Here is a 41,470-nt window from a genome sequence, read left to right as displayed (position 1 = left end):
CTTATCCCTTATCCCTTATCCCTTATCCCTTATCCCTTATCCCTTATCCCTTATCTCGTTGTCGCTCATGTTTGTGTAGTGTTGGTTTGTCGCTCGTGTCGGAGAGGTTGTATTAGCAACTTCGAGTTGGTGAGAGAGTGCGTATAAGTATATTAGCGCACGTTGCAAAGAACATTTGAGCGTGAGGCGTGCGCTGCAAGGCAGCAACTCAGTGCATACACTATGCTCATAGTAGATACCTACCGCGCGGGGTATCGACGCTGCGATGTGGCTGGTCGGCGTTGGCGATGAACCCACAGATATAGCCGTGGGTTACATCAAGTATGTGTGCTATCGCGTTATCGCGGAGGCCATTATGCGGATCACCTCAGAGCACCGGCTAACCACAACCCGCACAAGTAAAGTTGTCGCTGCCGACGCTATCAACATGCACTCGGTGATATTGCCTCTGCCGCGAGTCGAACGATTAGGTGCGGCCAATCTTCCCGTTGAGGCCGTGCGGGCGAGCCCCGCGCTTATGCCATCAGATGATCACCCCGTGCCGATGCTGTTAGGGGATGCGGTACGCGTATGTGAAGGCGAGTGGCTTCCGGCGGGCTGCGGCGATACAGGATACGCACAACATAGCCAACCGAGCGCCATTCAGCATTATCAGCAAATGTTAGCTTTGGCTCGTACAGGTGGGCGACGTTGGACGCCGTCGATTGATGAACGGGTGTAGGGCTATGCCGCGTTGAGGCTCTTCAGGTTCTCCTCATGCATAACGATTTCGCACACAGTTGGCACAAAGTTGGGTTCGCACAAAGTCTGGCTGGTGCGGTTATTTGTCATATGAAATGCTGCGATTTTCGGCAGCTGTAAATCATTACCGAATATATCCGGATGTAAATTCAGCATAAGATACCGCTCTTTGCCGACAACATGCTATTATCTCCGACCTTTGTCGCAGAATCTCTGATAAATACGGCAACACCATCATCCTATACAGGCGGTCGCTGAGCGCCGAATGGCAATAAATAAACGCCTGTTTGAAAATGTGTTGTTAATCCATTGTTAATAATGCGATGGCGATGTAAAGTAGTCTTGCTATTAGAGCATTTATCCTACGTACCCGTCATACCCGTATTCGTAAGGCCGGCCCGGGGTGCTCCTCCTGAGGTGTGGCATACAACAAAATACATTGAGGAGACTTACCGTGGAAAAGGTTTGGCTTTCCAGTTATCCGGCTGACGTGCCGGCTGAAATCAACCCTGATCAATACTCATCTCTGGTAGACATGTTCGAACAGGCCGTGCAGCGTTATGCCGATCAGCCGGCGTTTATCAACATGGGCCAGGTGATGACCTTCCGTAAGCTCGAAGAAAGCAGCCGTGCCTTTGCCGCTTACCTGCAAAATGAACTGAAACTGCAAAAAGGGGAGCGGGTGGCGCTGATGATGCCAAACCTGCTGCAATACCCGATTGCACTGTTCGGTATTTTGCGTGCTGGTCTGATTGCCGTGAATGTTAACCCGCTGTATACCCCGCGTGAGCTGGAGCATCAGCTGAACGATAGCGGTGCTAAGGCGATTGTGATTGTCTCCAACTTTGCCCATACCTTGGAAAAAGTGGTGTACCAGACCAGCGTCAAGCATGTGATCTTAACGCGCATGGGCGATCAGCTGTCGATGGCAAAAGGCACCTTGGTGAACTTTGTGGTTAAGTACATCAAGAAGATGGTGCCAAAGTACAATCTGCCGGATGCGATTTCGTTTCGTGGTGCGCTGCGTAAAGGGCGTGCCCAGCAATACGTTAAACCGCTGATCACCGCGCAAGACATTGCCTTTTTGCAGTACACCGGTGGTACGACAGGGGTGTCGAAAGGGGCGATGCTGGCGCACAGCAACATGGTGGCTAACGTACTGCAAGCCAAAGCCGGTTATTCACCGATTTTGGAAGAAGGCCGCGAGCTGGTGGTCACAGCGCTGCCGCTGTATCACGTGTTTGCATTGACCGTGAACTGCTTGCTGTTTTTGGAGATGGGTGGAAGTAATCTGCTGATCACCAACCCGCGTGATATTCCAGGCTTTGTTAAAGAGCTGGCGCGTTATAAAGTGACCGCGATCACCGGTGTGAACACCCTGTTTAATGCGCTGATCCACAACGAAGATTTCCGTGAGCTGAATTTCAGTACCCTGCGTTTGACCGTAGGCGGTGGAATGTCAGTACAGCGCGCCGTTGCTGAGCAGTGGCAAAAGCTGACTGGCACCAAGTTGCTTGAAGGCTATGGCTTGACCGAATGTTCTCCGTTGGTTGCTGGCTGCCCGTATAATCTGGCTGGTTATAATGGCGCGATCGGTTTGCCGGTGCCGTCTACTGACATCAAGTTGGTGGATGATGATGGCCACGAAGTGGCGCACGGTGAAGCTGGCGAGTTGTGGGTTAAAGGCCCGCAAGTGATGCAGGGTTACTGGCAGCGTCCAGAAGCCACGGCAGAAATTCTGCAAGATGGTTGGCTCGCGACCGGCGATATCGTGCGTATCGATGATGAAGGCTTTATGCGCATCGTGGATCGCAAGAAAGACATGATTCTGGTGTCGGGTTTTAACGTCTACCCGAATGAAATCGAAGACGTGATTGCCCATCATCCGAAAGTGTTGGAAGTGGCCGCAGTGGGTGTGCCGAGTGAAGCGTCTGGCGAAGCGGTGAAGATTTGCGTGGTCAAAAAAGACCCGTCATTAACCCGTGATGAGCTGATGGCGTTTTGCCGTAAAAACCTGACCGGTTACAAATGCCCGAAAATTGTTGAGTTCCGGGATGAGCTTCCGAAGACAAATGTGGGTAAAATACTGCGGCGAGTACTGCGTGAAGAACAGCAGACAGCCGAACCTGCCGCCGCTGAGGTGAGTGTGCAGGCCAAAGCATCCTAATTTGGATGTCCCGCTGACTGATGAAACGCCGGCTGCTGCCGGCGTTTTCTTTATGTGTTGTTGAAAAGTTTTAAAGAGAAGAATGTTGTGGATTACCGACTGATTACCACTGATGAAGCCTTGCGGCAGGTTTGTCTGCGCGCATCCGGAGCATCACGGGTTGCGATTGATACTGAATTTGTACGCACCCGGACGTTACATCCACAACTCGGGCTGGTACAGCTGTATGACGGACAGGATGTATCGCTGATTGACCCGATTGCCATTTCCGATTTGAGCCCGCTGCGTGATCTGCTGTGTAACCCGCAGGTCGTTAAAATTTTGCATGCGTGCGGCGAAGATCTGGAAGTGTTCCAGCATGCGCTGGGGATTATGCCGTCACCGATGTTAGATACCCAAGTCATGGCCGCCTTCTTAGGCCACCGCATTTCGACCGGTTTCGGTGCCTTGGTTGCCGAATATTTGGGTGTTGAGCTGGATAAAGGCGAAGCGCGTACCGATTGGCTGGCGCGTCCGTTGACCGAAAAACAGTGTCACTATGCGGCGGCGGATGTGTATTACCTGCTGCCGATGTATGAGCGGTTACAAGAAAAATTGACCGCTGCCGGTTGGCAAGATGCCGTGGATGCAGAGTGCCATCAGATTGTGGTGCGTCGTTCGCACGTAACGCCACCCGATGAGCTGTACTGCGATATTGGCAATGCGTGGCAATTGCGCCCACGCCAGCTGGCTGTGCTCAAGTTGCTGGCTAAATGGCGTTATCACGAGGCTGAGCGTCGCGATCTGGCACTGAACTTTGTGGTAAAAGAAGCGAACTTGTGGAAAGTGGCGCGCTATATGCCACAGTCGCTGAGCGATCTGAATAATTTGGAGCTGGAAAATCCGGAAATCCGCTTTCACGGCAAAACGATGTTAGCGATGGTGCAAGCCGCCAAAGCGTTGCCGGATAGTGAATGCCCTGCGCCGCTGAGTCGGCTGGTGGATAACCCAGAATACAAAGCGACCTTAAAGCGCGTGAAAGCCTTTATCACCGAGCAAGAAGGGGTGACCGGCTTGAGCAGTGAATTGTTGGCGTCGCGTCGCCAAATTCACCAGCTGCTGAGCTGGACGTGGAATTACACGCCTGAAGAGAGACAGCACCACGAGCAACCGGAGTTGTTATCCGGCTGGCGCGGTGCTCTGATGGGTGAACGTTTGCAACAGCTACTGGAACAGCCGGCCTAAGCCGGCAGTTGCCGACTGTTTATTTGGCATCTTCCGGCAGGGTGACGTTCAATTCCAAGATGGAAATGTCGTCACCCTTTTGCTCCAGCTGAACGGTGACATGTTCTGGGTCAATTTGCACATACTTGCAAATCACCGCCAGAATGTCTTGCTTCAGTGCCGGCAAATAGTGCGGTTCACTATCGCCACGGCGACGTTCAGCAACAATAATCTGCAAACGCTCCTTGGCGATACTTGCCGTCTGTTTTTTACGGGACAGGAAAAAATCGAGGAGCGCCATGAGTTATCCCCCAAACAGTCGTTTTAAAAAGCCTTTCTTCTCTTCCTCAAGGAAACGGAAAGGTCGCTCGGTACCCAGCAGGCGTTCGACCGTATCAAGATAGGCCTGACCTGCTTCAGATTCCTTATCAAGAATGACCGGTTCACCTTGGTTCGATGCACGCAGCACCGACGGGCTTTCCGGGATCACCCCTAACAGCGGGATACGCAGGATCTCTTCCACGTCCTGCACACTCAGCATATCGCCACGGGTCACGCGGCCAGGGCTGTAGCGAGTGAGCAGCAGGTGCTCTTTAATCGGATCTTGGCCTTTTTCGGCGCGGCGGGATTTGGAGGACAAAATTCCCAAGATGCGGTCAGAGTCACGCACTGAAGAGACTTCAGGGTTCGTGGTCACAATGGCTTCGTCGGCAAAATAGAGTGCCATCAGGGCGCCGGTTTCGATACCTGCCGGTGAGTCACACAGCACGTATTCGAATTCCATTTTATCCAGCTCTTCCAGCACTTTTTCGACGCCTTCACGGGTCAGTGCTTCTTTATCACGGGTTTGGGATGCGGGCAGGATGTAGAGATTGTCGACGCGCTTATCCTTAATCAGAGCTTGGTTCAAGCTGGCATCGCCATGGATGACGTTTACAAAGTCATACACCACGCGGCGCTCACAGCCCATGATTAAGTCCAGATTACGCAGGCCGATATCAAAGTCGATCACGACCGTTTTCTTTCCCTTCAATGCTAAACCGGTGGCAATGGCTGCGCTTGAAGTGGTTTTGCCAACGCCTCCTTTACCAGAGGTTACAACGATGATACGTGCCATGAGGGGGTTCCTTGTCAAAAAGGGTCTATATCAAAGGGCTTCAAAATGAATGTTATTATCTCGTAATACCACGCGGGTGGCTTTTTTCCAGACTTCTGTCGGAATTTGCTCACTGAGAGCATATTGTCCTGAAATCGACAGCAACTCGGCCTGCATATTGAGACAGAAGATGCTGCTGTCTGGTCGACCATCTGCGCCGGCAGCGGCGCGTCCGCGCATGATTCCGTAGACATGGATATGACCGTCCGCTATCAGCTCGGCACCCTCGCTGACATGGTTATTCACGATCAAATCACAATTCTTGGCATAGATACGTTGTCCGGAGCGAACCGGGGTATTAATGACCTTGGTGGCAACCGCCGTCATCACGGGTTCGGGCTCGATAGCTTCCGGGGCCGGTTTGCTTTCGGGCTTTGGCTCTTTGGTTTTACCTTCGGTGAGAATAGGCAGACCCGCTTTGCGGACTGTCTCGCGCTGTTTTTCATTAATACAGCCACTGACACCCACCAAAAATAAGCCGGCTTCTCGGATCACTCGCTTTAAACGACGAAAGTCTGCCTGCTCTGCCAGATCAGCGACATTCAACACCACTGGCGCGCCCTGAAAAAAAGCAGGGGCTTGCTGCACTTTGGCAGACAATGCTTGTTTGAGTTGATTCGGATCTGAAGTATGTGGATGAACCACCGTAAGAGTAAAGTTGCTTCCCTTCAGATCGACAAGGTGTTGTGACATAAGTCGGATTCGTTTCCCCGGTGCGTCCTGGCAATATTCGGCACGACAAGAATATAATTTATTTATCCTTAACATGTTATAGTCACAACCCTGCTTACGCAAGAGAACATGAGGGATTCAGTCGAGATGTGGTGCGCAATCTACAAAAGTTTAAGACGCGAAGAAACCTATTTATATGTAGAGAAAAGAGACGACTTTTCTCGTGTTCCTGAGGAATTATTGCGAGGTTTTGGAAAGCCGCAATTAGTCATGCTTTTTCCTCTGGATGGATCAAAGCGTCTTGTTAATATCGATTTAAATAAATTGAAAACCTGTCTGACTGAACAGGGTTTTTATTTACAGTTACCGCCGCCAAAAGAAAACTTATTAAAACAGCATTGTTTAGAAAATAATCACACTGAAAAACAAAACGACGACTAGACGACGCCTAAAAAACTCAGTGAACTGATTCATTCAGGCATAAATCTCCGCGTGCCGGAGTAGGATCTCTTCGCGGCCGCGGATATTGCTCACCATCGAGCTGTGAGGACGGCTGCACATGAGAAGAACGATTCTGTCTGTTATGGCATTGAGCCTGATCTTATCCGGCTGTGCGACGACCACGGCTGCTGAAAATACGGCCCAACAGCGCGCCCCGGCCACCACCAACGCCGGTAAAGCCGATTCCCCATTGGCTGAGCAAATGCCCGTTCCCGAAGGATTTGCCCCTTTTATTGAACAACTCAAACAGCAAGCCATTGCCGAAGGGCTCGCGCCGGAGACGGTAGAGCGCGGGTTTGCCGACGTGTATTTTCTGGAGCGTGCGGTGCAATCTGATCGCGGCCAGCCAGAATTTAAGCTGACCTTATCGCAATACCTGCAAAAAAGCCTGACCCCGGCCAAAATCAAAAAAGCCCGTGAGATGTATCAGCAGTATCAACCGCTGCTGACGCGCATTAGTCGTGAATATGGCGTACAGCCGCAATACATCGTGGCGTTGTGGGGCTCGGAGAGCAGTTTTGGCCGTTATACCGGCAACGAAGATGTGATTTCGGCGCTCTCCACGCTGGCGTTTGAAGGGCGTCGCCAAGCGTTTTTTACCAAACAGGTGATGGCTGCGCTCAAAATTCAGCAACAAGGTCATATCGCACCGGAGCTGATGAAAGGCTCATGGGCGGGGGCGATGGGGCAGTGCCAGTTTATGCCGACCTCCTTTTTGACCTATGCCGCAGACGGTGATGGCGATGGCCACAAAGATATCTGGAACAATGTGGCTGATGTGTTTGCCTCGACCGCCAACTATCTGGCCACCGAAGGCTGGAACGATCAGCAAAGTTGGGGGATGAAAGTGCGCTTACCGGCGGGATTATCGCCGGCCTTGGCAGGCACCAAAACCGAGCAGGGGAAAACGGTGGCCAAGTGGCAGGCTCTCGGCGTGCGTTTAGCGGATGGTGCGGCCTTGCCTCATCCACAGCGAAAAGCGTGGTTAGTGATCCCGGATGATGACAGCGCCCAAGCAATGCTGGTATACAACAATTATCGCACATTGATGCACTGGAACCGCTCGTACTATTTTGCCACCAGCGTTGGCATGCTAGCCGATGCGATTGTCGCGCCTTAAGCGGCACTGTTATCGGTTCAGTTAGCGTTAAAGCATGGCGGGCATGGCATGCATGCGGCGTAAGGTTGCAACGGCCACATCATTTAAGGAGGCATGATGTATCAGCATACGGACTGGCAGGGAAATCCGATTGATTTTCCGGTCGGCAAGGTGGTTTGTGTCGGGCAAAACTACGCCGCGCATATTCAGGAGATGGGCAGTGTTGCAGCAGCTGAGCCGGTCTTGTTTTTAAAGCCGGATACCGCGCTGTGTGATTTGCGCCATCCGCTGACCTTGTTGCAAGGGTATGGCGAGGTGCACCATGAAACTGAGATGGCGGTATTGATTGGCGCGACTTTACAGAAAGTCTCTCCTGCGCAAGCAATGTTAGGCGTTGCCGGTTACGGGTTGGCACTGGATTTGACGCTGCGTGAGCTGCAAAGCGAATGTAAGCGCACCGGTCGACCGTGGGAAAAGGCCAAAGCCTTTGATGGCTCTTGCCCTGTATCGGGTTTTATTCCCGCCTCAGATATCAGCGAGCCGATGGCCGTGGCGTTTTCCTTAACGGTTAACGGCGAGCTGCGCCAGCAAGGCAATACCGCGCGTATGCTCACGCCAGTGGCGGAGCTTATCAGTTATATGAGCCGTTTTTTTACCCTCAAAGCGGGGGATGTGATTTTAACTGGCACGCCTGAAGGGGTGGGGCCATTGCTGGTGGGGGATGTGCTCAATTTCACCTTTGCCGGACGCACATTACAGACCCGCGTGCGAGCCTAAGTTCTGGCGGCGAGTTCCGTCTTGCGGGTTAACCCGCAAGCTAGCCGACAATAAAAAAGCCCGCAGCTGCGGGCTTTTTTGTGTACTGAGTTTGTTGCTAACTCCGGCTTATCTGTGCTTAGGCGCGGCCTTGACGACGTTGACCCGCGGCGCCTTTAGCGGCAGGCTTACCACCTTGACGGTTGGCCGGAGCTGACTTGCCATTATTGCTATTGGCGCGTGCGCCATTGGCATTGCGTGGCGCTTGGCCTGCAGACGGCGCGCCTTTTCCGTGTGACGCGCCTTTGCCTTGCGGTGCGGGCTTGCCAGACTGTCCGACCGGTTTACGTCCGTTTGCGCCTTTGGGGGCTGCGGCGGCACCTTTCGTGGACGCGGATGCGCCATTGGCCGGACGGCCTTTACCGGCTTGCTCTTGGCGGTTACCGCGTTGCTGGCTATTACCGGCTCCGTTACTGCGCTGATGGCCGATATCGGTATGCTTGGTCAGCGCGGTGCGAACGCCTTTGGCACCAGTTTTGCCGTTTTGTTGGATCTCACGCGCGGAAGCCGGCGGGATCAAATGTTGTGGACCGGTACCAATCAGACGCATCAAGCCCATTTCACGCAGCGCTTCGCGGATCATCGGCCAGCCGGCAGGGTCATGATAGCGCAGCAGCGCTTTGTGCAGACGGCGCTGACGCTCACCACGTGCTACGGCAACATCTTCACTCTTGTAATCCACTTTCCCTAACGGGTTTTTACCGGAGTAATACATGGTGGTGGAGTTAGCCAGCGGTGATGGATAGAAGTTTTGCACCTGATCCAAACGGAAACGGTTCTTCTTCAGCCACAGTGCCAGATTGACCATGTCTTCATCGCGGGTACCTGGGTGCGCTGAGATGAAGTACGGGATCAGATATTGCTCTTTACCGGCTTCTTTAGAGTACTGTTCAAACAGCTCTTTAAAGCGGTAATAAGAGCCCATCCCCGGTTTCATCATCTTGGACAGCGGGCCTTCTTCGGTATGCTCCGGTGCAATCTTCAGATAACCACCGACGTGGTATTTCGCCAGCTCTTTAACGTAGCGCGGATCTTGTACTGCCAGATCGTAACGTACCCCTGAGGCAATCAGAATTTTCTTGATGCCTTTCAGATCGCGGGCGCGGCGATACAGCTTAATGGTCGGCTCATGGTTGGTATCCATGTGCTGACAAATATCCGGGTAGACGCAAGAGGCGCGGCGACAGGTTTGTTCTGCGCGTGGGCTTTGGCAGCGCAACATATACATGTTGGCGGTCGGGCCACCCAGATCGGAAATCACGCCCGTAAAGCCCGGCACTTTATCGCGGATCTCTTCAATTTCGGAAATGATGGAGTCTTCCGAGCGGCTTTGAATAATGCGACCTTCGTGCTCGGTAATAGAGCAGAAAGAGCAACCACCGTAGCAACCACGCATAATATTGACCGAGAAACGGATCATGTCATAGGCAGGGATCTTGGCCTTGCCATACGCCGGATGCGGAATCCGCTGGTAAGGCAGGGCAAATACCCAGTCCATCTCTTCGGTGGTGAGTGGAATGGCTGGCGGGTTGATCCACACATAGCGGTCGCCATGTTTTTGCATCAGCGCGCGGGCGCAGCCCGGGTTGGTTTCATGGTGCAAAATCCGCGAGGTGTGAGCGTACATCACTTTGTCGCTCTTTACCTTTTCGTAAGATGGCAGCAGGATATAGGTCTTTTCCCACGGTTTTGGCCGTGGCGGCTGTACGACTACGGCTTTGGCCTGAGGCTGCGCGGGCTGCACACTGTTATCTGCGCCGTTATCGCTGCAAGGCGCATCTTCCATATATGGATTAGGAATAGGATCGATATGACCTGGTTTGTCGATTCGGGTTGAGTCGACACCTTTCCAGTCATACAGCGCTTCTTTGCGCATTACCGCGCTGCCACGGATATCCTGCATCTGTTCGATGGTTTCACCGGCTGCAAAGCGGTGGGCGATATCAATCAGTGGGCGCTCGGCGTTACCGTAAATCAGTAAATCTGCTTTGGAGTCGACCAATACGGAGCGGCGCACGGTATCAGACCAGTAATCATAGTGCGCGATACGGCGCAGACTAGCTTCGATACCGCCAATCACTACCGGCACATCTTTATAGGCTTCTTTACAACGCTGGCTGTACACCAATACCGCGCGATCTGGGCGCTTACCGCCTTCATTATTTGGCGTGTAGGCATCATCATGACGCAGTTTGCGATCGGCGGTGTAACGGTTGATCATCGAGTCCATGTTACCGGCGGTCACCCCGTAAAACAGGTTCGGTTTGCCGAGCTTCATGAAATCGTTTTTATTGGTCCAGTCCGGTTGTGCGATAATACCGACGCGGAAACCTTGCGCTTCCAGCATTCGGCCGATAATGGCCATGCCGAAGCTCGGGTGATCCACATAGGCATCACCGGTGACGATAATGATGTCACAACTGTCCCAGCCTAGCTGATCCATCTCCTCGCGGGACATGGGAAGAAACGGTGCGGTTCCATAACACTCCGCCCAATAACGTGGGTAAGAGAATAAAGAACGTTCCGGCTGGATCAAACTGGTACTCATGGTGACTTATCGCTCCGGTTAGTCAAAGACGTGCGGCGTATGCAAAGCGCGCGATTATACTCTGTTTATTGCACAGGCGCGAATCACCTTTTGGCCTTGGGCGTGGAATCTCGGGCAATGGCTTGCAACTTGGCAGCCAAGCCGTTATAAACGTCCACCCGGCTGAGCCTGAGTAATTTTTCATCTGATTAAAGATAAACCATAAGTAATTAAAAATATGACTGAGCAAGCGTTCTGGCAAACCAAAACCCTCGATGAAATGACCGACGCAGAGTGGGAAGCCCTGTGTGACGGCTGTGGGCAGTGCTGCCTGCATAAGCTGATTGATGCGGATACGGATGAGCTGTATTACACCAACGTGGCCTGCGATCAGCTGGATCTGCATACCTGCCAGTGCCGCAACTATGCCACCCGTTTTGAGCTGGAGCCGGATTGCATCAAGCTTACTCGTGAAAATATGAATACTTTTGAGTGGCTGCCGGCAACCTGTGCCTATCGCCTGTTGGATGAGGGTAAAGGGCTGCCTGCGTGGCATCCTCTGGTTTCCGGTACGCCGGAAAGCATGCATGACGCCGGTATTTCGGTGCGTGACCAGTGTGTGTATGAAATTGATGTGATTGATTGGGAAGAGCACATCACGAATAAGCCTAAATGGGTTCGTTAAGTTATGCACGGCTCACTCACTGAGCGTTCGTTAACAGAACGCTCTTTAACAGACGGTTCTCTAACAGGCAGTTCTCTAACAGACAGCCCGCTCACGTCAACTTGCACGGGTATTGCCTCAACGCAAGAGACAGCCTGGATGCTGGATGAGTTCATCAGCGTTGGGCGCGTGGTGTTGGCCCCGATGGAAGGGGTGCTCGATCCGCAACTGCGTGATTTACTGACGCGGCACAATGATTACGATCTGTGTGTCACCGAATTTGTGCGCGTGGTGGATTCGTTGCTCCCGGAGCATGTCTATTATCGCTTGTGCCCCGAGCTGCATCAGGGCGGGTTTACCTCATCGGGTACACCAGTGCGGGTGCAGCTACTCGGTCAGTCACCGCAATGGCTGGCGGAAAACGCGGCGCGTGCCGTCGCGTTGGGCTCACAGGGTGTGGATTTGAACTGCGGTTGTCCGTCGAAAAAGGTCAACGGCAGTGATGGTGGTGCGTCATTGCTCAAAGATCCTGACCTTATCTATCGCGCGGCCAAAGCGATGCGCGAGGCGGTGCCGATGACTCATCCGGTGACGGTAAAAGTCCGTCTGGGGTGGGATAGCACGGCGCACAGTCTCGAAATCGCCGATGCAGTGCAGCAAGCCGGTGCTACCGAGATTGCCGTGCATGGCCGTACCAAAGCGGATGGCTATAAAGCGGATCGCATTGATTGGCCGGCGATTGCTCAGATCCGGCAGCGGCTGTCGATCCCGGTGATTGCTAACGGTGAGATCACCGATTACGCCAGAGCCCAGCAGTGTATGCGGGTGAGCGGTTGTCGCGATCTGATGGTTGGGCGTGGAGCGCTGAATCTGCCTAATCTGGCCAATGTCATTAAATATGATGCGCCGGCTTTGCGCTGGGTGCAGGTGATCCAGCTACTGCTAGCGTATACCGCCTTGGAGAAAGCGGGCGATAAAGGCTTTTATCACTCGGCCCGCATTAAGCAGTGGTTTAGCTATTTACGCCGTCAGTATCCACAAGCCGATAGCCTGTTTAGCCAGATCCGCATCGCGCAAAGTGTCGGTGAGATGAGCCAATTACTGCAAGATGCACTGCACGCGCAGTAATCCAGCGTCTGGTAAACATAAAAAATGCCGCATTCAGTGCGGCATTTTTTTTCATCGCAGAGTCAGTGATTAACGCCACATGGAGCGTTTTTCTTTACCAATGGCCATGCCCAGCGCAATCACAATAGCCACAATCAGGTAGGCGGCAAACACCACAATCAGCCAGCCCGGCATAGTCAGACCTAACCAGTGCCACTGATCTTGCGCGCAATCGCCGTAGGCTTCAAAGATCCCCGGCATCCACTTATTCAGCGGTAACCAGCTCGGGAAACGTACCATAAAATCACAAGTCTGGAATGGGGAAGGGTTCACCTGCAGCTGATTGTGCTCCCAAGCCAGCAGTAATCCCTGCCATGCACTGTAAATCCATAACACTAATGCTGACCAGCGAATAGCCGGTTGTTTCGGGTTACACAACCCCAGCAGCGCTGCACCCATGATGCCGAACAGGGCGACCCGCTCATAAATACACATCACACACGGCTCCAGCAGCATGATGTGCTGGAAAAACAGCGCGGTCAATTCCAGCCCGAGCGTGGTTAAAAACATCAGAAACCATGCCAGACGACCGGTAGAAAAGCGGTATAAACTATCCCACATTGTTGTTGATTCCGTCCGAAGAGATGGCAGCAGTTTACACATAAAAAAGGCTCTGAAAACAGAGCCTTTAGATAAAATATTGTGCGAATCTGCCTGTGGGGCAGGTTTTCCCTACCTGATGCTAGGCACTCAAGCTATGCGTTAGCGCCTAGCGGTAAGCTTTCGCCATTAATGACCGCTGACAGCCGGCGCGGCATTCAGCAGCAGGCTGGCCGCTTCGTTAGACAGCCATCCCCAATGATAAAACAGCTCGGTCATTGGTTGCAGAGCAAACTCCACGCAGAACAAACCAACCAGTGTCAGTACGATGGTATACGGCAGCGCCATGACCACCATCCGGCCATATGACAGTTGGATCAGTGGAGCGAGAGCTGAGGTCAACAGGAACAAGAACGCGGCTTGTCCGTTTGGTGTGGCCACTGACGGCAGGTTAGTACCGGTGTTAATGGCGACCGCCAGCAGTTCAAATTGCTCCAGGTTCACTACACCGTGTTGCAGCGCCGCTTTCGCTTCGTTGATATACACCGTGCCCACAAACACGTTATCAGAAACGGATGACAGCAAACCGTTGAACAAATAGAACAACGTCAGCTGGTTAGACGGTGAGGCTTGCAGTACGAAGTCGATAATCGGCTTGAAGAGATCTTGCTCGATAATCACTGATACTACTGCGAAAAACACGGTCAGCAGGGCAGTAAACGGCAGCGATTCTTGGAATGCCTTACCCAGCGCGTGTTCGTCAGTGATACCGCACAGTGAAGTGGCCAGAATAATCACCGACAGACCAATTAGGCCTACGGCTGCCAGATGCAGTGCCAGACCCAAAATCAACCAGACCCCGATCAATCCTTGTACGATCAGTTTCATGGTGTCTTGCTTGGTGCGGCGTTCATCTTGCTGGTGGGCGTAATCGGTCAGGATTTGACGCACGCTTGCTGGCAGCTCTTCGCCGTAGCCCAGCACTTTAAAGCGCTCGACCATGTAGCAAGTCAGCATCCCACAAAAGAATACCGGTACGGTCACGGGGGCCATACGGATCAGAAACTCACCGAAGTGCCAGCCTGCGCGTTCAGCGATAATCAGGTTTTGCGGTTCACCCACCATGGTCATTACGCCGCCAAGGGCGGTACCGATGGCCGCATGCATCATCAGGCTACGCAGGAAGGCACGGAAGCGATCCAAGTCGGCCTTACGTTCTGCGGTAGTCAGTTGACTGTCATTGCTGGTGTCGTGTTCGCCTGAAAAGTTGTCGCCTGATGCCACGCGGTGATAAATCGAATAGAAGCCGACTGCCACACTGATAACCACCGCAACCACGGTCAGAGCATCGAGAAAAGCAGATAAAAATGCCGCTACAAAGCAAAATGACAGCGAAAGCGTAATTTTTGATCTGATATTCAACAGCAACTTAGTAAACACAAACAGCAGCAGCTGTTTCATGAAGTAGATACCGGCCACCATGAAGACCAGCAGTAACAGGACTTCAATATTAGAAACCAGTTCGTGCTTGACACTGTCAGCACTGGTCATGCCGATGGCTACCGCTTCAATGGCCAGCAAACCACCAGGCTGCAACGGGTAGCACTTCAGCGCCATTGCTAGGGTGAAGATAAATTCGGCAATCAGCGCCCACCCAGCAACAAACGGGTTAACGAAGAAGAACAAAATCGGATTTAGGATCAGGAAGCAAATAATGGCTAACTTGTACCAGTCAGGAGCTTTGCCTAAGAAGTTCTTAAGGAATGCTCGAGAAAACGTGATTTCCATTGATATTTTCTCGTAATCAAACGGTGCGTAAAAAGGGTCAGATGAAAAAATGTAACAAGGGTTAATTGTATAACGTTATTAGCATGGCAAATTGACATAGCTCAGTCTAGCGGTGTATTGGACAGGAGGTTAATAAAAACAAATTGTTACATTGTGTTTTGCGGGATAGGCGAGGTAGGGACAGTGACTTGCACTCATCATGATGCATAAGTAGTCATTTACCACTGAACCTGCGGGATAATGCATAAATCTTGTACTTTTCGTATGCAGAATAGCTATTACATTCGCCGTCATCTGGTATGATGAGATGGTAAGCAAAAAATATAATAGATGGATAACGCATATCATGGTAATTAAGGCTCAAAGCCCCGCCGGATTCGCAGAAGAGTATATTGTTGAAAGCATCTGGAACAACCGTTTTCCGCCCGGCTCGATTTTACCGGCAGAGCGCGAGTTATCTGAGCTGATCGGGGTCACCCGTACCACACTGCGTGAGGTATTACAGCGGCTGGCGCGTGATGGCTGGCTGACTATTCAGCATGGTAAACCCACCAAGGTGAATAACTTCTGGGAAACTTCCGGCCTGAATATTCTGGAAACATTGGCTCGGCTTGACCATGACAGTGTCCCGCAACTGATTGATAATCTGCTGTCTGCCCGCACTAACATTTCATCCATTTATATCCGCAGCGCACTGCGCAATAACCCTGAGCGCGCATTAGAGCTGCTGCGCGAAACCGATACGACTGCCGATACGGCGGATGCCTATACTGATTTGGACTACCGTATTTTCCAAGGTTTGGCATTTGCATCCGGTAACCCGATTTATGGTCTGATCATCAACGGTCTGCGTGGGTTGTATACCCGTGTAGGCTTGTATTACTTCTCTAATGTGGACGCCCGTCGTCTGGCGGCCAAGTTCTACGGTGAGCTGGCGGACATGTGTGAGCGCAAAGAGCTGGAAAGCATCTTTACGCTGGTGCGTCAGTACGGTATTGACAGTGGCCTGATTTGGCACGGTATGCGCGCTGATATCCCATCAGATATCGCGGAATTGCGCCGTTAAACAACGCGGAATCAGCAAACCGCGCAATAAGATGCAAGATCGATAAAGAAGAAAGCTAAGCAAGAAAGCTAAATAAGAAAGCGAAACAAAAAAGGTGAGTCCCAGACTCACCTTTTTTATATTTTACGTTTTATGCCGGTCAGTGACGATGTTCGCGAATCGGTGCGATAAGCTGCTTGCTCCGTTGTTTGCACGCGATCTATGGGCTTAGCATTTGTCTCAAGTTAAATCTGAAAACCGCTTTCACCGGTGCGCGGCGGACAGCGTTCGATAATATCGGCTTTACCATCTAGCCCAACTTCTTCCAGATAGACATCAAAGCCCCATAATCGGTAGATATGCTTCATCACCTCTTTGCGACTTTTCGCCAGTGGGATCCGATCGTGCATCACGTGGCGCAGGGTGAGTGAACGATCGCCGCGCAGCGCCACATTCCAGATTTGCACGTTTGGCTCCAGATTGCTCAGGTTGTATTGCGCCGATAATGCCTCGCGAATATGACGATAACCTTCATCATTGTGGATCGCTGGGATCTCCAGATAGTTATTGCGATCGTTATCCAGCACGGCGAAGAACTTGAAGTCACGCATCACTTTTGGGGACAAGAACTGGCTGATAAAGCTCTCGTCCTTAAAGTTGTTCATGGCAAAGTGCAGGGTCTCCAACCAGTCACTGCCGGCAATGTCTGGGAACCAGCGTCGATCTTCCTCGGTCGGCTCCTGACAGATGCGTTTGATATCTTGGAACATGGCAAAACCGAGCGCATACGGGTTGATGCCGCTGTAGTACTTGCTGTTGTAGGGCGGTTGATACACCACATTGGTGTGGCTGTGCAAAAACTCAAACATGAAGCGATCGGTGAGTTTTCCCTCATCGTACAGATGATTCAAAATGCTGTAGTGCCAGAAGGTAGCCCAGCCTTCGTTCATCACTTGGGTTTGTTTTTGCGGATAAAAATATTGGCTGACTTTGCGCACGATGCGCACGATTTCACGCTGCCATGGCTCTAGCAGTGGGGCGTGCTTTTCAATGAAGTAGAGCAGGTTTTCTTCCGGTTCGGGCGGGAAACGTGTTTGAATCAGTTCACTGTCTTTTTCCCGCCGCGGAATGGTGCGCCACAGCTCATTGACCTGACTTTGCAGATACTCTTCGCGGTTTTTCTGGCGCGCCTTTTCCTCTTGCAGAGAGATTTTCTGCGGTCGTTTATAGCGGTCGACCCCGTAGTTCATCAAGGCATGGCAGGAGTCGAGGATTTTCTCTACTTCATCGACGCCATATTTCTCTTCACAATCAGAAATATAGTGTTTGGCAAACAGCAGATAATCAATGATAGAGCTGGCATCCGTCCAAGATTTGAACAGATAGTTGTTTTTGAAAAACGAGTTATGTCCATAGCAGGCGTGAGCAATCACCAATGCCTGCATAGTGATGGTGTTCTCCTCCATCAAATAGGCAATACACGGATTGGAGTTAATCACGATTTCATACGCTAACCCCATATAGCCGTGCTTGTAGTTTTGCTCGGTTTCGATAAATTTGCGCCCGAATGACCAATGGTTGTAGTTAATGGGCATACCGATGCTGGAATAGGCATCCATCATCTGTTCGGCCGTAATAATCTCAATCTGGTTAGGATAGGTGGATAGCCGATACAGCTTAGCCACCCGATCAATCTCTTGGTGATATTGCTCCAGCAGATTGAATGTCCAGTCCGGCCCGTCGGACAGCGGTTGTTCTGTATAGTTTTGCATCCGCACCCCCTGTTAAGCGGCTTGCTTGCGGAAGAGCTCCCGGAATACCGGATAAATGTCTTCAACTGCCCGGATATGCTGCAGTGCAAAGTTCGGGAACTGAGCGTGCAACTGTTCGTATTCGCGCCACAAGGTTTGGTGAGCGCGCCGGGTAATTTCGATGTAGCTGTAGTAGCGAACAAACGGCAAGATTTTCTGCTGCAACAGCTCACGGCAGTGCGGTGAATCATCGGCCCAGTTATCGCCATCCGAGGCTTGGGCGGCATAGATGTTCCACAATGACGCAGGATAGCGTTTTTCCATGATTTCCTGCATCAGGCGCAAGGCACTCGAAACAATGGTGCCGCCGGTTTCTTGTGAATAGAAAAACTCGTGTTCGTCCACTTCTTTGGCTTGGGTGTGATGGCGGATATACACCACCTCCACATTTTTATAAGTCCGCGATAAAAACAGATACAGCAGGATATAAAAACGTTTGGCGATGTCTTTGGTGGCTTGGTCCATCGAACCGGAAACGTCCATCAAGCAGAACATCACCGCTTGGCTGGATGGCTCAGGACGGCGCTCGTAGTTTTTGTAGCGTAGGTCAAAGGTATCGATAAAAGGAACGCGGCGAATTTTATCGCGCAGCTCGCTAATCTCGCGCCGAACTTGCTCTTCCTCCAGTGGACGCGCTGGTTCAGTGCGCTCCATGTCGTCGAGCTGTTGCTCGAGCACGCGCAGCTGCTGGCGTTTGACCGCGGTCATGGCGGTACGCCGAGCCAGAGAGTTACGCAACGAGCGGATAATACTGATATTGGCCGGTACGCCGTTGGCAGTAAATCCGGCGCGATGCGTTTTGTATTCGATCATTTGATTGATCTGGTTTTTCTGCAAATTCGGCAGCTCCAGATCTTCAAACAGCAGATCTAAATACTCATCTTTGGAGATTTGGAAGACAAAATCGTCCTGACCTTCGCCGTCTGGACTGGCTTGCCCCTCACCACCGCCGCCGCCACCTCCGCCGCCTTGTGGACGGTCAATGTGGTCGCCGGCAATAAATTGGTCGTTGCCGGGGTGCACGCGCTCGTGCACCCCGCCTTTGCCTTGGTGTAAAAATGGTTCGCTGATGTCGCGCGACGGAATCGAGATCGATTCTCCACTGTTCACATCAGTGACCGAACGTTTGTTGACTGCGTCTGAAATCGCTTCCTTGATTTGCGACTTGTAACGGCGCAAGAAGCGCTGGCGGTTCACCATGCTCTTGTTTTTGCCGTTCAGTCGGCGATCAATAAAATGCGCCATACGTTCCCCCAACCTTATTCCGCATACGAATTAAGCGGATTTATTAAGCGTAGCTGGTGATCAGGATGATTTGCGTACCCGCAGATACCATTCGCAGAGCAGGCGTACCTGTTTCTTGGTATAGCCTTTCTCCATCATACGGTGCACAAAGTCATCGTGTTTCTTCTGCTCTTCGGTCGAGGTTTTGGTGTTAAATGAAATCACCGGCAACAGCTCTTCAGTGTTGGAGAACATTTTCTTCTCAATTACGGTGCGCAGTTTTTCGTAACTGGTCCAGTTCGGGTTGCGACCACCGTTATGCGCGCGCGCCCGCAGTACGAAATTGACTATCTCGTTACGGAAATCTTTCGGGTTGCTGATACCGGCCGGTTTTTCAATCTTCTCCAGTTCTGCATTTAAGGATGAGCGGTCAAACAGCTGGCCGGTTTCAGGATCGCGGTACTCTTGATCTTGAATCCAGAAATCAGCGTACACCACATAGCGGTCAAAAATGTTCTGGCCGTATTCAGAGTAGGACTCCAGATAGGCAGTCTGGATCTCTTTGCCGATAAACTCGACATATTTCGGGATCAGGTAGCCTTTGAGGTGCTCCAGATATTTCTCAGCAATTTCTTGCGGGAACTGTTCGCGCTCGATTTGTTGCTCCAGCACGTAGAACAGATGTACTGGGTTGGCGGCTACCTCGCTGTGGTCAAAGTTGAACACACGAGACAAAATCTTGAACGCGAAGCGGGTCGACAGGCCGTTCATCCCTTCATCGACACCGGCGTAATCGCGGTACTCCTGATAGGACTTGGCTTTCGGATCGGTATCTTTCAGGCTCTCGCCGTCATACACCCGCATTTTCGAGTACAGACTGGAGTTTTCTGTTTCTTTCAAGCGCGACAGGACAGTAAAGCGCGCCAAGGTTTCCAATGTGCCTGGGGCGCAAGGTGAACTGGTCAGCTCGCTATTACGCAGTAATTTGTCATAAATCCGAATTTCATCGGATACGCGCAAGCAGTACGGCACCTTGACGATGTAGACACGGTCAAGGAACGCTTCGTTATTCTTGTTGTTACGGAATTGCACCCATTCCGATTCGTTGGAGTGCGCCAGAATAATGCCTTCAAACGGCAGCGCTGACAGACCTTCGGTGCCGTTGTAGTTACCTTCTTGGGTAGCGGTCAGCAGTGGGTGCAGCACCTTAATCGGCGCTTTGAACATCTCCACGAACTCCATCAACCCTTGGTTTGCACGGCACAGTGCGCCTGAGTAACTGTAGGCATCGGGATCGTGCTGAGCAAAGTGCTCTAACTGGCGAATATCCACTTTACCGACCAGTGAGGAGATATCTTGGTTGTTCTCATCTCCCGGCTCGGTTTTGGCGATGGCGATTTGATCTAAAATGGACGGGCGCACTTTGACCACTTTGAAACGGGTGATATCTCCGCCGAACTCATGCAGGCGTTTGGCCGCCCATGGCGACATAATGTTGCGCAGGTAACGCTTAGGAATGCCATATTCTTCCTGCAAAATGCGGCCATCTTCGTTCACATCAAACAGGCAAAATGGGTGATCGTTGACAGGGCTGCGCACCCCGTTGGCCGTCAGCACATAAATCGGTGTTTGCTGCATTAAGCTCTTTAAGCGCTCGGCCAGCGAGGATTTACCACCACCGACAGGGCCCAATAAGTAGAGGATCTGTTTCTTCTCTTCCAGACCTTGCGCTGCGTGTTTGAGATAGGACACGATCTGCTCGATCGACTCTTCCATCCCATAAAACTCTTCGAAAGCCGGATAACGCGCGATCACGCGGTTGGAGAATAAGCGCGACAGGCGTGAATCGGCCGAGGTGTCGATCATGGTAGGCTCACCGATAGCCATCAGCAGCCGTTCAGCCGCATTGGCATACGCACTGTGGTCGTTACGGCAGATATCCAGAAACTCCTGTAAGGAGAATTCTTCATCTTTAGCGGCTTCATAGCGTTGACGGTAGTGATCGAAGATACTCATGGCGATACCCCTCAAGGATGGATGCGAGATGGGAACGCTCTGATTCACTCGCTCTGATTCACTATTGTTACGTTCCCTTCACTAAGCTTAGACGGGTCTGCCGGAATTTCATGCAAATAAAACTAAGTTTTTTAACGCGTTTTTAACACTGTGCTTTAACCAACGTTATCAGCTGCTTTGGTACAAAATGCAGGCGCGGTCAGAAAACTGCCATAAAAATGTCAGAATGGCAGTAAACCCAAGCATAAAAATGATGTGACGATGAGTAATAAAATCTTCGGCTACAGAGCAGAGCTCGCGATAAAACAGAAAATAGCTTATGAATGACTGCGACAGCCAAATGTGGCAGCTAAATGAGGGTGATGTGTGGCGTGGTACAAGATGGTGTAGGGGAAGTACTAACATAACGCTGCCGATACCTGTGGGTTAAGCAGCGTTACTGAGAAGGCGATATTCAGCCTGTTAGGCGATGCGAATACGTGCCAACAGCTGGTGGCTATGCTGAGCATTAATGATGGTTGGCGTACCGGCCAGAACGGTTTCCACACACAGCATGGTTTGATAACCGTCATCGGCCATATCGGCCATACCGCGCGCCCCTTCTTTGCCAGGGTTCCACGCTACCACACAGTTATTGCCTTGGTGCTCAACCACAATGACACGCTGGTTGGCTTCATCGTGGATGAATGAAGCTTCTTCGGCGGCCGTGTAGATGCGGTCAATGGCTTCACCCTCTTCGATGGTCAAAACCGGTGCATCTTCCACTTTCTGGCCTTTATTCAGGCTATCAGTGTATTCGCTACCGAGCGCTTCTACGCTGGTTTTACCGATATCACCCACCGCAAAATAGGTGTGCAGAGCACCGGTCAGACGGACTTCTTCATTACTGCTACTGTTCAGACTCAGCGTCAGTTGCTCGCCCACAGAGATCTCTAAGGTCAGCGAGAACGCATGTGGCCAGTAGGCATCGGTTTCTGCGCTGTCCGTCAGGTTTAAGCTCAGGCTCAGCGTCTCATTGTTTTCCTGATGCTGTTGTAATTGCCACGGCAAGTTACGGGCAAAACCATGCGCCGGTTGGGCAACACGACCAAACCACGGCCAACAGATAGGAATACCGCCACGCAGGGCTTTACCGCTGACAAAAGCTGCCTTTTCGCTTAGCCAAATTACCGGTTGTTGCCCTGTCGGTTGCCACAACAGCAACTGTGCGCCTTGCAGACTTACGGCCGCTTGGGCTTTGGGGTGATCAATAACCAGGATATCCAGCTCCGCATTACGGCGTAGGCTTAACGACGGGGAGAGTTGTTCAATAACAGGCAAAGATAAGAAACGATCCATCATCACATTTCCGTCAGTACAGGGTGTGAGAAAAACCTATAAAAAAAGGCGGCCAGCGCCGCCTTTTTTTCGCTCAATCAAGTATAGATTACTTGGAGATGTGAGCGATCAGATCCAGAACTTTGCTGGAGTAACCCATTTCGTTGTCGTACCAAGATACAACTTTAACGAATTTGTCGGTCAGCTGGATACCAGCTTTAGCGTCGAATACGGAAGTCTGACGCTCACCCAGGAAGTCAGTAGAAACAACTTCGTCTTCGGTATAGCCCAGAACGCCTTTCATCGCGCCTTGAGAAGCAGCTTTCATTGCTTCACAGATTTCTGCGTAGGTAGCAGCTTTCTTCAGGTTAACGGTCAGGTCAACTACAGATACGTCTGGAGTTGGAACACGGAACGCCATACCAGTCAGCAGGCCTTTCAGCTCAGGGATTACTACGCCTACTGCTTTAGCAGCACCGGTAGAAGATGGGATGATGTTTTGAGCCGCGCCGCGGCCACCACGCCAGTCTTTCGCAGATGGACCGTCAACAGTCTTCTGAGTAGCAGTAGTCGCGTGAACGGTAGTCATCAGACCAGATTCGATACCGAAGGTGTCGTTCAGTACTTTAGCGATTGGTGCCAGGCAGTTAGTGGTGCAAGATGCGTTAGAAACGATGTCTTGGCCAGCATAAGTGTCGTGGTTAACACCCATTACGAACATTGGGGTAGCGTCTTTAGACGGGCCAGTCAGAACAACTTTCTTAGCACCAGCAGCGATGTGCTTACGTGCAGTTTCGTCAGTCAGGAACAGACCAGTTGCTTCGGCAACAACGTCAACACCGATTTCGCCCCAACGCAGGTTAGCAGGATCACGCTCAGCGGTAACGCGAACAGTTTTGCCGTTTACAACCAGGTTGCCGTCTTTAACTTCAACGGTACCGTTGAAGCGACCGTGGGTAGAGTCGTACTTCAGCATGTAAGCCATGTACTCAACGTCGATCAGGTCGTTGATACCAACAACTTCGATGTCAGAACGCTCACAAGCCAGACGGAATACGAAACGACCGATACGGCCAAAACCGTTAATACCTACTTTGATAGACATATGCATTCACCAACTAAAATGTTCGTTGATTAAAAGATGGTTGTAAACTTACAAAAACCCTACAAACCGTCAAGAGGAAATGTGTCAAACTTTGCAGAAACTCATAAAGAAAGACAGATTTCTTCTTTTCCATCCCATTCATTCCTTGCTTATTTAAGCATGCTGAATCGATAGAGCTACCTAGTATAGTCAGTTTTGATTTGTTTATTGTGATTACAATCACGTTTCTTGGCGTGATAAGCAAATGTAACTCACTTTCACCTTATTTTTCAGTAAATTTAACCGCCAGTAATCGCGGGTAACGCGAGCTGGCATGCGCTTTCTACTTCAGTGTTGGGGTTACTCTCTGGGCTTCACAAGAAGCCATCAACGCGCACCTATGGCAGCGGCGGGTAACCTGTATTTGCCGCTTCGCGTTGCCGAGCACATATCGCGCTGAATTTACATCTTACGATGGGGCACTACGCGGCTGAGCCGACGGTCAAAAAAAGATAACGCTTCATTATGTACTATAAAATTCGATGAGTGAAAGTATGAGGGAAAATATGGCAGATAAGAGATCACCTTTGCGCAGCTTAACCCCGGAGCAACATCGGGTATGTCGCGAGCAGGGGACTGAAGCGCCGTTTTCCGGACGCTTACTGCATAATCGCAAAAACGGCGTATACCACTGCGTGTGCTGTGATCGCCCCTTGTTTACCTCGGATGCCAAGTTTGATTCCGGTTGCGGCTGGCCAAGTTTTAGTGCGCCGTTCAGTGAGGATTCGGTGTGCTATGTGAATGATTTTAGTCACGGAATGCAGCGGGTAGAGATCCGTTGCCGGCATTGTGATGCCCATTTAGGGCATGTGTTTACCGATGGACCGGCGCCGCGCGGTGAGCGCTATTGCTTGAACTCGGTGGCGCTGAGTTTTGTCGATAAAGATACCGGCGAAGTGACTGAAGGCTAAGCCACGGTTTTGCTGACAGCACCGCGCCGGCGATGTCAGCGCTGTATACCGGCCATGACGGATGTAAAGGATTTAACACAACAATCAGTGATTTCAGGAGTGAAAACATGCATGTGGACAGTCTGATTTCGGCGATGACGCCGGAGGTGTATGAACGCTTGCGGCAGGCGGTGGAAACCGGAAAATGGGCCGATGGTACGGCGCTGACCGAGGTACAAAAAGAGACCAGCTTGCAAGCGGTGCTGATTTGGCAGGCGCGCAATAATCCCGACCCACAGCACATGACCATTGGCCCGGATGGCTTGTTGGTGATGAAATCCAAGGCCGAGTTAAAGCGCGAATTTACGCCAGAGCAGGTGATCCCGACCTATTCGGTGTCTGGTGAGTAATTGATTACGGCGCGATTGCGTCGCCGCGCGTTGTTAATGCAAGAAGCCGGTTAATGTCCTTAACCGGCTTCTTGTTTGTTCGGCGCTTTTACATTTTCAATACGCAGAACTTCAACACGCGCAGCGGAAAGATAAGGCTTAGCGAGGTAGGGGATTAATCTGCGCTTAGCTCACCACGCAAATCTTGTTGCATCAGGTGGCGAATCTCATCGGCACTGAACTCTTGGCTTAGCAGGAAATGCAGTTTGGCCAAGGCCGCTTCCATGGTCATGTCATAGCCACTGATCACGCCCGCTTGCGCCAACGCATTGCCGGTCGCGTAGCCTTCCATATTCACTTTGCCGGAGAAGCATTGGGTCAGGTTGACCACGATAATGCCGCGTCGCGCCGCTTCATGCAGTTCATCTAACAATTGGGCGTTTTGTGGCGCGTTACCGACCCCGTAGGAGCGTAGAATCAGCGCTTTTACCGGTTGGCGCAGGAAGTTACGCACCACTTCATGTGAAATGCCCGGATAGAGGGATACTACCCCAATCGGCTGTGGTGTAATCGGGTGCAAACTTAAGGTGCTACCGCTGACCGTCAGGGTACTTTTGGTGATCTGACGGATGTTGATCCCGACTTCGGTTAAGATAGGGAAGTTCGGTGATGCAAAGGCATCGAAGCCATCGGCGTGGGCCTTGGTGGTGCGATTACCGCGAAACAGCTTGTTGTTGAAAAACAGCGTCACTTCATTGATTGGGTAATTGGCGGCCAGATACAGGGCGTTGAGCAGGTTGGTTTGGCCATCGGAGCGCAGCTCGGCCAGCGGGATCTGTGAGCCGGTAATGATCACCGGTTTATTCAGATTTTCCAGCATAAATGAGAGCGCTGAGGCGGTGTAGGCCATGGTATCGGTGCCATGCAGGATCACGAAGCCATCGTAGTTATCGTAATTGGCATAGATATCATCGGCGATCCGCTGCCAGTCAGCCGGAGTCATGTCAGATGAGTCAATCAGCGGACAATACTCATGGATACTAAATGCAGGCATTTCACTGCGGTGAAACTCCGGCATCTGTTCCAGTTGTTTTTGCATGTAACCCGATACCGGAATATACCCGTGATCAGAACGCTGCATACCGATAGTTCCGCCGGTATAGGCTACATAAATCGATTTCTTCTGCATAAAAATCCGCTGCTAACTTCTGCTAGGTAAACAGGCATCTGCTGCCTGCCTTAATGGCTGACCTGATAATGTTCAGGAGAATACGCTTATTATCTGCCTGATTATAGAAGAGTCTATGGTGAAAAAAAGCCCGGAGAGTCCGGGCTTTTGTATTTATTGTGCGGGTCTTGCGGTGCGTCAATTAACGCACGTGAAAACACTTACAAATAACGCTCACTTAGGTCAAATTACCGCAGTTGAGGCAGAATGCATAGCGACCGTTTGGATCGTTAAACTCGGTCAGCATGCGGGTTTGCTCTTGCCACATTTTTAGCGTCTGCATCAGTGGCGCGGGTACACCGCTGGCTGACGGTAGCACGGCCTGCAGTTGTGCGGTGAATTGCGACAAAATCAGATCGCGAGTCGATGGCTGTTGTTGGATCCAGCTCAGCTGCACTTTATCCAGCTTAGCCAGTTCGGCAGCTTTTTCGATCGCGGTGTCGAAGTCACCCAGCTCATCGACCAGTCCGTTTTGCTTGGCATCCACTCCTAGCCAGACTTGGCCCTGCGCGATTTTATCGACATTCGCCACGCTCATCTTACGACCTTGCGCCACCAAACTCAGGAACTGGCTGTAGCCGCGGTTAATCGACATCTGGATCAGCTCACTCACTTGTGGATTGAGCGCTTTGGTCACAGAAAGATCAGCCAACGGGCCGGTTGCGACACCATCGGTATTGACGCCGATACTGCCTAGGGTGTTTTCAAAGGTATTGAGCACCCCGAAAATCCCGATGGAGCCCGTAATGGTGTTCGGGTTAGCGACAATGTAGTTGGCATCGGCAGAGATCCAGTAACCGCCAGAGGCAGCCATTGAGCCCATGGAGATCACCACCGGCTTGCCGGCATTTTTCAGCGCAACCACTTCGTTACGGATGATTTCGGAGGCAAAGGCGCTACCGCCAGGGCTGTCAACGCGCAGAACCACGGCTTTGATTTTGTTGTCGGTCCGTGCTTGGCGCAGCAGATCGGCAGTACTGTCGCCGCCGATAGTCCCCGGCTGTTGGATTCCATCCATGATGGCGCCGCTGGCGATGATTACGGCGATATTACCGTCACGCGGGGTGCGATCCATCGGGTTCGCGGCCAGATAATCATTCAGCGTGGTGTAATTGAAGTCCTGCGCCGTTTTGTCCAAGCCAAAGGTTTTGGTCAGAAGCAGATTCATTTGCTGACGGGTAACCAGCTTATCCACCAGCTTGTGTTGTAACGCGTATTCAGCTTGATCGCCGCCAAATTGGGCCAGATTTTTGATCAGCGTATCGGCATCCGGCACCAATGTAGATGGATGTTGATTACGGTTACCGGCAATGTCACCGCGGATGTTTTGCCACATCAAGTTTAACCAGCGGCTGGTATTTTCGCGCGCTTCTGGCGACATATCGCTACGGATAAAAGGCTCCACGGCCGATTTGTAGGTGCCGACGCGGAAAACATGGGTGCTGACTTTGAGCTTATCCAACAAATCTTTGTAGTACAGGGCATTCATGCCAAGGCCATTGAGGGCTACGCCGCCTTGTGGCGACATATACACTTCGTTGGCATAACTGGCTAAATAATATTGAGTTTGCGAGTAGGTATCGGCGTAGGCGTATACCTTCTTACCGCTTTCGCGAAACTCTTTCAGGGCCTTACCGATGTATTCCACCGATGGCACGCTGGCCGCGTTAAGGTTATTCAAAAACATCACAATCCCTTTGATGTTTTTGTCATCTTTGGCTTGGCGAATGGCATCGACAATATCAAAGACCGAATTTTCTGCCAGCGGTGTGCTGCTACCCAGCAGTTCGCGACTCAGTTGTTGGAAGGGATTGGAAAAGCGCGGCTCTTCCACAATCACACCAGACAAATCCAGCAGCAGCGCACCTTGCTTGACTACTGGAGTACTAGGTTTGAGAAAGCCGTAAATCGCTACGCCGATCAGGACCACTACGACCAGCATCAGATTCAGTGCGGCCTGACGGATAAAGTTAATAATCCGCCAGGTCCAGGTAAACAGGTTGGCAACCAGTCGCCACAATAAGCGCATGGAGTCTCCATCAGGGTTAACATGAGGTATGAAGTGGCTATCCTATCGCTTTCTCACGTAAAGATCAGCTGACACGGCAGTGCTCGCGTTTTAAGTAAGCATAGTCATACAGTGATTTGTTTAACGAATGTAAACATAATGTTTGCCGTTATTCATTGCCTTTCGTAGACTGGTCAGACCATGACGAAAAGGACCCGACATCATGTCTCACTATCCTCATCTGCTTGCTCCCCTTGATTTGGGATTTACTCAGCTGCGTAATCGCGTGCTGATGGGCTCCATGCACACTGGGCTGGAAGAGATGCGCGGCGGTTTTGACAAACTGGCTGCCTTTTACCGGCGGCGCGCAGAAGGGGGCGTTGGCTTGATTGTAACGGGTGGCATGGCACCTAATTTTCGCGGTCGTTTAGTGCCGCACGGGGCGCAGCTGAGCTTCCCGTGGCAAATCAGTAAACACCGCCGTATCACCCAAGCTGTTCATGAGGGCGGCGGGAAAATCTGTCTGCAAATTCTGCATGCTGGCCGTTATGCGATGCATCCGTTTGCGGTTGCGCCGTCGGCGCTGCAAGCGCCAATTACGCCGTTTAAGCCTAAAGCGATGTCGGAGCGACAAATCCGCGGCACCATCCGTGATTTTGCCATGACCGCGTTGCTGGCTCGTGAAGCCGGTTACGATGGGGTGGAAGTCATGGGGTCGGAAGGCTATCTCATCAATCAATTTTTGTGCACACGCACCAATCAGCGTCAGGATGAGTGGGGCGGGAGTTTCGCCGGCCGTAGCCGTTTCGCGGTAGAGATTGTCAAAGCGATCCGAGAACGGGCAGGGCACGATTTCATCATTATCTTCCGTTTATCGATGCTGGATTTGGTCGAGCAAGGCAGCAGTTGGAGTGAAGTGATTGCGCTGGCCAAAATGCTGGAGCACGCGGGCGTGACCTTGCTGAATACCGGTATTGGTTGGCATGAAGCGCGGATCCCGACCATTGCCACCAGCGTGCCACGGGGCGCGTTCAGTTGGGTGACTGCGCGTTTGCGTTCGGAAGTGTCTATTCCACTGATCACTACCAACCGGATTAACACGCCGGAAGTGGCGGAGTCTATTTTGCAGCGCGGCGATGCCGATATGGTGTCGATGGCTAGACCGTTTTTAGCCGATCCTGATTTTGTTAAAAAAGCCGCACAGGGCGAAAGTCAGCGTATCAATACCTGTATAGCCTGCAATCAGGCCTGTTTGGATCATATCTTTGCCGGTAAGCGCGCGACCTGTTTGGTCAACCCACAAGCCGCCTATGAAACCGAGCTGGTGTATGTGCGCAGCGCGAAACCGAAGAAAGTGGCGGTGGTTGGTGCCGGTCCGGCAGGATTATCCGCTGCCTGTGTAGCGGCGGAGTGTGGTCATGCGGTGACCTTGTTCGAGCAAGACAGCGTGATTGGCGGGCAATTTAACTATGCTAGCCAGATCCCCGGTAAAGAAGAGTTCAAAGAGACATTGCGCTACTTTGCCCAGCGCGTGCAGGAGCTCGGCATTGATGTGCGCTTAGGGCAACGGGTCTTAGCCGAAGCCCTCAGTGATTTTGATGAGGTGATCATCGCCACCGGTATTGTGCCGCGTATTCCGAAAATTGCCGGGATCGCGCATCCGAAAGTGCTGAGCTATCTGGATGTGCTGCGCCACCATCGCCCGGTCGGACAGAAAGTTGCCATCATCGGCGCCGGAGGTATTGGCTTTGATGTCGCGGAATATTTGGTGTCGGGCGGGGATTCGGTGACCTTAAGCCCCGATCGTTGGTTACGTGAGTGGGGCGTGGATAAAGAGGTGCGCGAGCGTGGTGGTTTGCTACCAGCTGAAGCGCCACATCCTGCGCGTGAAATTTGGCTCTTGCAGCGTAAGAGCAGCAAAGTCGGCGCCAGCCTTGGCAAAACCACCGGTTGGATCCACCGCGCCAGCTTACAAAAGTATCAGGTCAACATGCATTCGGGCGTTGAGTATCAGCGTGTGGATGATGATGGGCTACATGTGGTGATGGATGGCCAAGCGCACGTGTTGCCGGTCGATAATGTGATTTTGTGTACGGGGCAAGAGCCGTTACGCGAGCTGGCCGATCAGCTGATCATGCTCGGCGGCAGACCACATGTGATTGGTGGCGCGGATGTAGCGGCTGAGCTGGATGCCAAACGCGCAATTCGCCAAGGGGCAGAAGTGGCGTCGCGTTTGTAACGGTTCGGACAGCGGTGGCGATAGGGTGCTGGCGCGGTAAAAATGACGCTGGCTGATGCTAGTAAGAACTATTCGTACTGGTGGTTATTCGTGTTAAGCTGCGAATCATTATCATCAAGCATGTATCGCTTTCATTTTTGAAGCAGGGAGTATTCTATGCTGGCTCTGGATTTGCTGCTTAACCGTCGTTCTTCATCACGCCTGCAAGCGCCGGCACCGTCGGGGGAAGCGCTGGAGAATATTATACGCGCCGGTATGCGCGCGCCGGATCATGGCGCATTGCAGCCGTGGCGTTTTACCCTGATTCAAGATGCGGGATTGCAGCGGTTCAGTGATTTACTGGTACAGGTAGCGCAAGAAGATGGCGAGCCCGCTGAGGTGATTGATAAATCGCGTAATGCGCCGTTTCGCGCACCACTGATTATTGCCGTGGTCGCCCACTGTACCGAACACCATAAAGTGCCGTATTGGGAGCAGGTGTTATCGGCTGGTTGCGCGGTACAAGCGATGCAAATGGCCGCCTTTGCACAAGGCTTTGGTGGGATCTGGCGGAGCGGCAAGTGGTGTGAAGATGCTCGCATTAAAGCGGCGTTTGATTGCCGCGAGCAAGACGAAATTGTCGGCTTTTTGTATCTCGGTACCCCGCTGATTGCCCCGCAAAAGGTCAAATCGCCAGACATCAGCCCGTTTATCAGACAATTCTAGTCATCATTTTTGAGCATCTGACGCGGTGCGCGCTTATAATGGGCGCATTGCGTGTTTGCACACGCCTGTCATTATTGGTCTTTTTGGTGATAGGACGCCTTTCCCATGGAAAAAATCCGTTTAACCCAGTACAGCCACGGCGCGGGCTGTGGGTGTAAAATCTCGCCTAAAGTGCTGGATACCATCCTGCACTCGGAACTGCAAAAATTCACTGACCCTAATCTGCTGGTCGGTAACGAAACCAAAGACGATGCCGCCGTGTATGACATCGGTAATGGGGTCGGCATTATCAGTACCACTGACTTTTTCATGCCGATTGTCGATGATCCGTTTGATTTTGGCCGCATTGCTGCCACTAACGCCATCAGTGACGTGTATGCCATGGGCGGTAAGCCGATCATGGCTATCGCCATTCTTGGCTGGCCAATTGCCAAACTGCCGGCGGAAGTCGCGCAGAAAGTGATCGACGGTGGTCGTCATGCTTGCCAACAGGCAGGTATTGCCTTGGCCGGTGGTCACTCTATCGATGCGCCAGAGCCCATTTTTGGTCTGGCGGTGACCGGTATGGTTGATACGGCGCTGGTGAAGAAAAACTCCGCCGCTGAAGCCGGTTGCCAGTTGTTCTTAACTAAACCGCTGGGCATCGGCGTACTGACGACCGCAGAGAAAAAAGGTTTGCTGCGTCCTGAGCATGTGGGTTTGGCCACTGAAACCATGTGCCAGATGAACAAGCCGGGTGCTGATTTTGCGCACATTGATGGCGTTACCGCGATGACCGACGTCACCGGTTTCGGTCTGTTGGGTCATTTAAGCGAAATCTGTCAAGGCTCTGGCCTGCAAGCGACCGTATGGTTTGATGCCGTACCTAAGCTGGATGCGGTAGAAGAGTACATCACTGCCGGTTGTGTACCGGGTGGTACAACCCGCAACTTTGACAGCTATGGCCATCTGATTGCCCCGATGACCGAGATGCAGCGCAGCCTGCTGTGCGATCCACAAACCTCCGGTGGTTTGCTGCTGGCGGTGCGCCCAGATGCGGTGGAAGCCGTACAGAAAGTGGCTGCGCAACATAATCTGACGCTGAGTGCGATCGGTGAAGTGCATGCGGGTCAAGGTGAACATCTGATTGAGGTCACGTCATGCCGCGGTTAAATGCAGCCGAAGTGGATTTTCGCGCGCTGTTTTTAGCCGATACCCCGCTGATGGATGTGCGGGCTCCGGTAGAGTATTTGCAAGGGGCATTTCCGACTTCGGTCAATTTGCCGCTGATGAACGATCGCGAACGTGAAGCGGTCGGGATTTGTTATAAAGAAGAGGGGCCGGATGAGGCCCTGCGCCTCGGTCACAAGCTGGTTCGCGATGATGTGAAAGCCGCGCGTCTGGCGGCGTGGACGGCGTTTTGCCACACCCATCCGACCGGTTACATGTACTGTTTCCGTGGCGGCCAGCGTTCGCATATCACCCAAGCGTGGCTCAAAGAAGCCGGCGTTGACTACCCACTGATTGAAGGGGGTTACAAGGCGCTGCGCCGCTTCCTGATGGAGCAAACCGTGGAAGCCGCTAAGCTGCCGATGATGCTGATTGGCGGTAATACCGGTAGCGGTAAAACCCGACTGATCAAGGCGCTGCCAAACGGCGTGGATCTGGAAGGGGCGGCACGCCATCGCGGTTCGTCGTTTGGTCGTATGGTGGCCGAGCAAGCCACGCAAATTGGTTTTGAAAACCAGTTGGCGGTGGATCTGCTCAAATGTCTGGACCGCGGTCTGGGCTCGCTGGTGCTGGAAGACGAAGGCCGTATTATCGGCTCGGCGCATGTGCCGCTGGAGCTGTATCAGTCGATGACCGAAGCCAAGATTGCGGTTATCCACGATCCGGTGGATGTGCGTTTGATTCGTCTGCGCGAAGAGTATGTCGATTTCATGCTGGACGGTTTTTGCAAAGTCTACGGCGAACAACACGGCTGGATGCAGTTTGCTGATTATCTGCGTCATGGTCTGTTTGGCATTCGTAAACGTCTGGGCATGACTCGTTTCCAAGAGATCACCGAATTGCTGGAATCGGCGCTGGTCGAGCATCAGCAAGGGCAGTCGGCCGATGTTCACTTGCGTTGGTTGGAGCCTCTGCTGGTGGAATATTACGATCCGATGTACCAGTATCAGTTGTCGAAAAAAGCCGATCGGATCGGTTTTACCGGCACCTATCAGGAAGTAGAAGATTTCCTGCGCAGTAATACCGCTCCGTAAGCGGCCTTGTACACCGATACCGATAAGGAAGTGAATGCGTCTTTTCATTGCAGAGAAACCGAGTCTCGGTCGGGCAATTGCGGATGTGCTGCCCAAACCGCACCGTAAACAGGATGGTTACATTGAGTGCGGCGAGGGCAATGTGGTCAGCTGGTGTATCGGTCACCTGCTGGAGCAAGCGCCGCCAGATGCCTATGGCGAGCAGTACGCGCGCTGGAATCTGGCGCATCTGCCGATTGTGCCGCAAAAATGGCAACTGTTGCCGAAAGCCTCGTCGCGCAAGCAGCTCAATGTGCTTAAAGCACTGGTCAAAAAGGCCAGTGATATCGTACATGCTGGTGACCCGGACCGCGAAGGGCAACTGCTGGTGGATGAGGTGCTGGAATATCTGGCGTTGCCGCAAGAGCAGATGCAGCGCATCCAACGCTGCTTGATTAACGACCTCAACCCGTCGGCCGTGACGCGTGCGATTGGCCGTTTGCGCTCTAACCGCGAGTTTATTCCGCTGTGCGTTTCTGCACTGGCACGCGCGCGGGCCGATTGGCTGTACGGCATGAACATGACCCGCGCCTATACCCTGCTGGGCCAGCGCGCCGGTTACCAAGGCGTGTTGTCGGTTGGTCGAGTGCAAACCCCCATCTTAGGCTTGGTGGTGCGCCGCGATGAAGAGATAGAGCATTTTGTCCCGCGTCCGTACTATGAAGTGCGGGCGCACATTATTACGCCGGCCGAGGAAATCTTTACTGCGCAGTGGCAGCCGAGTGAAGCCACTGAGCCGTATCAAGATGAAGACGGCCGGATCATCAGCCAGAAATTGGCTGAGCATGTGGCGCAGAAAATTAGTGGCCAACCGGCGATAGTGGATGAGTATGAAGACAAGCGGGAAAAAGAGCTGCCGCCGTTACCATATTCGTTATCCGCGTTGCAGATTGATGCGGCCAAAGCGTTTGGCATGAGCGCCCAGCAAGTGCTGGATGTCTGCCAAAAACTGTACGAAACTCACAAACTGATCACCTATCCACGTTCCGATAGCCGCCACTTACCGACCGAGCATTTTGCCGACCGGCACAGCGTATTGGGAGCGGTGGAAGTGCATGCGCCAAGTCTGAAAATCGATGGCGCCGGTTTTGACCCATCGCGCCGAGGGCGCTGCTGGGATGACAGCAAAGTGGATGCGCACCATGCGATTATCCCGACCTCGCGTAACAAACCGGCGTCCTTAAGCCCAGATGAGCATAAAATCTACACGCTGGTGGCACGTCAGTATCTCATGCAGTTTTGCGCCGATGCAGAATATCGCAAATGCCGGATCCGGTTATTGATTGATGGCGGCCGCTTTCAAGCGCAGGCGCGTAACTTGCAAATTGCCGGTTGGAAGACCTTGATTGGCAAGCAAGATGACGACGGAGATGAAGAGAGCAGCGCACCATTGCCGCAGGTGAGCAAAAACGATGAACTGCTGTGTCAGCGCGGTGAAGTGCTGAGCAAAGAAACGCAGCCACCGCGTCCGTTTACTGATGCCACCTTGCTCTCGGCCATGACCGGGATTGCCCGTTTCGTGCAGGATAAAGAGCTGAAAAAAGTGCTGCGAGCTACCGATGGCCTGGGTACCGAAGCGACCCGCGCGGGGATCATCGAGCTGTTGTTTAAGCGTCAGTTTCTGCACAAAAAAGGGCGGGTGATCAACTCCACCCCTGCCGGACGGGCACTGATCCACAGTCTGCCGGATGTCGCCACGCGGCCAGATATGACGGCGCACTGGGAATCGAAGCTCACTGCCATCAGTGAGAAACAGTGCCGCTACAGCGATTTTATGCAGCCACTCGAGCAGCAACTGTATGCCATGATTGAACAGGTACGTCATGCCTCACCACCGGCAGCGATGCGGGTCTTGGCCTCGGTGTCTGCAGCGTCATCGGCCGGGAAACGCCAGACCACCGCTAGTCGGCGCACCAGTCGCACGAGTGCGAGTCAACATTCTGCCTCGGCGGCCGATACCGATAATAGTGATAAGGCGATAACGAGCTCTGCAGCGAAAAAAGAGAGCGTTAAGCGTCCTCGTAAGCGTCGGGAACCCAAACAATAACAAGATGTTGGCGCGATATATCCAGCCGGCTAGCAACCGTTAAGGAGTTAGGAATGACAATGCGGCAGAGTAATACTCGAAACAACGTGCTGTCACGTGGATTGGCCTTAGCGTTGATGCTAGGCGGCAGTGTGCTGGCTTCGGCACATGCAGAGAGCACGGTGATCAGCACCGGTTCATTGAGCGATGGCGGCGTGTCGGTTAGCAGTGGCGCATCGGGTACTACGATTATCACGTCGGGTAATAGCACCATCTCCTCGGACGGTACGACTATTAGTACATCTGGTATCAGCACCTCTGGTATCAATTCATCCGGCGTCACTAGCTCAGGGATCAGTACTGGTTCGTTGACTAAACCCAGTCAACCGAGCTGGAACAATGACAATACCCGATTGAAAGTTGATGTAGATGCGGGTGCCTTGATGCAAGGGCAAGCCTGTTTCTATGCCGATCAACGTTACTCGCAAGGGGCGGTGTTATCGGTGGGGAATATTTTGATGCGTTGCATCCCGCAAGATCCGCAATTTAATAACAGCCCACTGGAATGGCAGGTTTTTACGGGGAATAAAGCACGCTAATTATGTGCTTATCCAAGACGGTCATTGGGCTTTTGGCTTTGCGTACTTCAGCGAGCCGACATCGCCTCAGTGCATTAGTGCTCCAGTAAATTAGAGCATCAGTTAAAACAAACCAGCCTCGTGGTTAATGGCGACTACGAGGCTGGTTTATTTTCAGCCGATTTTCAGCTGGAATTATTATTCGTTCTTTATTGGGTATCTGCCTGCATATACTGGCGCAGTGCCGCTACCAGCGGAATATCTGCCGCCGGCATGGCGTAGTCCGCTAATTCGGCGTAGCTGACCCAATGCGCCGCATCATGGCAATGCAGCACCGGCGTAATAGCGTTTGGTAACGTGGCGATATAGCCATGCAGGCGGATAATGCAGTGCTCTTTTTCCACCTCCGCGCAGCCCAGTGATGCGCCAATTTCACAGGTTAACGCCAATTCTTCTTGCAGCTCACGGCGTAGTGCCTGCTGATGACTTTCGCCAGCCTCAACTTTACCGCCGGGTAGCTCCCACAATCCGCCATCTTGGGCATTTGCGGTGCGCTGTGCTAGCAGAACTTGGTTCTGAGCGATAATAGCGGCAGCGACCACTTCAATAATCTTTTTCTCCACCGTACGGCCTTATATCTCCAGAAAGAGGCGGTAATGGTAAGAGATAAAATTAAGACAGAAAATCTTAATTTCCTCCCATCCTTAAATCGTAGTCGACATTAATGGTGAACGGGCAGTAATACCCACGCCTAATATGCGTGCTTAATAGAGCAATATGCTGTTACTCGACGGCCAAAATAGCCCAAATGATTTACCTGATATTAACAAACGATAAAACATACAGTAGTTTTAATAGCGATGGTATCGGGAAGCGAGACGCCCCGTTACCTTAGGATTCACCGCAAGCCCGTAAATGATAAGGATGTTCCGGATGTCTGACGTACCGGCGTTACAGGTTGATGATTTATATAAATCTTTTGGCGCTAATCAGGTGTTGTCAGGAGTCAGTCTGACGGCGCACAAAGGCGATGTAATTTCGATTCTCGGCTCATCGGGGTCTGGCAAGTCGACGTTTTTGCGCTGCATTAACTTATTGGAAATCCCTTCAGCGGGTGAGGTGCGCATTGCCGGTGAATTGATTGCCATGCGAACCAATCGCCGAGGTGAACGACTCCCCGCCGATGACAAACAGGTGCAGCGTTTACGCGCCAAACTGGCCATGGTTTTTCAGAGTTTTAATCTGTGGTCGCACATGACCGTGCTGCAAAACATCATCGAAGCGCCGGTGCATGTGCTCGGGGTTCCGCGTGCCGAGGCGATCAGCCGCGCTGAAGCCTTGTTGCAGCGGGTTGGTCTGTATGAGCGGCGTGATTACTACCCAGGCCATTTGTCGGGTGGACAACAGCAGCGTGCAGGTATCGCTCGCGCCTTGGCGGTGGAGCCTTCGGTATTGTTGTTTGATGAGCCAACCTCGGCATTAGATCCTGAGTTAGTGGGTGAGGTGCTCAGTGTGATGCGCTCGTTGGCTGAAGAGGGGCGCACCATGCTGGTGGTCACGCACGAGATGGCTTTCGCGCGCGAGGTATCCAGTCAGGTGGTCTTTTTGCATCAAGGGCGTATTGAAGAGCAAGGTACGCCAGAAGAGGTCTTTTTACAGACCCGCTCTGAGCGCCTGCGCCGTTTCTTATCGCCTAAGTATTGATTCAGGAAGGAAGAACAATAGCGCGACAGGAAACACCTGCAATACAAAAAACTAGCAGACACGTTGAAAGCATAAGACGCGTCTGACATGTATGACACCGATGCGCTGTGTTTTACCTATTGATGTATGGCGTAAACCGCGCGAGTAAGGGGAAGGAGACGCACGATGGCATGGCTGAATAACAATACTCGACAATCCAAAGGGTTGGTAATGGCGCTGGCGATCGCCGCCACAATGAGCAGTGGTGCGGCGCTGGCTAAAGACTGGAAAGACGTGCGCATTGCGGTAGACGTACCGTATGAGCCTTTTGAATATAAAAAGCCGGATGGCACTCTGACCGGTTTTGAAATTGATTTAGGCAATGCGGTATGTGAGCAAGCCAATCTCAAGTGTGAGTGGGTGGTGCAAGCATGGGATGGCATTATCCCCGGTCTGCTGGCGCGTAAATACGATGTGATTTTCTCATCCATGTCGATCAACGAAGAGCGCAAAGCCAAAGTGGCGTTCTCTGAGCCGTATTACAACACCCCAAGCGCTTGGTTTGCGGCCAAAGGTTCATCGATTGATCCGGCTAAGCCAGACACGCTGGCTGGCAAACGCATTGGTGTGCAGCGCGGAACGATTCAAGACGGCGCTGCGACCAAACAATTTGGCAAAACTGCGCAGATTGTCCGTTATAACACTGGTGACGAAGTGGTTATGGATCTCAAAGGCGGACGCTTGGATGTCGTGCTGCTCGATTTCCCGGTGGGGGAAAGTACGTTGCTGAAAACCGCTGACGGTGATCAGTATGCGCAAGTTGGGGAAAAACAGCAGTTAGGTGACGGAGTTGGCGCAGCGTTTCGTAAAAATGATAACGAGTTGCGCGAGAAATTTAACCAAGCTTTGCAATCGGTTAAAGATAACGGCACCTACGACAAGATCATGAAGCAATACTTTGATTACAGCGTCAAAAAATAACGCGCGGTAGCGGTTAAGTATTTCACGTAAATGTATCTCATGTAATACACCACGTAAGCCGGGCGGGATGCTCGGCTTTCCATGTCGTCCGTCAGGACAGGGAGACGCAGTATGTTGGATCTCCACGGCTACGGGCCGTCTATCTTCGCTGGTGCCTGGCTGACGCTTGAGTTAGCGTTCCTTTCCTTAGTGATTGCACTGTTACTCGGTTTGTTGACGGCCAGCGCAAAACTATCGAGGCAGCGCGGTTGGCGTTGGCTAGGCCAGCTCTATACCACGGTAATCCGTGGCGTGCCGGATCTGGTGCTGATGCTGCTGATTTTTTTCGGGATCCAGATTATCGCCAACAGCATCGGTGATTGGTTGTATGCGCAGTATGACGTGGAGTGGTACGTCAATATTGATGAGTTTACGGCTGCAGTGATGACCATCGGTTTTATTTTCGGTGCCTACATGGGGGAGACGTTTCGCGGGGCGTTCTTAGCCGTTGAGCGCGGACAGCTAGAAGCTGCGCGGGCCTTTGGCATGAGTGGTGGACAGGTGTTTCGTCGCGTGTTGTTCCCACAAATGATGCGCCATGCACTACCGGGGATCGGCAATAACTGGCAGGTGCTGATCAAGACCACTGCGTTGGCGTCAGTAATTGGTTTGACGGATATGGTGAAACTGGCTAAAGAAGCGGCTGGCGCGGTGCATGAGCCGTTTACTTTTTTCATTCCGGTGATCTTGGTGTATCTGGCGCTGACCACCGTCTCGGAAATTGGCTTGTATTATCTGATGCGCTATTACAGTGCTGGCGTTGTTCGGGAGTAGTGCGAGAGTAGCGTGGGAGTAAGTCATGATAGAAAAATGGTCGCTTACGATACAGCAGTGGTTGCAAGGCAACACAATTTTTACGCCAGAAACGCTGCTGCATTATTGGGATGGATTTGTCACCACGGTGCAGTTGCTGATTGTCTCGGTGTGGGTGGGGTTGTTACTCGCCATTCCGCTGGCGATTATCCGTTGTAGCCGCTCACGCATCGCCTCATCATTGGTCTGGATGTTTACCTATCTGTTTCGCGGTACGCCATTACTGGTGCAGTTGTATTTGGTTTACTACGGCCTGACCATGATTGAGGGTATTCAGCACACGGTTTGGTGGCGTTGGCTGCAAGATCCGATTTACCCGTGTTTACTGGCCTTTGGTTTAAATACCGCGGCTTATACCACCGAAATTTTGCGCGGTGCTATGCAAGCCACTTCGCGTGGTGAGCGAGAGGCGGCGCGTGCCTTTGGTATGTCACCTTGGCAGATGACGCGGCGGATTATATTGCCCTCGGCGTTTCGCCGTGCACTGCCGGCTTATGCCAATGAAGTGATTTATATGCTGCATGCCACGGCGTTAGCAAGTGTGGTGACCGTGATTGATATTACCGGTGCGGCGCGCGATGTGTATGCGCAGTTTTATGCACCGTTTGAAGCCTTTAGCTTTGCTGCGTTGTTATATCTTGGCCTGACATTTTTGTTGGTGTGGGGATTTCGGCGTTGGGAAGATCATTGGCAGCGTCATTTACGGCCACTGGCGAGCTGACATCAATCGTTATCGGCAAGTACTCTGGCATCTAACAATAAAACGGGTCGCATCAGCGACCCGTTACTATTTAAGGCGGTTATGCACTCATGCGGATCTCGCATATCAGCGAAGGAAAAACTCCACATTAGCCCACAAGAACGCAGCGATTAGAGTGCAAAATTAGCCCAGATAGGCGCATGATCAGACGGTTTTTCCATCCCACGCGTTTGATAATCAATACCGGCTTCGTTGCAGCGCTCGGCCAGCATCTGGGTGGCCAAGATCTGGTCGATGCGCAGGCCACGGTTATCATCAAAGCCCTTCGAGCGATAATCAAACCATGAGTAGCGATCATGGGTATCTGGATGCAGGGCGCGGAAGGTATCCACTAGACCCCATTGCAGCAGGGTATCCATCCACTCGCGCTCTTCTGGCAAGAAGGAGCATTTGCCGGTACGCAGCCAGCGTTTACGATTCTCTTCACCAATGCCGATATCCAAATCGCTGGCACTGATGTTCATATCGCCCATGATCACAATCGGTTGATCCGGTGAATGATGCTCGCAGAGATAATTCATCAGATCGGCGTAGAATTTTTGTTTGGCTGGAAACTTAGTTGGATGATCGCGGCTTTCCCCTTGTGGGAAGTAGCCGTTTAAGACAGTCAACGTACCGGCTGGCGTTTCCAGATCTGCCATGATCATGCGGCGCTGCGCGTCTTCATCATCGGTCGGAAAACCCTTACGTACCGCCAGTGGCTTGGCTTTGGTCAGCAACGCGACGCCATAATGGCTTTTTTGACCATGGTGGAAGACGTGATAGCCCAGTTTGGCGACGTCTTCCAGCGGAAACATGTCATCGTGAACCTTGATCTCCTGCAGACCAATTACATCGGGTTGATGTAGCGTGACTATTTCTTCCAGCTGATGTGGTCTAGCCCGTAATCCATTGATGTTAAAGGAGATGAACTTCATATTCTGCAGTCACTTATCGTCAGGCATAAAAAATGAAGCTTTGATGCTAGCAACTCAGCGGTGAGTTTGAAAGCGAGAATTCGCTGAAAATCAGCGATGAGCATGTGGGGCGTTCGGTTGGGATTATGCGATAACAGAAACCGATCAGGACGAGAAACAGAAACGCACAGAGCAATAGAGAATTTAAAAATCGAGAAGGCTATATGAAAAAAACTAGATGAGAAAATCGATACGAAGAGGATACGGAAAAGAAAGAAGAATGGTGGAGAGAGAAGGATTCGAACCTTCGAAGGCTGAGCCGTCAGATTTACAGTCTGATCCCTTTGGCCGCTCG

The 41,470-nt window shown here is 52.0% G+C and carries 38 protein-coding genes; 21 read left to right on the top strand and 17 right to left on the bottom strand.

The features are described from left to right. Positions 1–355: 355 nt before the first annotated feature. Positions 356–721 (top strand): hypothetical protein, encoded by a 366-nt coding sequence (locus L975_RS11915; RefSeq protein WP_156121210.1) that lies wholly within the window; start codon positions 356–358, stop codon positions 719–721. Between the two features lie 2 nt (positions 722–723). On the opposite strand, the gene L975_RS18195 is transcribed toward L975_RS11915, so the two are convergent. Further along, positions 724–897 carry a hypothetical protein gene (locus L975_RS18195; RefSeq protein WP_156121209.1) on the bottom strand — a complete coding sequence of 58 codons (174 nt, stop codon included), beginning with the start codon at positions 895–897 and terminating at the stop codon, positions 724–726. A gap of 298 nt (positions 898–1,195) precedes the next feature. Here L975_RS18195 and fadD point away from each other — a divergent pair, with 298 nt between their 5' ends. Both fadD and rnd read left to right on the top strand, forming a co-directional pair. After that, on the top strand, positions 1,196–2,908 hold the full coding sequence (gene fadD / locus L975_RS11910) for a long-chain-fatty-acid--CoA ligase FadD (RefSeq protein WP_010864171.1): 1,713 nt from the start codon (positions 1,196–1,198) through the stop codon (positions 2,906–2,908). An 87-nt stretch (positions 2,909–2,995) separates the two neighbouring features. Further along, positions 2,996–4,132, top strand: coding sequence for a ribonuclease D (gene rnd, locus L975_RS11905; RefSeq protein ID WP_010864170.1), 1,137 nt, complete (start codon positions 2,996–2,998; stop codon positions 4,130–4,132). A gap of 19 nt (positions 4,133–4,151) precedes the next feature. Here the strand turns inward: rnd and minE are convergent, their stop codons facing one another. From minE to minC, 3 genes are read right to left on the bottom strand one after another with little or no spacing between them, the layout of a single operon-like run. Further along, positions 4,152–4,412: a cell division topological specificity factor MinE gene (minE, locus tag L975_RS11900; RefSeq protein WP_010864169.1), complete on the bottom strand. Its 261-nt coding sequence runs from the start codon at positions 4,410–4,412 to the stop codon at positions 4,152–4,154. A 3-nt stretch (positions 4,413–4,415) separates the two neighbouring features. Beyond that, the gene (gene minD, locus L975_RS11895; protein ID WP_010864168.1) at positions 4,416–5,228 is read right to left on the bottom strand and encodes a septum site-determining protein MinD; all 813 of its coding nucleotides are present in this window, start codon (positions 5,226–5,228) and stop codon (positions 4,416–4,418) included. Between the two features lie 30 nt (positions 5,229–5,258). Next, positions 5,259–5,960 carry a septum site-determining protein MinC gene (minC, locus tag L975_RS11890; protein ID WP_036769910.1) on the bottom strand — a complete coding sequence of 234 codons (702 nt, stop codon included), beginning with the start codon at positions 5,958–5,960 and terminating at the stop codon, positions 5,259–5,261. A gap of 126 nt (positions 5,961–6,086) precedes the next feature. Between minC and L975_RS11885 the strand changes: the two genes are divergently transcribed. The 3 genes from L975_RS11885 (at position 6,087) to L975_RS11875 (ending at position 8,316) form a co-directional block, all read left to right on the top strand. Then, on the top strand, positions 6,087–6,380 hold the full coding sequence (locus L975_RS11885; RefSeq protein ID WP_039045697.1) for a YcgL domain-containing protein: 294 nt from the start codon (positions 6,087–6,089) through the stop codon (positions 6,378–6,380). Between the two features lie 118 nt (positions 6,381–6,498). Further along, the gene (locus tag L975_RS11880; RefSeq protein WP_047708814.1) at positions 6,499–7,560 is read left to right on the top strand and encodes a lytic transglycosylase domain-containing protein; all 1,062 of its coding nucleotides are present in this window, start codon (positions 6,499–6,501) and stop codon (positions 7,558–7,560) included. Between the two features lie 96 nt (positions 7,561–7,656). Beyond that, positions 7,657–8,316, top strand: a complete 660-nt coding sequence (locus tag L975_RS11875) for a fumarylacetoacetate hydrolase family protein (protein ID WP_039045571.1) — start codon at positions 7,657–7,659, stop codon at positions 8,314–8,316. Between the two features lie 118 nt (positions 8,317–8,434). Here L975_RS11875 and L975_RS11870 read toward each other — a convergent pair whose 3' ends face one another. Next, complete coding sequence (locus L975_RS11870; protein ID WP_081995683.1) at positions 8,435–10,903, bottom strand: YgiQ family radical SAM protein; 2,469 nt, start codon at positions 10,901–10,903, stop codon at positions 8,435–8,437. 217 nt (positions 10,904–11,120) lie between these two features. Here L975_RS11870 and L975_RS11865 point away from each other — a divergent pair, with 217 nt between their 5' ends. Together L975_RS11865 and dusC are read left to right on the top strand one after the other, a co-directional pair. Next, positions 11,121–11,567 (top strand): YcgN family cysteine cluster protein, encoded by a 447-nt coding sequence (locus tag L975_RS11865; RefSeq protein WP_010864162.1) that lies wholly within the window; start codon positions 11,121–11,123, stop codon positions 11,565–11,567. A gap of 138 nt (positions 11,568–11,705) precedes the next feature. Beyond that, positions 11,706–12,674 carry a tRNA dihydrouridine(16) synthase DusC gene (dusC, locus tag L975_RS11860; RefSeq protein WP_047708812.1) on the top strand — a complete coding sequence of 323 codons (969 nt, stop codon included), beginning with the start codon at positions 11,706–11,708 and terminating at the stop codon, positions 12,672–12,674. A gap of 69 nt (positions 12,675–12,743) precedes the next feature. Here dusC and dsbB read toward each other — a convergent pair whose 3' ends face one another. Together dsbB and nhaB are read right to left on the bottom strand one after the other, a co-directional pair. Next, entirely contained in the window at positions 12,744–13,274 is a 531-nt protein-coding gene (gene dsbB / locus L975_RS11855; protein ID WP_039045574.1) for a disulfide bond formation protein DsbB, read from the bottom strand. Between the two features lie 168 nt (positions 13,275–13,442). Further along, positions 13,443–15,041 carry a Na(+)/H(+) antiporter NhaB gene (gene nhaB / locus L975_RS11850; protein ID WP_010864159.1) on the bottom strand — a complete coding sequence of 533 codons (1,599 nt, stop codon included), beginning with the start codon at positions 15,039–15,041 and terminating at the stop codon, positions 13,443–13,445. 346 nt (positions 15,042–15,387) lie between these two features. Here nhaB and fadR point away from each other — a divergent pair, with 346 nt between their 5' ends. Further along, the gene (fadR, locus tag L975_RS11845) at positions 15,388–16,107 is read left to right on the top strand and encodes a fatty acid metabolism transcriptional regulator FadR (RefSeq protein WP_010864158.1); all 720 of its coding nucleotides are present in this window, start codon (positions 15,388–15,390) and stop codon (positions 16,105–16,107) included. Between the two features lie 224 nt (positions 16,108–16,331). On the opposite strand, the gene L975_RS11840 is transcribed toward fadR, so the two are convergent. The 5 genes from L975_RS11840 to gap all read right to left on the bottom strand — a co-directional run bounded on the left by L975_RS11840 (position 16,332) and on the right by gap (position 23,559). After that, positions 16,332–17,858, bottom strand: a complete 1,527-nt coding sequence (locus tag L975_RS11840) for a SpoVR family protein (protein WP_039045606.1) — start codon at positions 17,856–17,858, stop codon at positions 16,332–16,334. Between the two features lie 12 nt (positions 17,859–17,870). Further along, complete coding sequence (locus L975_RS11835) at positions 17,871–19,142, bottom strand: YeaH/YhbH family protein (protein ID WP_010864156.1); 1,272 nt, start codon at positions 19,140–19,142, stop codon at positions 17,871–17,873. 60 nt (positions 19,143–19,202) lie between these two features. After that, a complete protein-coding gene (locus tag L975_RS11830) occupies positions 19,203–21,137 on the bottom strand; it encodes a PrkA family serine protein kinase (RefSeq protein ID WP_010864155.1) in 1,935 nt (644 codons plus the stop codon). A gap of 462 nt (positions 21,138–21,599) precedes the next feature. After that, complete coding sequence (locus tag L975_RS11825; protein ID WP_052181446.1) at positions 21,600–22,478, bottom strand: D-hexose-6-phosphate mutarotase; 879 nt, start codon at positions 22,476–22,478, stop codon at positions 21,600–21,602. An 85-nt stretch (positions 22,479–22,563) separates the two neighbouring features. Further along, a complete protein-coding gene (gene gap, locus L975_RS11820; RefSeq protein WP_010864153.1) occupies positions 22,564–23,559 on the bottom strand; it encodes a type I glyceraldehyde-3-phosphate dehydrogenase in 996 nt (331 codons plus the stop codon). 545 nt (positions 23,560–24,104) lie between these two features. On the opposite strand from gap, the gene msrB reads away from it, so the two are divergent. Together msrB and L975_RS11810 are read left to right on the top strand one after the other, a co-directional pair. Beyond that, complete coding sequence (gene msrB / locus L975_RS11815; protein ID WP_156121208.1) at positions 24,105–24,509, top strand: peptide-methionine (R)-S-oxide reductase MsrB; 405 nt, start codon at positions 24,105–24,107, stop codon at positions 24,507–24,509. A 107-nt stretch (positions 24,510–24,616) separates the two neighbouring features. Beyond that, positions 24,617–24,898 carry a YeaC family protein gene (locus L975_RS11810; protein ID WP_047708809.1) on the top strand — a complete coding sequence of 94 codons (282 nt, stop codon included), beginning with the start codon at positions 24,617–24,619 and terminating at the stop codon, positions 24,896–24,898. Positions 24,899–25,052: 154 nt separating this feature from the next. On the opposite strand, the gene ansA is transcribed toward L975_RS11810, so the two are convergent. Together ansA and sppA are read right to left on the bottom strand one after the other, a co-directional pair. Then, entirely contained in the window at positions 25,053–26,066 is a 1,014-nt protein-coding gene (gene ansA / locus L975_RS11805) for an asparaginase (protein WP_010864150.1), read from the bottom strand. Positions 26,067–26,283: 217 nt separating this feature from the next. Then, positions 26,284–28,134, bottom strand: a complete 1,851-nt coding sequence (sppA, locus tag L975_RS11800; protein ID WP_047708807.1) for a signal peptide peptidase SppA — start codon at positions 28,132–28,134, stop codon at positions 26,284–26,286. A 202-nt stretch (positions 28,135–28,336) separates the two neighbouring features. Between sppA and L975_RS11795 the strand changes: the two genes are divergently transcribed. From L975_RS11795 to L975_RS11770, 6 genes are all read left to right on the top strand, one after another. Then, entirely contained in the window at positions 28,337–30,352 is a 2,016-nt protein-coding gene (locus L975_RS11795) for an NADPH-dependent 2,4-dienoyl-CoA reductase (protein WP_047708805.1), read from the top strand. A gap of 156 nt (positions 30,353–30,508) precedes the next feature. Next, complete coding sequence (locus tag L975_RS11790) at positions 30,509–31,057, top strand: NAD(P)H nitroreductase (RefSeq protein WP_047708804.1); 549 nt, start codon at positions 30,509–30,511, stop codon at positions 31,055–31,057. 105 nt (positions 31,058–31,162) lie between these two features. Continuing rightward, on the top strand, positions 31,163–32,209 hold the full coding sequence (gene selD, locus L975_RS11785) for a selenide, water dikinase SelD (RefSeq protein ID WP_047708802.1): 1,047 nt from the start codon (positions 31,163–31,165) through the stop codon (positions 32,207–32,209). Beyond that, positions 32,197–33,300 (top strand): tRNA 2-selenouridine(34) synthase MnmH, encoded by a 1,104-nt coding sequence (gene mnmH / locus L975_RS11780; RefSeq protein WP_039045612.1) that lies wholly within the window; start codon positions 32,197–32,199, stop codon positions 33,298–33,300. Before selD ends, mnmH begins: the two co-directional genes overlap by 13 nt. Before the next feature lie 34 nt (positions 33,301–33,334). Beyond that, complete coding sequence (locus tag L975_RS11775) at positions 33,335–35,386, top strand: DNA topoisomerase III (protein WP_072033069.1); 2,052 nt, start codon at positions 33,335–33,337, stop codon at positions 35,384–35,386. Positions 35,387–35,439: 53 nt separating this feature from the next. Further along, positions 35,440–35,964 carry a DUF1496 domain-containing protein gene (locus tag L975_RS11770; RefSeq protein ID WP_047708800.1) on the top strand — a complete coding sequence of 175 codons (525 nt, stop codon included), beginning with the start codon at positions 35,440–35,442 and terminating at the stop codon, positions 35,962–35,964. 188 nt (positions 35,965–36,152) lie between these two features. On the opposite strand, the gene L975_RS11765 is transcribed toward L975_RS11770, so the two are convergent. Beyond that, entirely contained in the window at positions 36,153–36,566 is a 414-nt protein-coding gene (locus L975_RS11765) for a (deoxy)nucleoside triphosphate pyrophosphohydrolase (RefSeq protein ID WP_052181445.1), read from the bottom strand. A 310-nt stretch (positions 36,567–36,876) separates the two neighbouring features. Here L975_RS11765 and L975_RS11760 point away from each other — a divergent pair, with 310 nt between their 5' ends. The 4 genes from L975_RS11760 to L975_RS11745 all read left to right on the top strand — a co-directional run bounded on the left by L975_RS11760 (position 36,877) and on the right by L975_RS11745 (position 40,180). Beyond that, on the top strand, positions 36,877–37,647 hold the full coding sequence (locus L975_RS11760) for an ABC transporter ATP-binding protein (protein ID WP_010864141.1): 771 nt from the start codon (positions 36,877–36,879) through the stop codon (positions 37,645–37,647). 165 nt (positions 37,648–37,812) lie between these two features. Continuing rightward, complete coding sequence (locus tag L975_RS11755; RefSeq protein WP_052181444.1) at positions 37,813–38,607, top strand: transporter substrate-binding domain-containing protein; 795 nt, start codon at positions 37,813–37,815, stop codon at positions 38,605–38,607. A gap of 111 nt (positions 38,608–38,718) precedes the next feature. Continuing rightward, the gene (locus L975_RS11750; protein ID WP_010864139.1) at positions 38,719–39,420 is read left to right on the top strand and encodes an ABC transporter permease; all 702 of its coding nucleotides are present in this window, start codon (positions 38,719–38,721) and stop codon (positions 39,418–39,420) included. A gap of 25 nt (positions 39,421–39,445) precedes the next feature. Then, entirely contained in the window at positions 39,446–40,180 is a 735-nt protein-coding gene (locus L975_RS11745) for an ABC transporter permease (RefSeq protein WP_047708798.1), read from the top strand. 149 nt (positions 40,181–40,329) lie between these two features. On the opposite strand, the gene xthA is transcribed toward L975_RS11745, so the two are convergent. Beyond that, the gene (gene xthA, locus L975_RS11740) at positions 40,330–41,136 is read right to left on the bottom strand and encodes an exodeoxyribonuclease III (RefSeq protein WP_010864137.1); all 807 of its coding nucleotides are present in this window, start codon (positions 41,134–41,136) and stop codon (positions 40,330–40,332) included. Beyond that, a partial coding sequence (locus L975_RS18455; RefSeq protein WP_218185596.1) for a hypothetical protein occupies positions 41,133–41,470 on the bottom strand: 338 nt, incomplete at its 5' end. The genes L975_RS18455 and xthA, both read right to left, overlap by 4 nt.

It is taken from the genome of Plesiomonas sp. ZOR0011 (assembly GCF_000800945.1).
GTDB classification, from domain to species: Bacteria; Pseudomonadota; Gammaproteobacteria; order Enterobacterales; family CAMTGL01; genus Plesiomonas; species Plesiomonas shigelloides.
Note: the sequence above shows the minus strand (reverse complement) of the source record. Positions and strands in the feature narration are given on the sequence as shown.

Excerpts from the sequence above, each read along its gene's own strand:
- minD (WP_010864168.1), bottom strand. The coding sequence starts at position 5,228 with ATGGCACGTATCATCGTTGTAACCTCTGGTAAAGGAGGCGTTGGCAAA.
- L975_RS11885 (WP_039045697.1), top strand. The coding sequence starts at position 6,087 with ATGTGGTGCGCAATCTACAAAAGTTTAAGACGCGAAGAAACCTATTTA.
- L975_RS11745 (WP_047708798.1), top strand. The coding sequence starts at position 39,446 with ATGATAGAAAAATGGTCGCTTACGATACAGCAGTGGTTGCAAGGCAAC.
- dusC (WP_047708812.1), top strand. The coding sequence starts at position 11,706 with ATGCTGGATGAGTTCATCAGCGTTGGGCGCGTGGTGTTGGCCCCGATG.
- msrB (WP_156121208.1), top strand. The coding sequence starts at position 24,105 with ATGGCAGATAAGAGATCACCTTTGCGCAGCTTAACCCCGGAGCAACAT.
- L975_RS11750 (WP_010864139.1), top strand. The coding sequence starts at position 38,719 with ATGTTGGATCTCCACGGCTACGGGCCGTCTATCTTCGCTGGTGCCTGG.
- selD (WP_047708802.1), top strand. The coding sequence starts at position 31,163 with ATGGAAAAAATCCGTTTAACCCAGTACAGCCACGGCGCGGGCTGTGGG.
- L975_RS18195 (WP_156121209.1), bottom strand. The coding sequence starts at position 897 with ATGCTGAATTTACATCCGGATATATTCGGTAATGATTTACAGCTGCCG.
- L975_RS11835 (WP_010864156.1), bottom strand. The coding sequence starts at position 19,142 with ATGGCGCATTTTATTGATCGCCGACTGAACGGCAAAAACAAGAGCATG.
- L975_RS11915 (WP_156121210.1), top strand. The coding sequence starts at position 356 with ATGCGGATCACCTCAGAGCACCGGCTAACCACAACCCGCACAAGTAAA.
- L975_RS11870 (WP_081995683.1), bottom strand. The coding sequence starts at position 10,903 with ATGAGTACCAGTTTGATCCAGCCGGAACGTTCTTTATTCTCTTACCCA.
- L975_RS11775 (WP_072033069.1), top strand. The coding sequence starts at position 33,335 with ATGCGTCTTTTCATTGCAGAGAAACCGAGTCTCGGTCGGGCAATTGCG.
- minC (WP_036769910.1), bottom strand. The coding sequence starts at position 5,960 with ATGTCACAACACCTTGTCGATCTGAAGGGAAGCAACTTTACTCTTACG.
- L975_RS11825 (WP_052181446.1), bottom strand. The coding sequence starts at position 22,478 with ATGATGGATCGTTTCTTATCTTTGCCTGTTATTGAACAACTCTCCCCG.
- fadR (WP_010864158.1), top strand. The coding sequence starts at position 15,388 with ATGGTAATTAAGGCTCAAAGCCCCGCCGGATTCGCAGAAGAGTATATT.
- gap (WP_010864153.1), bottom strand. The coding sequence starts at position 23,559 with ATGTCTATCAAAGTAGGTATTAACGGTTTTGGCCGTATCGGTCGTTTC.
- L975_RS11770 (WP_047708800.1), top strand. The coding sequence starts at position 35,440 with ATGACAATGCGGCAGAGTAATACTCGAAACAACGTGCTGTCACGTGGA.
- mnmH (WP_039045612.1), top strand. The coding sequence starts at position 32,197 with ATGCCGCGGTTAAATGCAGCCGAAGTGGATTTTCGCGCGCTGTTTTTA.
- xthA (WP_010864137.1), bottom strand. The coding sequence starts at position 41,136 with ATGAAGTTCATCTCCTTTAACATCAATGGATTACGGGCTAGACCACAT.
- dsbB (WP_039045574.1), bottom strand. The coding sequence starts at position 13,274 with ATGTGGGATAGTTTATACCGCTTTTCTACCGGTCGTCTGGCATGGTTT.
- nhaB (WP_010864159.1), bottom strand. The coding sequence starts at position 15,041 with ATGGAAATCACGTTTTCTCGAGCATTCCTTAAGAACTTCTTAGGCAAA.
- L975_RS11810 (WP_047708809.1), top strand. The coding sequence starts at position 24,617 with ATGCATGTGGACAGTCTGATTTCGGCGATGACGCCGGAGGTGTATGAA.
- L975_RS11755 (WP_052181444.1), top strand. The coding sequence starts at position 37,813 with ATGGCATGGCTGAATAACAATACTCGACAATCCAAAGGGTTGGTAATG.
- L975_RS11790 (WP_047708804.1), top strand. The coding sequence starts at position 30,509 with ATGCTGGCTCTGGATTTGCTGCTTAACCGTCGTTCTTCATCACGCCTG.
- L975_RS11830 (WP_010864155.1), bottom strand. The coding sequence starts at position 21,137 with ATGAGTATCTTCGATCACTACCGTCAACGCTATGAAGCCGCTAAAGAT.
- L975_RS11865 (WP_010864162.1), top strand. The coding sequence starts at position 11,121 with ATGACTGAGCAAGCGTTCTGGCAAACCAAAACCCTCGATGAAATGACC.
- L975_RS11880 (WP_047708814.1), top strand. The coding sequence starts at position 6,499 with ATGAGAAGAACGATTCTGTCTGTTATGGCATTGAGCCTGATCTTATCC.
- minE (WP_010864169.1), bottom strand. The coding sequence starts at position 4,412 with ATGGCGCTCCTCGATTTTTTCCTGTCCCGTAAAAAACAGACGGCAAGT.
- sppA (WP_047708807.1), bottom strand. The coding sequence starts at position 28,134 with ATGCGCTTATTGTGGCGACTGGTTGCCAACCTGTTTACCTGGACCTGG.
- L975_RS11795 (WP_047708805.1), top strand. The coding sequence starts at position 28,337 with ATGTCTCACTATCCTCATCTGCTTGCTCCCCTTGATTTGGGATTTACT.
- L975_RS11875 (WP_039045571.1), top strand. The coding sequence starts at position 7,657 with ATGTATCAGCATACGGACTGGCAGGGAAATCCGATTGATTTTCCGGTC.
- L975_RS11840 (WP_039045606.1), bottom strand. The coding sequence starts at position 17,858 with ATGCAAAACTATACAGAACAACCGCTGTCCGACGGGCCGGACTGGACA.
- L975_RS11760 (WP_010864141.1), top strand. The coding sequence starts at position 36,877 with ATGTCTGACGTACCGGCGTTACAGGTTGATGATTTATATAAATCTTTT.
- ansA (WP_010864150.1), bottom strand. The coding sequence starts at position 26,066 with ATGCAGAAGAAATCGATTTATGTAGCCTATACCGGCGGAACTATCGGT.